Source organism: Aquitalea sp. (assembly GCF_030150775.1).
In the GTDB taxonomy this organism is placed as follows: Bacteria; Pseudomonadota; Gammaproteobacteria; order Burkholderiales; family Chromobacteriaceae; genus Aquitalea; species Aquitalea denitrificans.
This window is the reverse complement of record NZ_JASLFG010000002.1, coordinates 1-56222: the sequence shown is the minus strand read 5'-3', so window position 1 is coordinate 56222 and position 56222 is coordinate 1. Positions and strand designations below refer to the sequence as shown.

Sequence of the window (56222 nt, the reverse complement as noted above, 5' to 3'; positions counted from 1 at the left end):
GCAGGAATTGGCGCGCGAGCAGGAAAATGCGGGCAAGACGCTTGAGTGAGGTGGCCTGGCGGTGCTAAAATCCTGCGTCCTCTGCATTGGGCAGGGGAAACACTACGCACATCCGTGCCAAAGGGTGCCGTCAATACAAAGCGACGGTTGTCTGCGCGGATGGAGGCTTAACCCTTTAAGGAGTTTTTGCATGTCCACCAACGTTACCATGCGTCAAATGCTTGAGGCCGGCGTTCACTTCGGCCACCAAACCCGTTTCTGGAACCCGAAGATGGCTCAGTACATCTTTGGCAGCCGCAACAAGATTCACATCATCAACCTGGAAAAGACTCTGCCGCTGTTTATCGGCGCCCAGGAATATGTGCGTCGTCTGGCTGCCAACAAGGGCACCGTAATGTTTGTTGGTACCAAGCGTCAGGCGCGTGAGATCGTCCGTGAAGAAGCTGCCCGCGCTGGCATGCCGTTTGTTGATCACCGCTGGCTCGGCGGCATGCTGACCAACTACAAGACCGTGAAGCAGTCCATCAAGCGTCTTGAAGAGAAGCGTGCCATCCTGGAAGGCGCTGACATGGGTTACAACAAGAAAGAACTGTTGGACCTGCAACGTGAAGTTGACAAGCTGGAGCGCTCGCTGGGCGGTATCAAGGATATGAAGGGCCTGCCGGATGCCATCTTCGTTATCGACACTGGCTACCAGAAAGGTACCATTGTTGAAGCCAAGAAACTGGGTATTCCGGTAATCGGCGTTGTTGATACCAACAACTCGCCGGATGGCATCGACTACGTGGTTCCGGGTAACGACGACTCCAGCCGTGCCATCCGCCTGTACGCTCGCGGCATCGCCGACGCCGTACTGGAAGGCCGCGCTCAGTCGCTGCAAGAAGTCGTAGCCGCCGCTGAATCGGCCCAGGCTGAGTAAGCAGACTCGAAAGAGGGGCGAAAGCCCCTTTTTTGAGACCTGACTACCCTTACATATCGAATACAGGAGTTACAAGATGGCGGAAATCACCGCAAAAATGGTTTCGGATCTGCGCGCTGCCACCGGTCTGGGCATGATGGAATGCAAGAAGGCTCTGGTTGAAGCTGAAGGCGACGCAGCCAAGGCTGAAGAAATCCTGCGCATCAAGTCCGGCAACAAGGCTTCCAAGATGGCTGGCCGTCTGGCTGCCGAAGGTATCATCGGTTCTTACGTGGCCGGCGGCGTTGGTGCCCTGGTTGAAGTGAATTGCGAAACCGACTTTGTTGCCAAGGACCCGACCTTCCTGGCGCTGGCTGCTGCTGCTGCCCAGGCTGCTGCAACTGCTAACCCGGCTGATGTTGAAGCCCTGTCCGCCGTGGAAGTGGATGGCGTGTCTGTTGAAGAAATCCGCAAGGCTGCCATCGCCAAGCTGGGCGAGAACATGACCATCCGTCGTTTCGTGCGTTACGAAACCGCCGGTAACATCGCTACCTACCTGCATGGTGCCAAGATCGGCGTGATCGTCGACCTGAAGGGCGACGAAGCGCTGGGTCGCGATATCGCCATGCACATCGCTGCTTCCAAGCCGATCTGTGTTTCCAAGGATCAGGTTCCGGCCGAAACCCTGGAACAAGAACGCAAGATCTACACCGCTCAGGCTGCCGAATCCGGCAAGCCGGCCGATATCGTCGCCAAGATGGTAGAAGGCCGCGTCAACAAGTTCCTGGCTGAAGTGACCCTGGTTGGTCAGCCCTTCGTCAAGAATCCGGACGTGACTGTAGAAAAACTGCTGGCTGAAAAATCTGCTTCCGTAAACGCATTCGCCATGTTCGTTGTTGGCGAAGGCATCGAGAAGAAGGTTGTGGACTATGCTGCTGAAGTGGCTGCCGCTGCCAAGCTGTAAGTCTGACAAGACTGTATGATCAAACGGCACCCTGCCTGCAGGGTGCCGTTTTGCAAACTGAATGCCCCAAAACACCCAACTCGAGGTTACCATGAGCCAAGCTCCTTCCTTTAAACGCATTCTGCTCAAGCTGTCCGGTGAGGCCCTGATGGGCGACGATAACTACGGCATCAACCGCTCGACCATCGAGCAGATTGTTGGTCAGATCAAGGAAGTGGTAGAGCTGGGCGTGCAAGTGGGTATCGTGATCGGTGGCGGTAACATCTTCCGTGGCGTTTCCAGTGCTGCCAGTGGTATGGATCGTGCCACTGCCGACTACATGGGCATGATGGCCACCGTGATGAATGCGTTGGCGCTCAAGGATGCCATGGGCAAGGTAGGTGTGGTGGCACGGGTACAGTCCGCCCTCACCATGCAGCAGATTGCCGAGCCCTATGTGCGTGGCAAGGCCATGCAATACCTGGAGGAGGGTAAGGTGGTGATTTTTGGTGCCGGCACCGGTAACCCCTTCTTCACCACCGACACCGCAGCAGCCCTGCGCGGCATGGAAATGAATGTCGACATCATGCTCAAGGCCACCAAGGTGGATGGCGTGTACACTGACGACCCGAAGAAAAATCCTGATGCCGTGCGCTACCAGACCCTGACTTTTGATGAGGCCATTGGTCGCAATCTCAAGGTAATGGATGCCACCGCCTTTGCGCTGTGCCGTGACCAGCACCTGAATATCAAGGTGTTCAGCATCTTCAAGCAGGGCGCGCTCAAGCGCGTAGTGCTTGGCGAAGACGAAGGCACGCTGGTACACTGCTGAGCTTGACGAATACCAAGGGGCGGAAACGGCTGGAAGCCGCTTTCCGCCTTGTTTTTCAAAGTACCGATTTTTGGAGCAAGCATGATTAATGAAGTCAAGAAATCCGCCGAGCAGAAGATGACCAAGTCTCTGGAGGCGTTCAAGACCGACCTGACTAAAGTACGTACGGGTCGCGCCCATACCGGCATTCTTGATCATGTCATGGTCGACTACTACGGTAGCGACGTGCCGGTTAATCAGGTAGCCAATGTCAGCCTGATTGATGCCCGCACCATTGGCGTGCAGCCTTGGGAAAAGAATATGGCCGCCAAGATCGAAAAAGCCATCCGCGATTCTGATCTGGGCCTGAACCCGGCATCCATGGGTGAGATCATCCGCGTACCGATGCCGATGCTGACCGAAGAACGCCGTCGTGACCTGATCAAGGTGGTGAAGGGCGAAGCCGAAGGTGCCCGCGTTGCCGTGCGCAATATCCGCCGTGATGCCAACAACGAATTCAAGAATCTGATCAAGGACAAGGCCATTACCGAGGATGAAGAGCGTCGCGGTCAGGATGACATCCAGAAAATGACCGACAAGTTCATCGCCGAGATCGACAAGGCGCTGGCCGGCAAAGAAGCAGACCTGATGGCGGTATAAAGGAAATAGCCTTGTTTGGAAGCTCCACCAAGGACGTGCCGGAGGTGCGCTGCGTACCCCGGCACATCGCCATCATCATGGATGGCAATGGCCGCTGGGCCAAAAAGCGTTTCCTGCCGCGGGTGGCTGGTCACAAGAAGGGCCTGGATACCGTCCGTGAAATCGTCACCGCCTGCAAGGAAATGGGGGTGGAGCACCTGACGCTGTTTGCCTTCTCCACCGAAAACTGGCGGCGTCCGCCGGATGAGGTGACTTTCCTGATGGATCTGTTTCTCCGTGCGCTGGAAGGCGAAGTCAGCAAGCTGCATGCCAACAACATCCGCCTGCGGGTGTTGGGCACGCGCGAGCGCTTCAGTCCGGCATTGGCCGAGCGCATTCAGGCGGCGGAAGACAAGACGGCAGGCAATGATGGCCTGGTGCTCAGCATCGCGGCAGATTATGGCGGCCGCTGGGACGTGCTCAATGCGGTCAATGGCCTGATTGCCGATGGCGTCAGCGAAATCACCGAAGAAAACCTGGCCGCGCGCTTGTCCACGCACTGGGCGCCGGAGCCGGATCTGTTCATTCGCACCGGTGGTGAGCAGCGCATCAGCAATTTTTTGCTGTGGCAGCTGGCTTACTCCGAACTGTACTTCACTGATCTGTTGTGGCCGGATTTTGACCGCAGTGCGCTAGAAGCGGCCCTGCAGTCTTACCGCGAACGTGAGCGCCGTTTCGGGCGCACCAGCGAACAGCTGCCCGTACAGCAGCGCAGAAACTGACCCCTCATGCTCAAAACCCGCATTCTGACTGCTCTGGTATTGCTGCCGCTGATGCTGGCCGCCTTGTTTCTGTTTCCGGCAACGGCCTGGGCTGGCTTTTCCTGGCTGATCATCCTGCTGGCCCTGTGGGAGTATTCCCGCATGACCGGGCTGCAAGGCGTGGTGCGCTGGGGCTATCTGGCCGCCACAAGCGCCTTCGCCGCCATTTCCTGGCAACAGGGCTGGCAGATGCCGCTGGCGGCGCATGTGCTGTCGCTGCTGTTCTGGCTGCTGGTCATGCCCTTGTGGCTGGCTAAGCGCTGGACGGTGAAGTCGCCCGTGCTAGCCGCACTGTTGGGGTGGGTGTTGATGCTGCCGGCCTGGTACGGTTTTCTGGAATGGCGCTCGCAGGCAGACGTCAGCCACGCGCAGACCCTGCTGGCCGTGATGGGTTTGGTGTGGGTGGCTGATGTGACCGCCTATTTCTCCGGTAAGGCCTTTGGCAAGCATAAGCTGGCTCCTTCCATCAGTCCGGGGAAAAGCTGGGAAGGCGTGTATGGTGCCCTGGTGGGCGTGGCGATCTATGTCGTCATCGTCACCCGGCTGGGCTGGATTTCCGTTGGTCTGCCGGTATGGGCGCTGGTGCTGCTGGCGCTGCCATTGACTGCGGTCAGCGTATGTGGGGATTTGCTGGAATCCTGGTTCAAGCGCGCCTCCGGCATCAAGGACAGCAGCAAGCTGTTGCCGGGCCATGGCGGTGTTTATGATCGAATCGATAGTCTCATTGCCGTTCTGGCAGTCAGCAATGCGCTGCGCGTGCTGGGCGGGCTGTAAGCTCATCTCATGAAACCTCAAGGCATTGCAGTTCTTGGGGCAACCGGCAGCATCGGCGTCAATACGCTGGATGTGGTTGCCCGTCATCCTGACCGTTACCGGGTAGTGGCACTCAGCGGTCATCGTCAGGTGGATCGCCTGTTCGAGCAGGCGTGTCGTTTTCGTCCTCTTTATGTCGTGGTGGCCGATGCCGCTGCCGCCAATACCCTGCAGGGCCGTCTGCGTGAGCAGGGGCTGGCAACCGAGGTGCTGCACGGCGCGGTAGCGCTGGAGCGCGTGGCTGCCTTGCCCGAGGTGGATGTCGTCATGGCAGCAATTGTCGGGGCTGCCGGCTTGCCGTCTGCGATGGCTGCTGCACGCGCTGGCAAGAAAATACTGCTGGCCAACAAGGAATCGCTGGTGGTGGCGGGTCGCCTGTTCATGGAGGCGGTGCGCGAGCATGGTGCCACCCTGTTGCCGGTAGACAGCGAGCACAACGCCATTTTCCAGTCCTTGCCGCATGACTATGCCGGTAATCTCGACGCATCCGGCATCCGCAAGATCATTCTTACCGCTTCCGGCGGCCCCTTCCGTCAGCATAGCGCCGAGGCCTTGCTGCAGGTCACGCCGGATGATGCCTGCCGTCATCCCAACTGGGTGATGGGGCGCAAGATTTCGGTGGACTCGGCCAGCCTGATGAACAAGGGGCTGGAAGTGATCGAGGCGCACTGGCTGTTCTCTGCGCCGCCTGAGCGCATCGACGTGGTGGTGCATCCACAAAGTGTCATCCATTCCATGGTGCAATACCGCGATGGCTCGGTGATGGCGCAGCTGGGTTCTCCCGATATGCGTACGCCGATTGCCTGCGCACTGGCCTGGCCGGAACGTATCGAAGCCGGGGTAAATTCACTGGATTTCTTTAGTATGGGCTCGCTTACGTTCGAGCAGCCCGATCTGGCCCGTTTCCCCTGTCTTGGTCTCGCTTTCTCCTCGCTGCGCAGTGGTGGCGATGCCCCTGCGGTGCTCAATGCGGCCAATGAAGTGGCGGTGGCGGCCTTCCTGGAAGGGCGCTTGCGCTTTGTCGATATTGCCGGGGTGGTTGAAGCCACGCTGGCTGGTGTCAGCCTGTCGGCCAGTGTGTCGCTGGCTGATTTGCTGGACAAGGATGGTGAAGCGCGTCGCTTTGCCATGAACAAGGTGGGTTCATGCTGACATTCCTGGCATTCCTGGTGGCCATTGGTGTGCTGGTCACGTTTCACGAGCTGGGTCATTACTGGGTGGCTCGCCTGTGCGGAGTAAAGGTGCTGCGCTTTTCGGTAGGTTTTGGTGCGCCGCTATATACCTTCCGTCGCGGTGATACCGAGTGGGCCATCAGCCCGATTCCGTTGGGCGGCTATGTGCGCATGCTGGATGAGCGCGAGATGGAAGTGGCACCCGAAGAGCGCCATCTGGCTTTCAATACCCAGTCGGTATACAAGCGCATGGCCATTGTGGCGGCCGGTCCGCTGGCCAATCTGGTACTGGCTGTGCTGTTTTACTGGGTTGTGATTGCTGGTGGTGTCACGCAGTTGCTGCCGCAAATCGGCACGGTGATTACCCCCAGTCTGGCCGCTACTGCCGGCTTCCAGCCGGGCGACCGCGTGCTGTCGGTCAATGGACAGAAAGTGGATGACTGGCAAGGCTTGCGACTGGCGCTGGTGGATGCGGTTGGCAGTGGCGATGTGCCGCTACGGCTGCAAGTCAAAACCGCGCAGTCGGCCACGGTGCTGCGTAGCATCGATCCGGCCCAGGCGGATGAGGACAGTCTCAAGGCGCTGGAACAGGGCAATCCCGGCTTCATGCCCATGCGCTATTTGCCGGCCATTGGCGGTGTCGAGGAGGGCGGCGTAGCAGCCCACGCCGGCCTTAAGGCAGGTGATAAGCTGATTTCTGTCGATGGTAAGCCGTTGGCCAGCTGGGATGCCTGGGTGAGGCTGATTCACGAAAGTCCGGGCAAGGAGTTGCTGATCCGTATCGAGCGTGATGGCAAGGCGCTGGATGTAAAGCTGCGTCCGGCTACGGTGGCGGATGGTGATGTGATGATAGGCCGCATTGGCGCAGCCCCGCTGCCGGATGCCGCCTGGATGAAGCAATTGGCCTTTGTGCACCGGCCTGCCGTGGCCGAGGCGGGTGTCGAAGCCCTGCGCAAGATGAGCGATACCGCCTGGATGAGCTTGAAGTTCCTGGGCCGCATGGTGATTGGTCAGGCGTCGCTGGACAATTTGTCCGGACCGCTGACTATTGCCAGCATCGCCGGTCAGACCGCGCGTGAAGGCTGGAGTCCCTACCTGGAATTCCTGGCGCTGATCAGCGTCAGCATCGGGGTGCTTAATCTGTTGCCAATACCTGTGCTGGATGGTGGGCACTTAATGTATTATGTCGCGGAGCTGGTTAAAGGCCGCCCGCTAAGCGAGCGCGCGCAACTGTTTGGACAGAAGATCGGATTCATCCTGCTGGCGTCACTGATGCTGTTTGCCGTGCTGAACGATATCAGCCGCCTTTTTGGGGGTTAAAACAAACCTATGAAATTGAAATTACTCGCGGCCGCTGTGCTGGGCATGACTACGGCAACAGCTGTTTGGGCTGCGGATCCGTTCGTGATCAAGGATATCCGCGTTGAAGGCCTGCAACGTACCGAAGCCGGTACGGTCTTCAACTACCTGCCGGTCAAGGTGGGTGACACTTTCAGCGATGAAAAGGCACGTGAATCCATCAAAAGCCTGTTCGCAACCGGTTTTTTTGATGATGTGCGCGTAGAGTCGCGTGATGGTGTGGTGATTGTTGCCGTGGCCGAGCGCCCGGTCATTACCCAGCTGAACATCAACGGTGCCAAGGAGTTCAGCAAGGACCAGCTGAAGAAGGCGCTCAAGGACAACGGTTTTGCCGAGTCCCGCATTTTTGATCAGGCCCTGCTGGACGGTGCGGTACAGGAGCTGAAGCGCCAGTACTACAGCCGTGGCAAGTATGCGGTGGAGATCACCCCGCAGGTGACCAAGCTGGAGCGTAACCGTGTTGCGGTGACGCTGGACATCACCGAAGGCATCACTGCCCAGATCAAGGACATTCATATTGTCGGCAACAAGGCATTCAGCCAGGACAAGCTGCTGGATGAAATGTCGCTGACGTCGGGTGACTGGCTGTCCTGGCTGACCAAGGACAATCAGTATTCCAAGCAGAAGCTGACTGGCGATCTGGAAAAGCTGAAGGCTTTCTACCAGAACCAGGGCTATCTGGAATTCAATATCGAATCCACCCAGGTTTCCATCAGCGCCGACAAGGAACACATGTTCCTGACGCTCAACATCAATGAAGGCAGCAAGTTTACTGTTGCCGACATCAAGTTGGCCGGTGACCTGAAGGTGCCGGAGGCGGATCTGCGCAAGCTGATTACCGTGAAGTCCGGTGAGGTGTTCAACAACGAGAAGGTCACTGATAGCGTGAAGGCGCTGAGTGATCGTCTGGGCAATGACGGCTATGCCTTTGCCAACGTCAATGCGCTGCCGGATATCAATCGCGACAAGCAGCAGGTTGGTTTCACCTTCTTCGTTGACCCGGGTCGCAAAACCTATGTGCGCCGTGTCAATATCGCTGGCAATACCAAGACCCGTGACGAAGTGGTGCGCCGCGAGCTGCGCCAGCTGGAAGGCTCGGTTTACAACGCTGCCAATGTGAAGCGCAGCAAGGATCGTGTCGAGTTGCTGGGTTACTTTGAAGATGTCAACGTGGAAACCCCGGCGGTGGCGGATGCGCCAGACCAGGTGGACATGAACATCACCCTTAAAGAGCGTGCTACCGGCAGCATTTCCGCGGGTGTGGGCTTTGTACAGGGCGAGGGCATTCAGCTGTCGGCCAGTATTTCCCAGAGCAATATCTTTGGCTCAGGCAAATACATGTCCTTCGGTATTTCCAATGGCTCGGTCAACAAGTCGGCGACCTTGTCGTTTACCGACCCTTACTTTACCGCCGACGGTGTAAGTCTGGGTTATGACCTGTACCATCGCGTGTACAAGCCGTATAACAGCTCGTCGTCCAGCACCACGCACTACAAGACATCGACAGATGGTGTTGCCATGCGCTTTGGTGTGCCGGTTACCGAAACCGACCGCATCAACTTCAGCCTGGGTCTGGAACAAACCAAGGTGGGCACCTGGAGCGATAGTCCGACCCGCTATCTGGACTTCGTCAACAAGTACGGCAGCAACAACCTGTCGCTGATCGGTACCGCCGGTTGGGGACGCGATACCCGTGACAGCTCGCTGTGGCCGACTCGTGGCGCCAATATCAAGGTACAGGCCGATGCGGCCCTGCCGGGTGGTGATCTCGAATGGTATCGCCTGACCCACTCGCAGCAATGGTTCTTCCCGCTGACCAAAACCTTCACCCTGATGTTGAACGGTGAAGTAGGCTATGCCAACGGTTATGGCAAAACCAATACCTTGCCGTTCTTCCAGAACTTCTATCTGGGTGGTCTGGGCTCGGTGCGTGGCTACGACACCAACAGTCTGGGTCCCAAGGACGCCAGCACGGGTGACTATCTGGGTGGTACCCGCAAGGCAGTCGCCAATGCGGAAGTGCTGTTCCCCTTCCCGGGCATGAAAGACAACAAGTCGGTGCGTGCCAGCGTATTCTTTGATGCCGGTTCGGTATGGGATAGCACCATCAGCGGCAGTACGCCTAGCAGCGAGTTGCGCTATTCCACCGGTGCAGCCGTCACCTGGCTGTCCCCGCTGGGGCCGATGAAGTTCAGTCTGGCCAAGGCACTGCGCAAGAAGGAAGGCGACAAGTATCAGAGCTTCCAGTTCCAGCTGGGTACCGTCTTCTAAACCTAAAGAGGCCTGAACATGAAATCTTCTTTCAAATGGCTGATTGCCGGGCTGGCGCTGGTCAGCCTGCAGGCCTCGGCTGCTGATTTCAAGCTGGGTTTTGTCAATATCGAGCGGGTATATCGTGAAGCGGCACCGGCCATTGCCATCCAGAAAAAACTGGACAAGGAGTTTGCCGACCGCCGCGCCGAGCTGAAAAAGATGGAAAAGCGTGCCAAGGAGCTGGAGGGCCTGATGGCCAAGAGCACGCTGTCCATCGATGACCGCAAGCGCTACGAACGCGAATATGCTGGCTTGGATCGCGACTATCAGGCCAAGGGCCGTGAATTGTCGGAAGACTTCAACCAGCGCCGCAATGAGGAGTTTGCTTCGGTACAGGAGCGGGCCAACCGCGTGCTGCGGCAGATTGCCGATCGCGAACAATATGACCTGATCCTGCAGGATGTGGTTTACGTCAATCCCAAGTACGACCTGACCGGCAAAGTCCTGAAGGAACTTGAGAAGTAATCCTGCGCAACTGTTACGGGAGAAGCCGACCCGTGGTCGGCTTTAATTTTTGATGGCGTATACGCTTTCTCATATCGTGGCCAGCCTGGGCGGCGTGCTCAAGGGCGCAGACCGCACGGTCGAGCGCCTGGCACCGCTGGATGTGGCTGCTGCCAGCGATATTACCTTTCTGTCCAATCCCAAGTACCGCAAGCAGCTGGATGATTGCGCTGCCGGTGCAGTGATTGTTTCACCCAAACTGGAAGCCGAACTCGATACCTCGCGCTCCTGGATTCTGGTGGATGATCCCTATCTGTATTTTGCCAAGGTGGCCACGCTGTTCCACCCGCCGGCTAAGGCGCGGCCCGGCATTCATGCCACGGCCACAGTAGGCCAGGGTGCCGTGATAGCCGCCAGCAGCGAAGTGCGCGAGCACGTCAGCATTGGTGCCGCTGCCGTCATCGGCGAACGCTGCATCCTGCATCCGGGTGTGGTGATTGGTGATGGCACCGTGCTGGGTGACGATGTGGTGCTGTATCCCAATGTTACGGTTTACCACGGCTGCGTGCTGGGTAACCGCGTTGCCGTGCATTCCGGCAGCGTGATTGGTGCCGACGGCTTTGGCCTAGCCTGGGCCAAGGACCAGTGGTTCAAGATTCCGCAAACCGGACGCGCCATCCTGGAGGATGATGTCGAAGTCGGTGCCAACACCACCATTGACCGTGGTGCGCTGGCTGACACCATTATCCGCCGCGGTGCCAAGATCGATAACCTGGTGCAGATTGCCCATAACGTGCAGATTGGCGAACACACCGCCATTGCCGGTTGCGTGGGCATTGCCGGCAGCACCACCATCGGCGCGTATTGCACGGTGGGCGGGGCCGCCATGTTTGTCGGTCATATCGAAGTAGCGGACAAGACGCATATCGGCGGCGGCACCCTGGTGTCCAAATCCATTCGCCAGCCGGATACCTATGCCTCGTCCTACCCGCTGCAAACCATGAAGGAATGGCTGGGTAACGCCGTTCACGTAAGACATCTGGACGATCTCGCCAAGCGGATAAAACAACTGGAGCGCGAGATCGGCACTCTGAAAGAAAACAAGGACAACAGTAATGACTGAGCACGCCGTAAGCATCGATGTACGTGAAATCATGAAGTGCCTGCCGCACCGCTATCCCTTCTTGCTGGTGGATCGCGTAACGGAAATGGTGCCGGATACCCGCATCAAGGCGCTGAAAAACGTCACCATCAACGAGCCTTTTTTCTGCGGCCACTTCGAGCAGTACCCGGTGATGCCGGGTGTGCTGATTATCGAAGCACTGGCGCAGGCAGCCGGTATTCTGGCCATCAAGAGTCAGGGGGAGCGCGGTGAAAACGAGCTGTACTTCTTTGTCGGCATCGACAAGGCCCGCTTCAAGCGCCAGGTGGTGCCGGGCGATCAGCTGATCTTCGAAGTGGAGCAGATTACCGTCAAGCGTGGCATCGGCAAATACAATGCCCGCGCGCTGGTGGATGGTCAGGTGGCTTGCGAAGCCGAAATCATGTGTGCCAAGCGCGAGGTCTGATCATGGCCATTCATCCGACTGCGATTGTCGATCCCAAGGCCAGGATTGCCGATGATGTTGAAATCGGTGCTTACTCCATCATCGGGCCGGATGTCAGCATAGACAGTGGTACCTGGGTGGGTCCGCACGTGGTGATCGAAGGGCATACCAGCATCGGCAAGAACAACCGCATTTTCCAGTTCAGTTCGCTGGGTGCGGTGCCGCAGGACAAGAAATACGCCGGTGAGCCTACCCGGCTGGAAATCGGCGACAACAACACCATCCGCGAGTTCTGCACCTTCAATATCGGTACGGCGCAGGATGTGGGCGTTACCCGGCTGGGCAATAACAACTGGATCATGGCCTATGTGCATCTGGGCCATGACTGCCAGATCGGCAACAACACCATCTTTGCCAACAACGCCACACTGGGCGGCCATGTGCATATCGGTGACTGGGTGATTCTGGGTGGTTTCACCAGCGTGCACCAGTTTGCCATCATCGGCGATCACGCCATGACCGCCTTTGCCAGTGCCGTGGCGCAGGATGTGCCACCGTATGTGATGGCACACGGCAACCGTGCAGTGCCTGCCGGCATCAATGCCGAGGGTCTGAAGCGTCGTGGCTTTACCCCGGAGCAAATCCGCCGCGTGCGTAATGCCTACAAGGCGCTGTACCGCCAGGGCCTGCAGTACGATGCCGCCAAAGAGGCAATTCTGGCCGAGGCGCAGCAAGGCCATGCCGAGCTGGAACCGTTTACCCGCTTCTTTGCCCAGTCCGAGCGAGGCATCATCCGCTGATCATGTCTGAACCCTTGTTCAAGCGCCAAGGCGCGCTCAAGGTGGCCATGGTGGCCGGAGAAGCCTCCGGCGACCTCTTGGCCGCTCACCTGATGGAAGCCCTGCAGGCACGCCATGCCGATATCGAATTTGCCGGTATCGGTGGCCCGCGTATGGAAGCACGTGGTTTTTCTTCCATGGTGCCGCAGGAAAAACTGGCCGTGCGTGGCTATGCCGAGGTGTTGCGCTGTCTGCCAGAGCTGCTGCGCATCCGCCGGACGCTGCGCGAGCGGCTGAAGGCAGAAAAACCCGATGTTTTCATTGGTGTGGATGCACCGGATTTCAATCTGGCGCTGGAAGCTGCGCTGAAAAAAAGCGGCCTGGCTACTATCCACTACGTCAGCCCTTCGGTGTGGGCCTGGCGGCTGGAGCGTATCTACAAGATAGGCAAAGCAGCCAACCGCGTGCTGTGCCTGTTTCCGATGGAGCCGGCCCTGTATCAGCAGGCCAAGGTCAAGGCCGACTTTGTCGGCCATCCTCTGGCCAATGAAATCCCCATGGTGCCTGACCAGTTTGCCATGCGTGAGCAACTGGGCCTGCCGCGCCAGGGACCGGTCTTCACCCTGATGCCGGGCAGTCGCAAGAGCGAGCTGGAGTTCATGGCCCCGCTGTATATCGAGGCCGCCCGCATGCTGTTGCGCGACTATCCGGATGCCACCTTCCTGGTGCCGCTGGCCACGCGCGCCACCATGGATCTGTTCGACCGCATGCTAACCCGGCACAAGGCTTGGGATCTGCCGCTGCGCAAGCTGTTCGGCCATGCGCAGATGGCAATGATTGCCAGCGATGTAGTGCTGGTGACCAGCGGCACCGCCACGCTGGAAGTGGCGTTGACCAAGCGGCCGATGGTGATCAGCTACAAGCTGTCCTGGCTGACTTATCAATTGGTGAAGCGCAAGATCAAGCTGCCTTACGTGGGGCTGCCCAATATCCTGTGTGGTCGCTTTGTGGTGCCGGAGCTGCTGCAAAAGGACGCGACTGCCATCAAGCTGGCCGCCGAGGTCAAGCGCTTGTACGAAGACAAGGACGCTCGTGTTGAAATGATGCAGGCCTTCACTGAGCTGCATCAGTCCTTGCTGGCCGATACGGCAGAGCTGGCCGCCACGGCGGTGTTGCAGGAGGCGGGATGTCAGCTGCAGCCGGCATGAGCGACATCCTGATTGCCGGTGTGGATGAAGCCGGGCGCGGACCGTTGGCGGGGGCGGTGTTTGCCGCCGCAGTCATTCTGGATCCGGCGCAGCCGATTGACGGTCTGGCCGATTCCAAGGTGTTGAGCGAAGCACGTCGTGACGCGCTGGCCGTGCTGATCAAACGTGATGCGCTGGCTTGGTGCATTGCCAGTGCCAGTGTTGAGGAAATCGACAAGCTCAATATTCTGCAGGCCACCATGCTGGCCATGAGCCGGGCAGTGGCCGGCCTGGCCGTGCAGCCGGGCAGGGTGCTGATTGATGGCAATCGTGTGCCCAAGCAGATCAGCCTGCCGTCTGAAGCCATCGTTAAAGGCGATGCCAAGGTGCAGGCCATTTCGGCTGCATCCATCCTGGCCAAGACGGCCAGGGATGCCGAACTGATTGCGCTGGATGCTCTGCATCCGCAGTACGGCTTTGCCCGCCACAAGGGCTATCCCACCGCCGAACACCTGGCCGCGCTGGAGCAGCATGGCGCGCTGGCCGAGCACCGCAAATCCTTCGGACCGGTCAAGGCCTGGATTGCCCGCCAGCAAGGGCAGCTGTTTTAGACGGCCCGGCATGTCTGATACTGCCAAATCCTGCTTTCCCCCGGTTGTAGATGTACACACCCGTCTGCTGATTCTGGGCTCCCTGCCCGGAGATGCTTCCTTGCAGGCGGCGCAGTATTACGCCCATCCGCGCAATCAGTTCTGGCGTTTACTGGGCGCAGTGACCGGGCAGGATCTGGCCACCTTGCCCTATGCTCAGCGTCTTTCTGCCATGCAGTTACATGGTGTGGGTCTGTGGGATGTAGTGGCGGAAGCCCGTCGCAAGGGCAGCCTGGATACCGATATCCGTGCAGCCAGCGCCAATGACCTGACCGCCTTGTGTAGCACCTTGCCCGGCCTGCGTGGAATTGCCTTCAATGGCGCAACGGCAGCTGGTATTGGCCGCCGTCAGTTGGCTGGCCTTGCCGGCCAGCTGCAGTTGATCGATCTGCCATCCTCCAGCCCCGCCCATACCATGGCCTATGCCAGCAAGCTGACGCAGTGGCTGAAACTGGCTGATCTGTTGCGCTGATGGTGTCACTTTGTGGGGTTTTTGCTGTCTTGTTTCGGGTGTTATTCGCTTAAATGCATATACAAATAAGAATGGTTTTGGGTAGGGATTTTTTATTATCCATACTGCTGGTTATTGTTTGCATTGTCCTGGTTTGTAATTTATTTCAATAAATACAGTAAGTTATGTTTGGTGTTTTTTTGGAAGAGCTAACTATTTTTCAGCAACGGTGTAGCCATGTAATCAGTGCGGCGTGCTGCACCTGCACATGAAAACTTATTGTATATACAATAAGGCTTGATTAGCATCGTGACAGATGAGTCACCGGTACAGGTGGCCTTCCTGCTGTCGATATGGTGGGTAGCGGCCAGTCCAGGCCGCCGCCATGTCGGTTTGCTCTGCCAAGGAGAACTGTCATGAAGCTGTATTCCTCCCCCCGGGCGCATCGTCGCCCTTGCTGCTGGCCACCGTCTATCGGTCCGGCGGCTGCCTGCCTGTTCCGCCCCGTTCATCTGCTTAGCAGGGGGTAGCCATGTTCCTATCCGGATTTGGCCCGCTCATTCTGGCGGGCAGCTGGGTGACCTTGAAGCTGTCACTACTTTCCCTGCTGTTGTCCATGCTGATCGGTCTGGCCGGTGCCAGCTCCAGGCTGTCCAAAGCCAGATTGCTGCGCGGCTGGGCCACGGCCTATACCACGCTGATCCGCAGCGTGCCTGATCTGGTGCTGATGCTGCTGCTGTTCTACAGCTTGCAACTGGGCCTGAACCAGTGCACCGAGGCGCTGGGCATGGCGCAGATCGATATCGATCCTTTTCTGGCCGGCGTGGTGACCCTGGCTTTCATTTATGGTGCCTACTTTACCGAAACCTTCCGTGGTGCCTTTCTGTCGGTGCCAGCCGGGCAGATCGAAGCCGCCATCGCCTATGGCATGACGCCGTGGCAGAGCTTTCGCCGCGTGCTGTTTCCGCAAATGATGCGCTTTGCCCTGCCAGGCATCGCCAATAACTGGCAGGTGCTGGTCAAGGCCACCGCGCTGGTATCCATCATCGGGTTGGCTGATATCGTCAAGGCCACCCAGGACGCGGGCAAGGCCACCATGCAGATGTTCCTGTTTGCGGTGGTGGGCGCGCTGATGTATCTGCTGATCACCACGGTGTCCAATCTGGTACTGCTCTGGCTGGAAAATTATTATTCGGCCGGCGTGCGAAAGGCGGTTCTATGATCGATATCATCCAGACTTACTGGCAGGCCTGGCTGTGGAATGACGGCTATCACCTGTCCGGCGTGGCGATGACCTTGTGGCTGCTGATCGCCTCAGTGCTATGTGGTTTTTGCCTGTCGATTCCGCTGGCGGTTGCGCGGGTATCGTCGCGGCGCTGGATTCGCGGGCCGGTCTGGTTCTATACCTATGTATTCCGTGGCACGCCCTTGTATATCCAGTTGCTGATCTTTTATTCCGGCATTTACAGCCTGCACGTGGTGCGTTCGGTGGAATTGCTGGAGCATTTTTTCCGAGAAGGCATCAACTGCACCATCCTGGCTTTTGCGCTGAATACCTGTGCCTACACCACCGAAATCTTTGCCGGTGCCATTCGTGCCATTCCCTATGGCGAGATCGAGGCGGCGAGCGCACTGGGCATGTCGCCCTGGGTCAAATACACCCGCATCATCATCCCCGCCATGTTGCGCCGGGCGCTGCCTTACTACAGCAATGAAGTCATCCTGATGCTGCATGCCACCACCGTGGCCTTTACCGCCACCGTGCCGGACATCCTCAAGGTGGCGCGCGATGTCAATGCGGCTACCTACGCATCGTTCGAAGCCTTTGGCATCGCCGCTGTGCTGTATGCCTGCATTGCTTTTGGACTGGTATGGCTGTTCCGTCAGTGTGAAAACCGCTGGTTAGCCTTTTTGCGCCCGATGGGCCACTGATTTCCGGAGTCTGGAGAGTTGTCATGTACAAACTGACTGTGAATGATCTGCATAAAAAATATGGCCAGCATGAAGTGCTGAAGGGGGTGTCGCTCAAGGCCAAGGCCGGCGATGTGATCAGCATCATCGGCTCGTCCGGTTCGGGCAAGAGCACCTTTCTGCGCTGCATCAATTTTCTGGAACAGCCCTGCGCCGGGGAAATCAGCCTGAACGGCGAAGTGCTGCAGACCGAGCTGGACAAAAAAGGTAGCCAGCGTCCGCGTGATCCGAAACAATTGCAGAAAATGCGCACCGAGCTGTCCATGGTGTTCCAGCATTTCAATCTGTGGTCGCACATGACGGTGCTGGAAAACATTATCGAAGCGCCCATGCATGTGCTGGGGCTGTCCCGCGACGAAGCCTTGCAGCGCGCACGCAAATACCTGACCAAGGTAGGGCTGACTGAACAGCAGGAAAACAAGTACCCATCCCACCTGTCCGGCGGCCAGCAGCAACGGGTAGCCATTGCCCGGGCGCTGGCGATGGAGCCGGAAGTGATGCTGTTTGACGAGCCCACTTCGGCGCTGGACCCGGAACTGGTCGGCGAGGTATTGCGCGTGATGCAGGCACTGGCCGAGGAGGGCCGCACCATGGTGGTGGTGACCCATGAAATGGGCTTTGCCCGCAATGTGTCCAACCATGTCATCTTTCTGCATCAGGGCCGGATCGAGGAAGAAGGGCACCCGGCTACGGTGCTCAGTCAGCCCAAAAGCGAGCGTCTGCAGCAGTTTTTGTCTGGCAGCCTGAAGTAACACTGCCCGTATCCCAATCATCAGGAGTCATTCATGCGTACGGAAATCCACCCGCTACTGTCGCCCAGCCTGGGCACCCAGCGCAGCATTACCAGTTTTCATTTTGGCCCGGCGGCAGGCAGCGGTGGGTGGCCGCGCAAGGTGTATATCCAGGCCAGCCTGCATGCGGGGGAGATTCCCGGCATGCTGGTGGCCCACCTGCTGCGTCAGCAGTTGGCCGATCTGGAAGCGCGCGGCCTGCTGCAGGCGGAAATCGTGCTGGTGCCGGTGGCTAATCCCATTGGTCTTGCCCAGCAGCTGCACTATCAGCCGCAGGGCCGTTTTGATCTGGAAACCGGTGAAAACTTCAACCGGCTCTATAGCGAGCCCTCGGCACAGATCATCCCGCAGCTGGCGCAGCAACTGACGCCGGATATCGATGCCAACCGCAGCATCATCCGGCAGGCCTTGCGCACTGCCATTGCCGGTCAGGCCGTCAGCAGCGAGCTGCAAAGCCTGCGCCAGACCCTGCATCTGCTGGCGCTGGATGCGGACCTGGTGCTGGATCTGCACTGTGATTTTGCCGGGCCGGTCCATATTTACGCGCATAGCGAACACTGGCCGCTGGTGGAGCCGCTGGCGGCACATCTGCAATGTGGCGCCTCGCTGCTGGCAGATGAATATGGGGTCATGCCTTTTGATGAGGCCATCTTCCTGCCCTGGGCCAAAATCCGCGCGGCATTGCCGCAATTCCCGGTGCCATTCGATAGTGTGGCCGTTACCGTGGAGCTGCGTGGCGAGGGGGATGTCAACTACACGTTGGCAGGACAGGATAGCCAGGCCATCCTGCATTATCTGACTGCGTGTGGCGTGATTTGCGCGCCGCCGGTGGCAGTGCCGGCGCTGCCGCACCCGGCCACGCCGCTGCACGGCTCGGAAACGCTGATTGCACCGCATGCCGGCGTTATCGTGATGCTGGCCGAACTGGGCAGCGTGGTTCATGCCGGAGATGCCATTGCCGATGTGATTGATCCGATTGCTGGTACGGCTACCACCTTGCGCGCCGGAACAGATGGCGTGTTCTATGTGTTTGCCCGCCATCCCTATGTTACGCGTGGCAGTACCGTCGCCAAGATTGCCGGTGCGGCACCCTTGGGCAAGAAAAACCTGCTGGGTGCCTGATTAGACTTCCAGCGGGAAGATGGCAAGAGCAGGAGCCTGATCTGTCGCCTTTTCCGTCCCAAGGCATGGCAGAGCCGGGTTGGCATTCCTGAAAACTTGAAGTTTCATGCCGCTTGCACTGATATTGATAGTGTTGAGCATCCCGCAGGAGAGGAGGGAAAGCATGAGTCGGTATTGCATCTGGTTTGTCACGCCTGACGACACTGTCATGCGTCGTGCCGAGGTTGCCATCAATGGCAGTATTCATTGTCATCAGGTGCTGGAGGAAATAGAAGCCCAGCTGGCGATGGATTGCGGCCTGAGTCAGGTGATGATTGTGGACTGGAAACGATTCGAACAGGTTGAAGGTCAGCCCGTGCCATTGGCCCGGGCAGTTGCCTGAGCCGCCAGGCAGAAACGTCAGGCAATACGCTTGGCAGGACTAGTTCGTCAGATGGAAGAACGGGGTTGGCCTGCATGTTATGATGCCGGCCAACCCCTTTTTATTGGATGTTGTCATCATGTATGTCCTGGGCGTTGCTGGCTATTCCGGCAGTGGCAAGACCACCTTACTGGAAAAGGTCATTCCCTTGTTGTGTGCGGCCGGTGTCGATGTTGCCGTGATCAAGCATACCCATCACGATGTCGATTGGGATCAGCCTGGCAAGGACAGCTGGCGACACCGCGAGGCTGGAGCGCGTCAGGTGCTGCTGGCCGGTGCACGCCGCCGCCTGCTGGTGGAAACCATGCCGCAAGGCAACGATGCCCCGCTGGCAACCCATGTGGCGGCCTTGCGGCCTTGTGACCTGGTGCTGGCCGAAGGCTTCAAGCACGAATCCCATCCCCGGCTGGAGGTCTATGATCCGGCACTGGGACATGCGCCGTTGTGCCTGCATGACCCCGCCGTGCTGGCGCTGATCAGTGATGCCGATATCCCTGTCGATTTACCCCGCTTCCGGCGTGATGATGCCGTCGGCGTGGCCCGTTTCATTCTTGCCCTTCTGGAAACCCAACACGATGCTCACCGTTGATCAAGCACGCGACTGGCTATTGCAGCGCGCCCAGGTTGTCCGCACCACTGAAAGCCTTCCCCTGCTGCAAGCGCTGGGCCGTATCCTGGCCGAGCCGGTGCTGGCTACCGTCGATGTGCCGCCGCAGGACAATAGCGCCATGGACGGCTATGCGCTGAGCAGTGCCGATGGCATCGGCCCGCTGCCGGTATCGCAGCGCATTCCGGCGGGCTGCCAGCCGCAGCCTTTGCAAGCTGGCACGGTGGCGCGCATCTTTACCGGTGCGCCCATTCCTGCCGGTGCTGATGCGGTAGTGATGCAGGAGCAGGCCGAGGTACAGGACGATGGCCAGGTGACGTTTACCCAGCCGGTGAAGCCGGGGCAAAACATCCGCCGGGCTGGCGAGGATATCTGCCAGGGTGCTACCGTGCTGGCTGCCGGGAAAATGCTGACTACGGCTGATCTGGGTTTGGCTGCTTCTATCGGCGTGCCGGTGCTGACGGTTTACCGGCCCTTGCGCGTGGCCGTATTCTTTACCGGTGACGAACTGACCGAGCCTGGCCAGCCGCTGGTACCGGGCCATATCTACAATTCCAACCGTTACTGGCTGGTGCCGGAGCTGATGCGTCTGGGGTGTGAAGTGACTGATCTGGGCATCGTGCCGGATTCGCTCAGCCGTACCCGTGAAATCCTGCAGGATGCGGCGGCGCTGGCCGATGTGATCATGACTTGCGGCGGCGTATCGGTGGGCGAGGAAGACCACGTCAAGGCGGCGGTGGAGGCCGAAGGCAGCCTGGATCTGTGGAAAATTGCCATCAAGCCGGGTAAGCCGCTGGCCAGCGGCAAGGTGGGCCAGGCTGGCTTCATCGGTTTGCCGGGCAACCCGGTTTCCGGCTTTGTCACCTATCAGGTATTGGTCAAGCCCTATCTGCAGCGCTGTGCCGGCTTGCTGACCGAGACCGACACCGCTCCGGCACGATACCCGGCGGGCTTTGCTTGGGAGCGTCCGGATGCGCGCCGGGAAGAGTTTCTACGGGTGAAACTGGTGCAGCAGGATGGCCAGTGGCAGTTGCAACGCTATCCCAATCAGGGCTCCGGTGTGCTTACCTCCTGCGCCTGGGCGGATGGTCTGGTGCGCCTGGCTCCGGGGCAGCAGGTGGTGCCGGGTGACATGCTGGCCTTGTTGTCCATCGCGGTGTAAATATGCCGCTACTGCGTTTTGTCGATGGTAATGAGCAACTGCTGGCCGAGGTGGAAGCCAGTGCCGGCGACTTGCTGCTGGATGTGGCCAGACTGGCTGATGTTCCTCTGCATTGGCGTTGTGGGCAGGGGACATGCGGCACCTGCAAGGTGCGCATCCGTCATGCCGGTCCTGAGCAAGTGGTGATGCCAGCTCGCAAAGAGCGCAATGTGCTGTTGCGGGCCGGTCTGATTGACGCAGGCCTGGCGGGAGCAGAACGCTGGCCGGATATTTCCACCGGCTGGCGGCTGGCCTGCCATGTGCCGGTGGGCGAATACGACTGGCTGGTGGTGTGCCCGCAGGACTGAGCGGCCATCGACCAACGGCTGCAATGCAAAAGCCACAACCGAAGTTGTGGCTTTTTGCTTGTGCGCCGGGGCCCCAGCTCAACTGGATGCCGGGCTGACTACATTGCGCCCGGAGCGCTTGGCAATGTATAGCGCGCCGTCGGCTTCTTCATAAATACGCTGGGCGGTATCGTCCGGCTGCGGAATGCGGGCAGCCACGCCTATGCTACAGGTTACCTTGAGCAGGGGGCTGCCATCGTGCGGCAGGTCCAGATCTTCCAGTCGCTGGCGGAATACCTCGGCGGCATCCACGGCATCCTGCATGCTGGTGCCTGGCATCAGTACGCCAAACTCCTCACCCCCCAGTCTGGCCGGTAATACTCCTTTGCGGCTGAAGGACTCGCGCAGCACATGGGCAACCCGCTTGAGAATGACATCGCCGGCATAGTGACCGTACTGGTCGTTGTAAAGCTTGAAGTGATCAATATCCAGCAGCACGAAAGCCAGCGGCTGCCGGGTATTGCGCTGGCGTTCGATGGCCGGAATGAAAACCTCGTCAAAATGCCGGCGATTGGCTAATTGGGTAAGCCCATCCGTGGTGGCCAGCGTTTGCAGACTGGCCTGGCGTGAGATGAAGCGGGCGAAACCGCATAGCAGCACCAGCAGCATGCTACTGATGGGGGCAAACCAGAGATGCCCCAGTTCAAGCAGCAACAGGCTGCCCATCCCGACAAGCAAGGCCGCTGCTGTATAGATCAGCAGTGCATTGCGTTGCTGGCCGCGCGGGGCAAGGCTGTAGTCCAGCAGCACGATCAGCAGCAGGGTGAGCAAGGCCTGGGCTGGCAGGCTGAGCGGATGGATCAGCGTGCCATCTTGCAGGCCGCGCAGCAGGTAGGCATTGATGACAACACCGGGCATGCCTGCTGCATTGTCTGATACCGGCGTGCCGTGCATGTCGCCAAGACCGGCGGCAGTCACGCCAATCAGCACGATGCGGTTGCGGAAGTAATCCTTGCCGACGCCGGATAAGGCGTCGATGTAGGACAGGCGCTCGAAGGGCAGGTTGCCGCCAGCAAATGGCACCATGACTTCGTCGGCGCGAACCCAGGGCTCATCGCGACCATGAAAGGCATGTGCTGCTGGCGCGGCCGGTTTGCCCTGTGCTACATCCAGAACCGCGCGCGCAAAGCCCGGGTGGTCCGGGCTGCCCAGTCCTGCCCGCAGATAGGTGCGGCGGACCACGCCATCGGTATCGCGTTCGAAATCGGTATGGCCCAGCCGGTTGGATGCCGCCTCGAACAGCGGCAGCGGCCGGGTTTCCGTCAGCCCCTTGGCGTTGCTTTCCGGAAACACCGGGCTGACGACTTTGCCGTTGCGCTGCATGGCGGCAGCCAGTGCCTGATCTGGCTTGCTGCTGGCCAGCGTGCTCTCGGCCAGGGCAATATCCAGGCCGACAGCGCGGGCGGATTGCAGCTGATCCAGCAACCGGGCATGTAGTTCACGTGGCCAAGGCCAACTGCCCATTTCCGCCAGGCTGCGATTGTCCACCTCGATGAGGATGGGGTCGTCCGCTGATTTGTCCAGCGTATGCCAGCTCAGTGCTGCATCGTAAAGCCAGTTATCCAGCCGTTGCAGGGGCGCAGCCAGTACCAGCAGTGCGCCGATAAGGCCGGCAAGCAAGGGCAGCAGTTGCCGTAGCCTGGATTTGCCCGATGCGGATCTGGATGTGTCTGCAGGCATGGACTTACCGGAGATGGATTTCTTCGACGGTTTCCACCGCCTGGTAGCCATGGTCACCGCTTACTTCCAGCCGGGCAAAATACTTGCCGTGTGGCAGCTGTGCCAGCGGCCATGCCGGCAGGGATCTGCTGTTGCGGTAACGGACAGTTTTCATGTCGGCCTGATCGGATAAGGTCAGCGTATAACTGGCGGCGTTGACCGGATAGCGTCGTGCCAGCAGCGATGGCACCGAGTGCCTGAGTGTGGCGAACAGTCCGCGCACGTTGACGGCCTGAGTCTCGCTGTAGGGGCCGGCTTGGCCGCTGGCATCCAGGCGTGCCACGCGCCAGTACCACTGGCCCTTGTCCGGTAGCTCGATGGTGCTGTCGGTTTCGGTTAGCGTGCGTTGCTGGATGATGCTGGCAAAGTCGGTGCTGCGCGCCAGCTGCCATTGCACTGGCCGGGCCGGACTGGCATCCAGGATCAGGGAGAAAGTGTTGCCGCGGATTTCTTGCACGCCATCACTGGCCTGCAGCAGCGGCGGCTGCGGGAAGGCTTTCAGCGTGAAGGTGCGGCTGCTGTCATAGCCTTCTAGTCCATGGGCATTGCGGGCGCGTGCTGATAGCTGGTAATTGCCGTTTTCCGGTAGCGCGGCATATAGCTGCGGGCCTGTTACCGTGCGCTCTACGAGCTGTTGTCCTTGCGCGCCCGGGCCGCGCAGCTTTACCCGATAGGCAACGGCCAGCTGGTCGGCCTGCCATTGCAGCAGCGGCGGATTAAAGCTGCTGGTTGAGGGCAGGGTGCTCAGGTCGGGAGCGGCAGGCAATGCCTCTGGCGGGGTGGGTCTGGCACTGGAGGAGGTCAGGCTGCCAAAGCCGGCTGGTACATCAACCTGCCCCTGCTTGTTGCCATTGACCTTGACCTTGCCGCGCAATACCTCGGTGGCGGTGCTGTCCATGGTTTCCGCACTCACGCGGAATTCGGTGCCACGCACGGTGGTGACCGCTGACGGGGTGCGAATCTGGTAACGCCCCGGCATCAGGATGTTGGGAATCACCGAACTGCCGGCGTTGCCCTTGTCCAGCCTGATTTCGGTTCTGGCCGAGCCGGTGCTGGGGTAGTAGATCTCGTTTTGCAGCTGTGCGTTGGTGTTGGCATTCAGTAGCAGGGTGGAGCCGTCGGCGAAGCGCAGCCTGAGCATGGCATCGTTGCCGGTCTGGAATTGCACACCCTTGGGGTAGCACATGTCTTTGCTGATGGGCAGTGATTTGCCACTGGCGTCATGCGCGCTGATTTCACCGGAGAATTCCTCGATCTGGGCCGTGGAAGGTTGCTGCTTGACCCAGAGGTAGGGCACCTTGATGCGGCTGCCGTGGGACAGGCGGTAGGGGTCGGCAATATGGTTTAGCTTTTGCAGGCGCGGCACATAGGCCGGGGACGATAAATGCTGGTCGGCAAAGGTCCACAGCGAATCACCCGGCTTGACCAGATATTCCCAGCTGGCACTGTCGATGCCGGAAGCAGCATGGACATGGCTGCAAAGTAAAATCACACCTGTAATTGGGATAATTCTCATAGACAGTCTTGCAAAAAAATGGGCGCAACTAACGCAGAGTATCTGCATGGTAAGCCCCTTGCATGAGAATGCAACAGTGCGTGGTTAGTCAGCCTGTATTGTTTTGTTCTTGTAATAAAAATCAGGCCAACCTGTAAGGGTTGGCCTGCCAATGTCTGCAAAGGACGGAGCAGATGAAGAAATGCCTGGTTGTCAGCTGGTGCGCATGCGCTCGCTGCGGCCGCGCAGCCATTCCAGCGTCAACAGCAGCAGGATGGAGAAGCCGATCAGCAAGGTGGCCGCCGCCGCAATGGTGGGGCTGAGGTTTTCGCGAATGCCGCTGAACATCTGGCGCGGGAGGGTGGCTTGTTCCGGGCCGGCCAGGAACAGGGTCACCACCACCTCGTCAAACGAGGTGGCAAAAGCAAACAGCGCACCCGAAATCACGCCCGGCGCAATCAGCGGCAGGGTGATGCGGAAGAAGGTGGTGATGGGCGACGCACCCAGATTAGCTGCGGCGCGGGTCAGATTGTGGTTATAGCCCTGCAGGGTGGCGGTCACCGTGATGATGACAAACGGTACACCCAGCGCGGCGTGTTCCAGGATCAGCGTGGTGTAGCTGTTGTCCATGCCCAGCGGGGCAAAGAACAGGTAGCTGGCCACACCGACAATCACCACCGGCACCACCATCGGCGAAATCAGCAGGAACATGATGATGCCCTTGCCGCGGAATTCGCCACGGGTCAGGCCGATGGAGGCCAGGGTGCCCAGCACCATGGCCAGCACGGTGGCGGCCGGGGCCACGATCATGCTGTTTTGCAAGGAGCGGATCCACTCCGGTGCGCTGAACAGGTCCTGATACCAGCGGAAGGAGAAGCCGGTCAGCGGGTACACCAGGAAAGAGCCTTCGTTGAAGGACAGCGGAATGATCACCAGCACCGGCAGGATCAGGAACAGCAGGGTCAGACCGCTGGTAATGCGCAGAACGTAGTGCCACACCTTTTCGATGGGCGACATGGTCGGGTTCAGCATGGTTATGTCTCCGTGAAGGGTGAGGGTTAGCCCAGGCGCAGGCTCTTGGCGCCTACCAGCCAGTTGTAAACGATGTACAGGACCATGGTGGCTGCCAGCAGCAGGCCGCCCAGTGCGGTTGCCATGCCCCAGTTGATCGAGGTGTTGGTGTAGAAGGCGACGAAGTAGCTCACCATCTGGTCGTTCGGGCTACCCAGCAGGGCCGGGGTGATGTAGTAGCCGATGGACAGGATGAACACCAGCAGGGCACCGGCACTGATACCGGCCACGGTCTGCGGGAAGTACACGCGCCAGAAGCTGGCAAACGGGTGGCAGCCCAGCGAGATGGCGGCCTTCATGTAGCTTGGCGAAATGCCTTTCATCACGCTGTAGATGGGCAGGATCATGAAGGGCAGCAGGATGTGCACCATGGAGATGTAGACGCCGGTGCGGTTGAACACCAGTTGCAGCGGGTGATCGATGATGCCCAGCCACTCCATGGTGGAGTTGATCAGGCCGCCCGATTGCAGCAGTACGATCCAGGCGGCAACCCGTACCAGTACGGAGGTCCAGAACGGCAGCAGTACCAGAATCATCAGCAGGTTGCTGCTGCGGGTGGGCAGGTTCACCAGCAGGTAGGCCAGCGGGTAAGCCAGGGCCAGCGCAATGGCGGTCACCACCAGGCTCATCCAGAAGGTGCGGGTGAAAATTTCCAGGTAAATGGCCTGGTCCGGCGAAGAGCGGCTGATTTCGCCCAGGTCATCCACGCGATGGTCCATGGCGGCCAGCAGGTAGAACGGCGTCTGGCTGCTGGTGTTGCGGCGGATGGCCTGCCAGTAGGCCGGGTCACCCCAGCGCTCGTCCAGATTGGTCAGCGCGTCCTTGTAGGACTTGGGGGCCGGGTCCATCGGCAGGGCGCGGGCAGTTTTGTTCAGCAGGCTGCGATAGCCGGCTACTTCCATGTTCAGGCGCTTGCCCAGATCGCCCAGTTTCTGGTCGTCGTGAGCTTGCTGGATGTCTTGTGCCGCGGCGGCATACACCGTTTCGGGCGGCAGGGCACGGCCGCTCCAGCTGGAGATGGCCTTGACCGTGTGCGGCATGGCGTCAACCACTTCCGGGTTGTTGACGCTCTTGAACAGCAGGCTGGTGATGGGCAAGACAAACACCAGCAGGATAAACAGCACCAGCGGCAGAATCAGCAGCTGTGATTTCAGCTTGTTCATGCGCTCGGCGCGGGCCAGTTTCTGCTTCAGAGAACGGCCGGCCTCCGGCTGGGTGGCTGCGACAGCGGTGGTGGGTGCAGAGGAAGCGGTCATTCTTCCGGCTCCGGATCAGGTAAGGGGTGAAAACCCCCTGGGGATGAACCCCCGAGGGGGCGGACCTGCTACCGGCAGATATCACCGGCAGCAGTCATGCGTATTGCAGCTGCTTATTTGGCAGCCCAGGCGTTGAAGCGTTGTTCCAGCGATTCGCCGTAGTCAGCCCAGAAAGCCACATCCACGGCTACACCGTTCTTGATGTTTTGCGGAGCGGTCGGCAGGTCGGCAACCAGTTTCTTGTCCAGCAGCGGTACGGCTTTCTTGTTGGTCGGGCCGTAGGCGATATTCTGCGAGTACACTTTCTGGTTTTCCGGCTTGCTGGCGAAAGCGATGAACTTCAGCGCAGCGTCCTTGTTCGGGGAGCCCTTCGGAATGGCCCAGGAGTCGAAGTCATACATGCCACCGGTCCATACGATCTTCAGGTTCTTGCCTTCCTTCTGGGTGTTGGCGATACGACCGTTGTAGGCCGAGCTCATCACCACGTCGCCGGATACCAGGTATTGCGGCGGTTGTGCGCCGGCTTCCCACCACTGGATGTTCGGCTTCAGCTGGTCCAGCTTCTTGAAGGCGCGGTCAACACCAGCCGGGGTGGCCAGAACCTTGTACACGTCTTTCGGCGCTACGCCGTCAGCCATCAGGGCCACTTCCAGGGTGTACTTGGCACCCTTGCGCATGCCGCGCTTGCCCGGGAACTTCTTCACGTCCCAGAAATCTTTCCAGCCGCTCGGACCAACCTTCAGCTTGTCGGCGTTGTAGGCCAGTACGGTAGACCATACGAAGATGCCCACGCCGCAGGACTGGGCAGCGCCCGGTACGAAGTCAGCCTTGTTGCCGATCTTGCTGTAGTCCAGCTTTTCGAACATGCCTTCGTCACAACCGCGGGCCAGTTCCGGGGATTCCACTTCCAGGACATCCCAGGACACGCTCTTGGTGTCGACCATGGCTTTGACCTTGGCCATTTCGCCGTTGTATTCGCCGCCTACCACCTTGATGCCGGTAGATTTGGTGAACGGTGCGTAGTAGGCCTTTTCCTGGGCGGCCTTGTTGGCGCCACCAAAGGAAATCACGGTCAGGTCAGCTGCTTGGGCAGCCTGAGCGCAACAAGCGGCCACAACCGCCAGCGAAAGAGCTTTCATGCATTTCTTCATTTGATAGTTCTCCATATTGTTTTGGGACTACAACTACACGCACTCACTCGCACGCACTCATTCAGCCAGTTCGACAGGATCGAGCGCTCTTACGTGTTCTACATTCCAGCCCAGGGAAATCACGTCGCCCACGGACAGCTTGGGGTCCAGGGTGGCAATAGGCTGTTTGACGATAAAACTGGAGTTGCCGCAGGCTTCCAGGCGGATACGCACGTGGTCACCCAGGTAGATGAATTCGCGCACGCGGCCAGAGAAGCGGTTCTGCTCCTGCTGCACGTTCAGATTGATGCGCTCCGGGCGGATGGACAGCGATACCGGTGCGCCAGGGGCGGCATCGTGAATGGCCATGGCTTCCACGCGCTCGCCGTTTTCCAGGCCAACGGTACAGCGCTCGCCATCGCGGCTGAGCAGCTTGCCGTGCAGGCGGTTGTTTTCGCCAATGAAGTTGGCCACAAAGGTGTTGCGCGGGTGTTCGTACAGGTTTTGCGGGCTGTCGATCTGCTGGATTTCACCCTGGTGGAACACGGCCACGCGGTCGGACATGGTCAGCGCTTCGCTCTGGTCGTGGGTCACGTACACCACGGTCACGCCCAGACGTTCGTGCAGATGCTTGATTTCCATCTGCATGTGTTCGCGCAGCTGCTTGTCGAGAGCACCCAGCGGTTCGTCCATCAGTACCAGTTGCGGTTCGAACACCAGGGCGCGGGCCAGGGCAACACGCTGTTGCTGACCACCGGACATCTGGCCGGGGTAGCGGTTGGCAAACTTGTCCAGCTGCACCATGGACAGCGCGCGCTTCACCCGTTCGGTGACGTCGGTCTTGTCCATGCCGCGCACCTTCAGCGGGAAGGCCAGGTTTTCGGACACGGTCATGTGCGGGAACAGTGCGTAGTTCTGGAACACCATGCCGATGTCGCGCTTGTGCGGCGGCACACGGTTGAGCGAACGTTCGCCCAGCATGATTTCACCGGCAGTCGGGGTCTCGAAGCCGGCCAGCATCATCAGGCTGGTGGTCTTGCCGGAGCCGGACGGTCCCAGCAGGGTGAGGAACTCACCCTTGCGGATATCCAGATTGAGGTCCTTGACGATCAGGGTCTCGCCGTCGTAGCTCTTTTGTACGTTCTTGAAGCGGACCAGGATGTCGCTTGCACTCGTTTCAGCCATGACCACTCCTGTTGTTTAAATGGTGATGACTGAATTGTAAAAACCCGATGACAGCAGGGATATCGGCCAGCGGCGGATTTTGCTGTCAGGAAATTTGCTGATGCCTTGTAGGGCGATTCCTACACGACGTCAGCATAGGGACTGCTGCATTGCGGTATCAGCCAGCTGCCAGCAAAGCCTGGATGCTGCCGTAGAGTGCGGCAGCATCTACCGGCTTGTGCAGCAATACCGCGCCGCTGGACTGGGCCTCGCGCAGACGGTTGGGGGCAGTGTCGCCGGTCATGATAATGGACGGAATGTTGCGGCCCAGCTGTTGGCAAATCTGCTTGAGCACCTGCTGGCCGGTCTGGTTGCCACGCAGGCGGTAATCGGCAATCACCACCCTGGGCTGGAAGCTGTCCAGACAATCCAGTGCTTCGGCACCGCCTTCTACCGTGAGAATGTGACAGCCCCAGCAGCCCAACAGCGCCTCCATGGCCGAGCGCACCGCGTAATCGTCATCAATCACCAGCACCGGCACGGCCTGCAAGGGCAGCTGGCGCGGCGTGCTGCCGACGGTTTCGGCCAGCTCCGGCTGGCTACTGGCCAGCGGCATGTGCAGGCGGAACACCGAGCCGCGGCCAGGACGGGATTGCAGCTCCACCTTCAGGCCCATGGTCAGGGCCAGGCCACGCACAATGGCCAATCCCAGCCCCAGGCCCTTGCGCCGGTCGCGCTCCGGATTGCCCAGTTGGTGGAATTCGCGGAACACCTCTTGCTGCTGGGCCGGCGGAATGCCGATGCCGCTATCCCATACCTCGATCAGCAAATGCTCGCCTCGCTGCCGACAGCCAATCAGGATGCCGCCGCTCTGGGTATAGTTGATGGCATTGCTGATGAGGTTGCGCAGGATCAGCTCCAGCAGGCTGGGGTCGGTATGCACATGCACCGCGGATTCCCTCACCCGGAATACCAGGTTCTTGCCATTGGCCAGCGGCGCGAATTCACATTCCAGCTTGTACAGAATGCTTTGCAGTGCCACCTGGCGTGGCCTGGCCTCGATCACGCCGGCCTCCAGCTTGGAGAAGTCCAGCAGGGTGTCCAGCATTTCGCAGGCGGCAGAGGCCGATGCCTCGATATGTTCCAGCAGTTCTTGCTGACGCGGATTCAGCGTGGTGGTTTTCAGCGTGGCCAGAAACAGCCCCAGTGCATGCATGGGCTGGCGCAAATCGTGGCTGGCCGAAGCCAGAAACACCAGCTTGGCACGGTTGGCTTCTTCTGCCTCGTGCAAGGCCTCAGCCGCACGGCCGGTCTGCTCGCGCAGCTGGTCTACCAGCTCGGTATTTTCAAAACGCAGTTCGATCGAGCGCCGGGCCACCCGGGCGTAATTCAGGGCAAATATCAGCAGTACCAGCAGAAACAGTGGTACGCCGAGAAACATCGGCAGATAGGCAAGATTGCCGGTGGCCAGGAATACCCCCCATACCGGCAGGATGGACGGGATGAAAAAACCGACCGCCACTGGCAGGCAGGGAGAGAAAATGGCCAGTGCCGCCGCGCTCATGCCGGCAATCATCGACAGCAGGCTGATGGCCGTGGGCGGGAAGTTGAGGTCCATGTACAGGCCGCCGGCTATGCCCCACATGCTGCCCAGAAAGACCAGCAGCAGTGTCATGCAGCGCGCATAGTAAGGTGCCCGGGCTTCAGTCAGCCGGTCGCGGATACGGAAGCGACCGAAATGACCGGCAGCGCAGCCCACACCCATCAGCGCAGACCAGCCCATGGTGTCGACATTACCGGTGCTGACATACACCCCCATCGCCATCAGCAATGACGCTACAAAACAGCCCAGCATGGCAATGCCAAAGCTATGGTCTATCAGCTCCATCTGCGCGGCCAGCAGGCGCGGCGGGTCGAAGCGTGGCCACAGCATCAGCGCATCACCTGTACCAGCCCGCGCCGCTGTGCTTCCAGTACCGCCTCGGTACGGCTGTAAACGCCAAACTGCTCCAGAATGGCGGCCACATGTACGCGCACAGTGTTTTCTGACAGGCCCAGGCTATTGGCAATGGCCTTGTTGGAGCGGCCCAGACACAGCTCGCTCAGTACTTCCAGCTGGCGCGGAGTCAATTGTGAATGGCGATTGCCGCTTGCAGCCGGTGTGGCGGAATCCATTACTTCGCCGCGCAGGCAGCGCTCCAGCGCTTCGTCGATCTGCGCCACGCTGGCCGATTTGGTCAGCACGCCGGCAATGCCAGGCGTGGCGGCGGCCTGCTCCGGGCTGGCCGACAGGATGATAATGCGGGCCGACTGGAAATAGCGTTGCAGCACATTGACGCCATCCAGCCCGTTCAGTCCGGGCAGCTGGATGTCCAGCAAAATGATGTCTACTGGCGTACTGCCGAACTGGTGGATGGCATCCATTACGGTGCCGGCTTCGAGAATGTCGCCAACCTTGTCGTTGTTTTCCAGCACCAGGCGCAAGCCGGTACGGAACAAGGCGTGGTCGTCGATGAGGAGCAGTCTGGCGCTAAGCATGTTTGGGTGTCTGTCGCTGATTGGGATGTAGGGTGCCGGGGGCTGCAGGGCCGTCCGTCCGCCCGTGTTTCCTTGATGGGCGCGTCATGTCAAGAGGATGAAAATTGGCTGAAAGGCAAATATGTCCTGTTTTCAGAGAATAGCAAAGCTTTTCTCTGTTTTTCCGGGAAATGTTCACGCCTGATGGCTGGATTGCCGGTTTAGCATCTGGCCTAGCGTATCGTGCAGCACTGAAGGTGGCACCGGCTTGTGCAGCAGCGGCAGCCCGCTCTCGGTGGCCTCGCGCAGTCGCGCCGGGGCAGTGTCGCCAGTCAGCAGCAGGGCCGGAATATCCTGTCCTAGTGCCGCCCGGATGGCCCGGATGGCATCGGTGCCACTTTTTTGTTCGCGCAGCCGGTAGTCGCTGATCAGCAAGTCCGGCTTGCAGTGGTTTAGCAAGGGCAGGGCAGTTTCCAGTGATTCCGTGGCCAGGCATTGGCAGCCCCAGCTTTGCAGCAGCAGCACCATGCTGCTGCGGACGATTTCATCATCCTCAACCAGCAGAATGGTGGCGCAGGGCAGTAGCCGGGTAATGGCCGCTGGCGCGGCAGCTGGCACGGCGTCGTGCTTGGTGCTGTCGACGCGCGGCAGGCTCAGACGAAACACGCTGCCAAGGCCTGGGCGGGACTGCAGTTGTAAAGGATGCTGCAGCAACTGGGCCAGACCATGCACGATGGCTAGCCCAAGCCCCAGGCCTTTCTTGCGGTCGCGTTCGGGATTGCCAAGCTGGTGGAACTCGACAAAGATTTCCTGCTGGTGGTGCGGGTCGATGCCGATGCCGCTATCCCAGACTTCCAGTTGCAGCTGATTGCCACGGCGGCGACAGCCAATCAGGATGCCGCCTTCCTGGGTGTAGCGGATGGCATTGCTGATGAGATTGCGCAGGATAAGCTCGATCAGTGACGGGTCGGACAGGACCAGCTCTGCCGTGTCGTGCGTGCGGTAAAACAGGCCCTTGCTATTTGCAAGCGGGGCCAGTTCCCTTTCCATCTTGTTGAGCAGTGCTTGCAGGGCAAAGGCCTGTCGTTGTGGCGTAATCACGCCGGCTTCCACGCGAGAATAGTCCAGCAGGCTGTGCAGCATTTCCGCCGAGGCATTGGTGGCGCTCTGGATATTAGCCAGCAAGTCCTGCTGTCTGGGTGTCAGCTCGGTTTTGCCCAGCACCTCCAGAAACAGGCCCTGGGCGTGGATGGGCTGGCGCAGGTCGTGACTGGCTGCAGCCAGAAAACGCGATTTGGCGATATTGGCCTGCTCCGCCTCCTGCTGGGCGTGGCGCGAGTCGGCCGATGCCTGACGCAGTCGGTCGACCAGCTCCAGGTTTTCAAAGCGCAGTTCGATGGCCCCACGGGCGGCCTGTGCGCTGTTGCGGGCCTGCATCAGCAAGGTGGCCAGATACATGATGGCGGCCAACCCCAGCGCATTGAGCGCCACGGCATCCGACTGCATGGCCTTGAGCGCAATCATGCCCAGTTCCAGCGTGATGAAGCCGATAAAGACCGGCAGCACTGGTGACAGGATGGACATGGAGTTACCCGCCACGCCCGAAAGCACGGCAATGGCCAGAATCCAGCTGGGCGGCGATGCCGGGTTCAGACCCACCCACATCAGGCTGCCCCAGGCAGCACCGTCGATGGCGTGCAGCAGCACCAGCCGCCGCCGCAGCGCGGGCAGACGGGCGGGGAGGATTTCGCGGGACAGGATGCGGCGGGCATCGATGATGTCGATCAGCTTGGAGGCGATGACCACCACGCACCACACGGTCAGCCGCAGCGGGTCGGCCTCATGCTGCAAGGCATAGGCCACCAGCAATACCACCAGGATGCCGGGCAGCACGGAGCTGCCCAGATTGTTGAGCAGGAGTCGGATCTGTTCGATCCGTACTTTCTCCTGCGATGAATCTTCCAGATTGTTGATCATGAATGATGTGCTGGCCACAAGGCGGGCTACCCGGGCTTGTCTTGTTTTCTCTTCGATCTTGGCCGGCATGTGCATGCGGCATGGCTTTGTCGCCCATTATAGTCCGCAGCCCTGTCTGTTCTGCCAGTCAATCTGTGCTCGGTCATCGCTTGTGTGACACGGTCAAGACAAATGCTGTCAGCAGTGTGTGGGCAAGGGCAGCTCTTGATGCGGATCAAGTCTTTTTCTGCTGGGCCTGTTGCGACATTAAAATCAATATATAGTGTTTTGAAATTTTAAATCACTACATATTGTTATGAAAAATACTGTACTGGTGAATCCGCTTGCCACGCTGGACGAATACCTCAGCCGCGCCGACTGGCGCGTATCCGCCAATGCCAATCAGGGCTACAGCCTGGGCGGGATGATACTCAACGCCGCCGGCAAGCTGACGGCCAACTACTGGCTGGACGGCATCTACCCGCCGGAAGTGGCTCAGGCCCACCGCGAGGCGGACTTCCATCTGCATGATCTGGACGTGCTGGCCGGTTACTGCGCTGGCTGGTCGCTGCGCCAGTTGCTGCATGAAGGTTTCAATGGTGTGCCTGGGCGAGTGGAGTCCGCGCCGCCGCGCCACCTGGGTTCAGCACTGGGGCAGATGGTGAATTTTCTTGGCACCTTGCAGAACGAATGGGCTGGTGCGCAGGCTTTCTCCAGTGTGGATACCTATCTGGCACCCTTTATCAAACGCGATGGCCTCAGCGATGCCCAGGTAGAGCAGGCGCTGCAGGAGTTTGTCTACAACCTTAATGTCCCTTCGCGCTGGGGCACGCAAACCCCGTTTACCAACCTCACCTTTGACTGGATCTGCCCGACCGACCTGGCCGGACAGATTCCGCTGATTGCCGGCGAGGAAATGCCGTTCTGCTATGGCGACTGTCAACACGAAATGGACCAGATCAACCGCGCCTTCCTGCGCGTGATGAGTGAGGGCGATGCCCATGGTCGGGCGTTTACATTTCCCATTCCCACCTACAACATCACCCCGGATTTCGATTGGGACAGTCCCAATGCCGAATTGCTGTTCGACCTGACTGCACGCTACGGCCTGCCGTATTTCCAGAATTTTCTTAATTCCGATCTGGAGCCGCAGATGGTGCGCTCCATGTGCTGCCGCCTGCAACTGGACCTGCGCGAGCTGCTCAAGCGCGGCAACGGCCTGTTTGGCAGCGCCGAGCAAACCGGCTCGCTGGGCGTGGTCACCCTCAACTGCGCACGGCTGGGCTACCGCTTCAAGGGCAACTGGCCCGGCCTGCTGGCAGAAACCGACCGCTTGCTGGAACTGGCCCGCATCAGCCTGGAAATCAAGCGCGAGCGGGTACAGGGCTGGATGGATGATGGCCTGTATCCCTATACCAAGCGCTATCTGGGCACGCTGCGCAATCATTTTTCCACCGTGGGGGTGAATGGCATCAACGAACTGGTGCGTAACTACACCGCCGATGCCGAGGACATCACCAGCCTGGCAGGTCAGCAACTGGCATTGGAGCTGCTGGATCACATCCGTGCACGCATGGTGCAAATGCAGGAAGACACCGGCCATCTGTACAACCTGGAAGCCACCCCGGCCGAAGGCACCACCTACCGTTTTGCCCGTGAAGACCGCAAGCGCTTTGCCGACATCCTGCAGGCCGGTCCGGCGGACAAACCTTATTACACCAACTCCAGCCAGCTGCCGGCCGGGCATACCGACGACCCCTTCCTGGCCTTGCAGCATCAAGAGCCGCTGCAACGTCGCTATACCGGCGGCACCGTGCTGCATCTGTACATGACCGAGGCTGTCAGCTCCGCCGCAGCCTGCAAGCAGCTGGTGCGCCGCTCGCTGCAGCGCTTCCGCCTGCCCTATATCACGGTGACGCCCACTTTCTCGGTTTGCCCGCAGCATGGCTACCTGAGCGGTCATCACGAATTCTGCCCCAAGTGCGATGCCGAACTGCTGGCCCGCGCGACGGCAGTCACCGCGCCCGGCTGCCTCTGAGTGCCTAATCCCCACCCTTCACAGGAGAACAACATGTCACATCAAACCGAAATCAAACAGGCCGAACAGCTGGACCCGGCACTGCGCACCCGTTGCGAAGTATGGACCCGCGTAATGGGCTATTTCCGCCCGGTATCCGCCTTCAACACAGGCAAGCAGGGTGAATTTGCCGAGCGTCTGCATTTTGATGAACAGCATCTGCATCACTGAGCAGCGGCTACCGGCCAGCCGCAGCGACTTGCCGCTGGCCGGTATCGAGCCGTTTTCCAGTTGCGACTGGCCAGGACAACTGGTAGCCACCGTGTTTGTCGCCGGCTGCCCCTGGCGTTGCGGCTACTGTCACAACCCGGACCTGCAGGCGCGCAGCAAGGGCGTGCTGGACTGGGACACCGCCCGGGCCGTATTGGTACAGCGGGCCGGCTTTCTGGATGGCGTAGTGTTTTCCGGTGGCGAACCCACACTGGCTCCGCAGCTGGGCGAGTGGATGCAGGACGCCCGCCAGCTGGGCATGGCCATTGGCCTGCACACGGCAGGCATCTATCCGCAGCGGCTGGCAGCACTCAAGGGCTTGGTGGACTGGATAGGGCTGGACATCAAGGCCGCGCCCGGCGGCGTGGATGCCGTCACCGGCGTGCCGGGCAGCGAGGCGCGCATGTGGCAGGCGCTGGATATTGCACTGGCCAGCGGAGCCGCGCTGGAATGCCGCACCACGCTGGACCCGCGAGTGATGACAGCAGACAGCCTGTACCGCCTGGCGGCAACGCTACAGGCCAAAGGCGTCACCCATGCCGCCCTGCAACAGGGCAGGGATAGCCAGGGTCAGCCACTGTTCGACGCCGCACAATGGCCGGGCAGGGCGGTGCTGGACGACTGGCAGCGGCGCTTTTGCCAGTTCAACTGGCGTCACGCCTAGTTCTCACGCATTTTGTGTCTGCGCGCCCGCGCAAGACTTCAAGCCGGGCGGGCTTGCGCCTGCCCATCACGCAGCACCTGCCGCGCCAGCGGCTTGCTACTGCGGCGCAAGGCGCGCAGCAGGGCGGGCGCGGGCCAGCATTCCTTGATGTCTTCTGTTTCTGGCGAGTTTTCACGTGTCGGGTCTGCGGCCAGTAAATGCTGGATGCGGCATCCCAGTCGACGGCCAATGACGGCCAGCACATCGCCGCTGTACAGCCACCATTGGCCGTTGTGGAGTAGCACGTGCAGGGGTTTACCGTGGTAGTAGAAACAAAGCGGAGGGGGATGTTGATGGGTGGCTTGATCTGTCATGGTGCGGGGCTCCGTGTGGACAAAGAAAAATGCCACATACTTTCGGGTGCGGTAGCCGCTGTTTGAGGTGTGTTGAGCACCAGCGGCGGATTCTAGGGACGCTATCGCGGGGTGGAAACTGACCGAAGGGGAGGGCGAGCACCCGCGTTACTGGCCGGGAACCTACCACACCGGCGCGACCAGTGGGTTCCGTCAAACATCATCCGCGGGAGGGGTTCCCAGATGCAGTCGCACCGCCCAGGGCGCGGCTGGAACTTGCGTCACGCTAAGGCCGTGCCGCTTTGGGTGGCCGGCCACTTACTTACCCTGTGCGGTAGGTCTGCGTCGGCTTGTGCTGACGGGGTCCGGTTTCGTTGACGCGATGCTTGCGGTGGGGAGCGTGACGAAGCTGGATTTCTGATTCAGGTCAAGAAATTATATGCCAATGAGCTAAAGTGACTGGTATTCTCAGCCAGTACATTCATGTCTTTGAGATGGCTGCGATGGCTGGTGTCGGCTACAGGCGGCCTGTCGTCAATTTGTAAATCCATTTAAAAATCAGCCGGTTACTCAATTAAGACGATGCAATCTTACTAAATAGAGACCAGTGTGCGATGAACATAGCAAACCCACCAAAGGTACTGCCATTAGCTTCAAAGTATTTGCCAATTTACAATTTCTCTGAGCGGCATGACATAGAGCCAATCAAATCAACATCTAGTGCAATACTAAGCGCAGTTAAAAGTTACGATGGGCAACAAGACGCAATTCTAAATGCCTTGCTAAAAATTAGAGAATATCCAGCCAGATTGGCAAATAAGTTGGGGCTAGTAAATGCCCTCCAAAAAAAGCCCCGCTTTGGGCTGCATGAATTTACTTTGCTTGAAGAGACGACATCTGCTCTCGCTTATGGCTTGATTGGCCGATTTTGGAGGCATGATTTTGGTCTTGTTTCTATTGTGGATTCGACTGATTTTCAACACTTTAATAATCAAAATATTCCTAAATTAGTCATGTGGTTTTCTATTGAACCTATTGCTGAGGGTAACTATCGCTTATGTACTGAGACACGCATTTTGTGTGAGAGTAAAAGATCAAGAATTTTGTTCATGCCTTACTGGGTTGCGATTAGAGTGGCAAGTGGGTGGATACGCAAACGCATGCTTGAGCACATTAAAAAGAATGCTGAGCAAGCGGTTAAAGTCTTAAGTGATTGAAAATCCATGGTAGATTATTTTAAGATATTGGCAGTGGGCTGCTATCGGTCAGGAATAAGTGTGCTTCGCGTGGATTGGTCATGGCATCTATTTGATAGCTTATGATTGCAATCGACCCTATTTGTCATTCTGACCTGGGTGGGAGTGTCAATTGTATTGTGGTTTATTTTGATGAAAATTTATTATCAATAAATGCGTCTATTACGTTTTAAAGGTAAGTTACAATGCGATTCAAGCTAATATTTCTGCCTGCACTTTTGCTGAGTGCACAAGCAATTTCTGCCAATATTGAGGAAGTAAAGGCTGACGATATCATCAGTCGAGATGTCGTGGCTGGCGATAGAACATTTTCTTTGCCGCCGGGGCAGTGGCATGTAATAGCTAGAAGTAAAAGCAATGGAACTGATGTGGCAGGTAATCCATTTCCGATTCGCAATGTCCTGTTGGCACAGTACAAAAATAATGAATTATTTGCCATGGTGCGCGTAATATCCCCATTGGGAGATTTGTCTAAATTTGGTCGCAATGGCTGGAAGGATGATCCTTGCAGCAACCTGAAGTCAGTTTACATGCAGGATAAGCTGGAAGGTAATTATCGATTGCCAGAGTGTGTATATGTTCGCCCGGTATTTGGTTTTGGTAGCTCTGCTGATAGTTATTGGCAAGATGCCATGCGCCGTATACAAAGTGCAGGAGTTTCAACTCCACCTTTAATGGTGGTCGTAGATTACAACTATTACCGGGATGGTGGCTTTGTTCACTTCTCCATATGGCTTAATCCGGAGATGGCCGGTGTCGCCAGGGATCCGGCCCTTACTGCCATTGATAGCAAATGGAATTCAGAAAACATTCAAGGCCCCTATAAGAATTTTGCTGATCAAGCAGGAAGTTGGGCGTACCGAATGGCCGCTGCTGTAAAAAGTAGTTATAACGGAAATCCACAGCCAGTCCCGAAGTTGCCATATATCACTGTCAGATAAATTGAAGCTCCAGCTTGCTTTCAGCTTGGGGTCATCTGCAGGGTTATGTACCGATTGCTTTTGGTCAAGAGCAGTCACCCGTCACGACTGACCAAACTCAAACGAAATTGCTCCTTAATTAAATCCAGCGAGGGCAGGTATGTATCGTGGAGGTACTATCTTTGCTTGGTGTGTTTTGATTCTTGGTGTGTTCGGCATTGCGGATGGCAGCGGTATTTTGATCCGTGGTGTAATTCATGCAGAAAGCACCAGTTGCAAAGCGATATGTGGTCTCTCGCTTCTGCTTTCGCAGTTTTTCAGCCCAGCAGTAGGGGCGCTTGCGGCAGGTATTATCTATTTGCTATTGGGTGTGTTTTTGGTTTGTATTGGCTATTTGATGCTGAAGGGTAAGTAAAAGAAGCTGCCAGCCTAGCTGGTCTGAGTGCTGAATATTATTTATTGTTGCTTTTTTTGGGTGCTTGGTTTTGTGAGATTGATGGCGGGCATTTTTATTTTTGGTAATGAAAAATGGTGAAAGAGATTTTTGTTGTTTCGTTGCTAGCCTTTGGCTATGCATTTCTTGTCAGAAAAAGCATTGTGTTTGCGAAAGTTCACTTCGAAAATAAGGTGCTGCAATATGTTGCACTGGCTATTGCGTTGACTGCTGGTCTTATGCTTGTCTATGCATTGTTCTGGGCAAAAACACCACCTGCCAGACCTAAATCGGTACTAATCATGATTGCGGAAAATATGGAAATTCCTGTTTTCTTGTTTCTCCCGAGTTCGCTGGCACTTGTTTGCGCATTCTTGCTCAGGAAACAAGAGAGACGCGTCCGTGAAGATTGGGTGGGGATTGTTACTGTTTTGGCTGCCATTTTCTCGCCCATTGGCCTGGTTATCTCCGGCTGTGCTTTGGCTGGTGCTTGTTTCTGATGGTGTAAATGCCGCGTTGTCGAATGCTGCGTTCTGGTGAATTCCAGTTGGCTTTGTAAAGGAAATTCAATTCATCAGTTAGGAAAATGAATGCTTGTAAGGCTCCATCACTTTGGGTTGGAAGCCGAAATTCTATTTTCAGTAATTTTAATTTGGCATGCTAAGCCACTTATATTACCCATGGCATTGCCCTGCAGCTGGACGGTGAGCAGAGGCTATCTCAGCGCTCATGTCCGCCAGGGCGCAAGGAACTACTTGGCCAGTTACAAATGGTCCTGTCCATTGTCCAAAAACTGGCCAAGCAAGCCGAAAGCCACGAAGCCGAGAGTACGGATACCCAGCCGTCCCGACGATACTTGGGTCAAAACCTTCCGGCGCTTCTGAAGGAAAATCAGGCGCCTGCTTGGAATCGGTAGCAGCACAGCACTGCTGACATTGCAGTTGGCTTGATCAGCAATCCAGCAGTTCGCGCAGCTGGCTCAGGGTGGAGTCGTCCTTGATGACATGTTGCAGCCATTCTTCCAGGCTCATTTCGGCCCAGCGTGCCGCGCGCTCGGCCAGCAGGGAGACCGGGCTGTGCGGCTCGTGGGCACGGAAGTAGCGTGCCACTTCCCCCAGCATCTGCACGGCCTGCTCTCGGTTGCGGATCTGGCCATCGAAGGTGGCGGCTGGGGATGGCTGTTGCTGGATGGTGCTGCTTGTTGCCGCTGCCATGGTACTTGTTCCTTCCGGTAGGATGGCCGGGGTGGTGATGGCGGGGCCGCCATTCTGTTTGCGATAGCGCAGCACCAGATCCTGGCAGGCGTAGATGGCGTTGCGGATTTCCACCAGGCTGGGTGCGTGCTGGCCGAGCAGGCCGTCTACTTGCTGTTCCAGCTTTTCGTATTCGGCCAGGGCCTGTACCAGTTGGTCGTGCAGGCCGGAGAACCAGTTGGCTCCGGACTGGGTGGCGGCTTTTTCGAAGGTTTCACCGGCCAGCTTGCCTTCGGCTACCGCTGTGTCGCGTGCCTCGGGGTTTTTCAGGCCCAGATTGTCCACCTCACGGGATTCCTGCCAGGCCTGCCAGCTATACCCGCCAAATTCCGGCTTGAGCAGCGGGGCGCTGCGGATGGCGGCGGATAGCTGCTGGTTGAGCCATTCCAGCTTGCCGACGCGTTCGTCCGGATCCTGCATGTCCAGCTCCGGGTAGCCGTTCTGCCAGAAGCGGGCGGTCCAGCCGTTGAGCAGGGCCAGTCCATCGCTCAGCCGGCTGATGCCATGCTGGCGCACCCAGGCTTCGGCCAGCCATACCAACAGCTGCAGGTCCTTGCTTTGTTCGGTAAAGGCGGCCTCGCACTGGCGGATGACACGTGGCCATTCTGCGGTCTTGAGGGTTTGTTCCCAATCGCCCTGGGACAGTGCGGGGTCGTCGCTGCGGCGTGCTTCGCGAATCTGGTCGAACAGGGCAGAGTAGCTCAGGTCTTCGCCCGCCGGATTTTCTCCGGCAACAGGGCTGAGCAGGGCTTCGATAATGTCTTGCATGATGGTTCCGAAAATGGGTAATCAGCCCCTGCCGACTTCTGGCAGGGTAGAAATCAGTGCTGCGCCGCAGCTGGTCTTGTGGCCTTCCAGTGCCACTGGCTTGCCACCAACCAGCCAACTACCATCACCTTCGACGATGGTGCAGTTGCTATGGCCCTGTTGCGGGCAACTGACGGCGTCGCCCAGGCAGGCAATCTGTTTGCCGAACAGCGTGGTGCTGGCGGCGGCGCTAACGACATTCCCGCCGTGATCGGTGGGGTCGCCCAGTCGAATGACGCGCTTCACGATGACATTTCCTCCAGGGGTGGCCTGGCTACGCTGAGCGCAGCTTCGTCCGGGCCAAATTGAGCCAACAGCACCGGTGCGGCCAGAGCATGGCTGTGGGTGATGGCGGTGGCGCATAGCAAGGCTGCCGTAGCTGCGCCGTTATCCCCCCATTCCCGTACCGAGTTGCTGGCCTGGCCGATGGGGTGGAGTTCTACCTGATGGCGGCTGAGTGCGCCGGACAGGGCGGACAGGCGCGCCCCGCCCATCTGCACCTCGCCGCTGTTATGCACCAGCCAGCCAAGGCTGGCGGCACGGTTGGCTGTGGGCTGGGCGTCTTCCTCGCTGAACGGATAGTCCAGCAAGGCGGCATTGACCAGGGCATTGTCCAGCATGGGTTGCAGCTGGCGGCTCAGTTGCATGACCCGGCTGGATGCGGCGGCACCCTGGATGGGTTGGGTGAGTTCGGCCAGTACCGGCAAGGCGGCCAGCGAAGGCTGACGGCTGGGCGGCACCATGCCCCAGTCGGTACTGTGCTGTATGGTCTGCGGTTTTTCCCAGTAGGGTTGATATGGATCTTGGCTGTCGCTGACCGGTACCGTGTTGCTGTCTTCCGCGCAGGGCAGGCCATGGCGCAGAAATAACAGGCAGGCCAGGGCCAGGCCGGGCTTGCCGCGCCAGGCCTGCTCGGGGTCTGTGCTGGCGTCAAGCTCATCTTCTTCCCGCAGTGGCAGTATTGGCGCATCAGCCGCCAGCATTACCAGGCCTGGATAGTCGCTGTGTTGCAGCAGCAGTTGGCGGGCGCGCTCGGCCACGTCACCATGACCGGGCAGGAAGCGGCACTCCACGGCGGGAGGCGTGCTGTCCAGCGCCAGGGCGGCGGCTTCGTGCTGCACGGTTTTCAGCATTGCCAGCTGTTCGATGCCGGACTGTGTGGGTATCACCTCGGTGTATACCGGTAGCCAGGCTGCGCCCGGTGCGGCCAGATACAAGGCCTCCAGCGCTTCGCGCTGCGGGGTGGTCAACGCGGCAAGCTGGTCGTCGTCTTCCCCTTCTTCCAGGTCTTCCAGGTCCAGTGGCAGCCACTGGCAGTTGTCATCGACATCGTCCAGCCAGGCGGGCTCTTCACCCACTGGCAAGGCGGTGCAACGCAACCAGCGGCAGGCGATGGTCTGCTGCCGCTCTGCCAACGCAGCATTGTGGCGGCGGCGTGCTTCTTCGCGTGTTGCCACGCGTTCGGCTTCGCCGGCGGCCTCGGCCTGCTGGCGCTCGACCTCGGCTTTCTTTTCCTTGCGGGCCGTCCACCAGCGTAGTCCCAGCGTCAGTGCAACCGGCGGCACGATATGCAGCAACAGCATGGCCGATGGGCTGATACGCTGCCAGCTGAGCGGCAGCACCAGCCACAACAGGCTCCACCAGCCGATGGTGAAGCCGCCAAACAGGGTAAACAATCTCAACATGTGATATCTGCCCTTAGCTCAGCCTGACCTTGATGTCCTCACCCTTGAGCGAGACGGCAATCTTCTTCACCGGCTTGCCGCTGGCCATGCGGCTGAGCAGGTCGCAAGAGATTGGTGCCAGCAGGGTGCGGGTGAGGATGGCATCGGCATTGCGCGCGCCACTGTCCACATCCATGCAGCGGGCGGCCAGCGTGGCGGCCAGCGTGGCCGGAAACTCCACCTTGGCTCCGTGGTTGTCGGCGATGCGGTTGTGGATGCGGTCCAGCTTGAGTGCCACGATGGCGTGCAACACTTCGTCGCTGATGGGGAAGTAAGGCACGATGTCCAGCCGGCCCAGCAGCGCTGGCTTGAAGGCCTGTTGCAGGGTGGGGCGCAGGATTTCCACCAAGTCGGCGGCACTGGGGGCGCGGGTTTCGCCTTCTACCGTTACGCCGTGCTCGCAAGCGCGCATCACCAGGTCGGTGCCGGCATTGGAAGTAAGCAGGATGATGGTGTTCTTGAAGTCCACTTCGCGGCCTTCGCTGTCTTCCAGCACGCCCTTGTCGAATACCTGAAAGAACAGCTCCATCACATCCGGATGGGCTTTTTCCACCTCGTCCAGCAATACCACCGAGTAGGGACGCCGACGTACCGCTTCAGTCAGTACCCCGCCTTCGCCGTAGCCGACATAGCCGGGCGGCGAGCCCTTCAGGCCGGATACGCTGTGGGCTTCCTGGTATTCCGACATATTGATGGTGACCAGATTGCGCTCGCCGCCGTACAGGGCTTCGGCCAGCGCCAGTGCGGTTTCGGTCTTGCCTACGCCGGACGGGCCTACCAGCAGGAACACGCCCTTGGGTTTGCCGGGGTCTTCCAGATTGGCCTTGGCAATTTGTACCCGCTCGGCAATCTGTGCCAGTGCATGGTCCTGGCCGATCACCCGCTCGGCCAGCAGCGCGCCCAGCTTTTGTACTTGTTCCAGCTCGTTGCTGACCATGCGGCCCAGCGGAATGCCGGTCCAACCCGCTATTACATCGGCAATCACACTTTCGTCCACGCATTCAAAGGCTAGTGGCTGGGTTTTCTGCAACTGGCGCAGCGCCAGGCGCTTTTGTTGCAGCGGGCTGGGTTTCTTGCCCGTCGGGCGTGGCGTATCGGCTGGCTGTTTGAGCTGTTCGATTTCGTCCACCAGCTGTTGCTGTTGCTGCCAGGCGGTGTGCAGCGCTGCCAGATCGACGTGCAGGGTGTCACGTCGGGTGCCGATTTCAGCGATGCGTTCGGCGTGGCCTTCCTCGCGTGACAGCGCTTCGATTTCCCGTTCGGCGTTGTCGATCAGCACCTGGATGTCCTGCAGCGGGGCCGGTTTGCCGGCACGCGACAGCGCCACTCTGGCGCAGGCAGTGTCCAGCACGCTGATGGCCTTGTCCGGCAACTGGCGGCCAGTGATGTAGCGGCTGGATAGATGCACGGCAGCGCGGATGGCTTCGTCCAGAATCTCCACCTGATGGTGCTGGCGCATGGCGGCGGTGAGGCCGCGCACCATCTGTACCGCCATGTCCGGTGCCGGTTCTTCCACTTTGACTACCTGGAAGCGGCGGGCCAGCGCGGCATCTTTTTCGAAGTATTTCTTGTATTCGGCCCAGGTGGTGGCGGCAATGGTGCGCAGCTCGCCGCGTGCCAATGCCGGTTTCAGCAAATTGGCGGCATCGTTCTGACCGGCGGCACCGCCCGCGCCGATCAGGGTGTGTGCCTCGTCGATAAACAGGATGATGGGCACCGGGCTGGCCTTGACCTCGTCGATCACCTGGCGCAAGCGGTTTTCAAACTCGCCCTTGACGCTGGCACCGGCCTGCAACAGGCCCAGATCCAGGGTGCGCAGGGTAACGCCCAGCAGGGTGTCCGGTACTTCGCCCAGCACAATCTGCCGGGCCAGTCCTTCCACCACCGCTGTTTTGCCTACACCAGGCTCGCCGGTCAGGATGGGGTTGTTCTGGCGGCGGCGCATCAGGATGTCGATCATCTGGCGGATTTCACTGTCACGGCCAAGGATGGGGTCGATCTTGCCGGCGCGGGCCTGGGCGGTGAGGTCCACCGTGTATTTGTCCAGTGCCGGATTGCCGCGTGTCCGTTGCGGTTTTTCCTGGCTGGCGCTGGTGTCGTCGGCCTGTTCGGCGGCTTCTGCTTGTTGGCTGGCCGGGGTGGCGCTGCCTTCGCCGCCATGGCGGCGCAATTCGCGATAGGCACCGTTCAGCAGGCTGCTGTCCTGTACGGCCAGGGTGCGCGAGCTGTCTTGTACTGCATTGCGCAGCGTATCGTCACGCCACAGCGTCAGCAGCATGTCCAGTGTGGAGATATCGCTTTCGCCATGCTCCATGCTGGCCAGCAGCCAGGCTTTTTCCAGCCAGCGTGGCAGCCAGGCCGATAGCACCGGGTTGCGGGTATTGCCGCTGCGGAAGCTGTCCTGGGCGGCATCCAGCTCGCAGCCCAGCTGGTCGATGGGCAGGCCTAGCGCCAGCAGCGCGGCCAAGGCGGCGTTGTCTTGCTGGTCTAGCAGGGCCAGCAGTACATGCTCAATTTCCACTTCGAAGTGGGTGCGCCCCAGTGCGCGGCTGGCTGCTTGTTCCAGGGCCTGGCGTGCGGCGGGGGTAAGACGTTCGATCAGCGATTTGAGTGATACCGACATGTGGTTTTCCAGTAATTTGAATCAAGATTCGGGTCGGGTAATTCAGTGCAGCAAGACATAGCGCATATCGTCTGGGTCCTGCGGCTGCGGCCCCAGCCAGCAGTTGCCCCCCAGCAGCAAGGGGGAGGCGGCAGACATGCAGGCAGGCGGCACGGCCTCTTTCTCCAGTACCAGGCATACCTCCACTGCCAGGCTATGGCCCAGGGCAAACTGCAACACGGCGCGCAGGGCGGCGGCGGCATCCGTACCCGGCTGCAGCGCGGCGTAACGCTCGGCATTCATGCTGCCCAGGCGTAGCCGCAGCTTGGTCTGGCGGTCCCATACCCGGTTGCCTGCCAGCATGGATACACCCAGCTCGCAAGCCTGGTCGCCCAACCGGCTTTGCTCGGATTCCGGCAGAACCATCCATTGCCCGACAAATTGCTCTACCTGGGCGCTTACCCCGAAGAAGCTTTCAATCAGCGTGGCCAGCGACTGAGCCGACATCGGTTTCTGGCTGAGCAAACCGGCAAAATAGACAAACAGGTTTTCGTCCAGCTCCATGCTGGTGCCGATTTGCTGGCGCAAGCTGGAGAGGCCGGTGCCGCCCAGGTCCAGCAGGTGGCGGGTGAAGCCATCACGCTCGCCAGCCTCCATGTCCAGCCAGAAGCGGTACTTGTGCCAGGCTTGGTAAAACAGCGCCGTTGCCCGGTGGCTGAAAATGTCGAAAAACGCATGCATGGCGTGGTCGCGATGGCGCAGCTTGCGCTCCAGCAGCAACTCGGTATACGCGGTGGGCAGAGCGCCGGACGGGCCGGTAAGTCCCATGAAACTGACCACCATTTCCGCGGTGGCGGGGGCGTCGTCTGGTGCCTGCTCCGGTTCCGGTGCCGGTTGGTAGCCCGCCAGTTCACTGGGCGGAAACGACAGGGTGGCCAGGGTGCGAAATCGCAGCTCGGCAGGCAAGCGTCGCTTGTTGCCCGCGCGCTTGCGGCCCGACAGGGCCAACAGGCGCACCGCCTGGAAGAAACCGAACTGGCTGGCATCGGCCGCCAGTTCCTGCCTCAAATCACGAGGGCTTCGCCGGCTCGGGCTGGCCATGTCAGCACCTCCTCCTGGTCCTGCACGTTTTCCACATGCAGGCGGGTGAAACTATTGGGCGCGCAATAGAGCGCAAAAAAGCGCTCCAGTACCGAGGCAAACAGATACACACTGCCCCCCACGTAGTAATCGGCATCCAGTGTCAGCCGGATATCGCTGCCACGGACAAAACCGGTGAAGTCGCGCCCGGCCACACGGGTGACGGCCGGGCCGCTGCTGACTGCGGCAATGCCCTGAATCTGCCGGGTATTGGCGGCGGAATCGGTCAGGTTGTACAAGGTCAGCATTTCCTGCAGCGCTTCCACGCCGGAATCGACAATGGACAGGTAGTTGAGCGACAGATGCGAAATCAGCCGCCACTGCACGGCGCGGCCCAGCGGGCTGCGCTGGGTGGCACCGGGCTTGCGCAACAGTCGCACCCGCTTCACTACCGCGTGGCCGGGAATGGTGAAGTCCGAGCGTGCCGTCGCCTGGCTGCCGCCAAAGGGAATCTGCTCGGGCAGGTCGCGGTTGCTGCACAGCAGCTCCAGGCTCAGCACTTCGGTAGCCGGGCGTACCGGCTGGAAGGCCAGATCTACCAGGTGGATTTCCAGGTCGCTGCCCTTGTCGCCCTGATGCGGCGAATCCTGCCGGCTGGCATGCCAGTAAAAGCGTGGTGCCTTGTCTTGCACCGCATGGCGGATAGCGTAGAAGGGCGGTACTTCCTCGCTGCGCTCGCCTTCGGTCGATTTTTCCACTCTTTGCACGCGTCGCACCTGCACCACTTCAAAGGCATGCGGCTTGCGACCATCCGGCGTCACCGCATAGGACGCTTTCTGATGGGTAACGCGAACGGGTTCTGCCGCATGGCGGAACAGGTTTACCACCGGCGTGCAGCCCAGCTTCAGATGCTGTGCGCCCAACTGGGTGAGCAGACGGTTATAGCGCTCGCTGTCGGCAAACTTGTCCAGCATCACCCGCAGTACCAGCCGCTCGCCATCCAGCCGCACCACGGCCTTGTCCAGCTGACCAAAGTCAACAAACAGGAATTTGTCCGGATAACAGAAGTACTCGGTCAACAGCCGGTAGCCGACAAAGGAGCGTTCGTCATACTCCAGCATGCCCTCGTCACGGCCAAAACCCACCGGGGTGATGCAAGACGCTGGCAACTGCCGGGTACGGGCCGGGTCTTCACTGCCATCGCCCACCAGTACCCGCCGCACATTGGCCAGCAGCAGCTCATATAACAGGTGCATCTGTGCCGGTTCGCCATCCAGGAAAAAGCGTAGCGACTCCAGCCCAATGGCATTCACCGGCAAACCGCCGTGGGTTTGCAACTCCAGCGTCAGCACCGCTGCTGCGTCTGGTGCCAGCTGGCGCAAATAGGCCGAACCGCTGGTCAGCTCCAGCCGCGCCTCGCTGAGCGACAGCGGGTACAAATCCACCGGATAAGCGCTGCGGAACTTGCACACCACACCGTTGATGGCCGGAGCCTGCACCATCTGGCCACGCTCCACCCGGTAGCGGCGGGCAATCTCCGGCCGCGCCGGGTCGCACTCCAGCTGCACGATGGTGGCAGCGGGAATGGGCTGCAGATAGTGCGGATACAGCACATTCAGAAAGCTTTCCGCCACTTCCGGATAATCGTCATCCAGCTTTTTGTGGATGCGCGCCGCCAGCAGCGCAAACGACTCGATCAGCCGCTCGGTATGCGGATCGGCGCACTGGTCGCCTTCCATCTGCAGCCGGCCGGCTATCTTCGGGTAGCGGCGGGCAAACTCGCCGGACAATTCCCGTAAATGGCCAAGCTCGCGCTCGTAATAGGGGAGTAGGGATTCAAGCATTCAAACTCACATCATAAAGGGGCGGGTAATCACACCCATGCATCGTTGCCCATCGCCAAGGTGGCAGGCATGTCAAAAGGCCGTAGCGGGTAAGTCCTTGCTTGGCGTTGCTGTGCCTTGGTCTGGCTGCTCGGCTGTGGCAGCGGAATCATCATCATCTTTCTCGCTATCCGGGGCCTTGCAGATGAGTTTCTTGTTGTTGTCGTCATCCGTGAAAAAGATGGTGCGATAGCGCCAATAAGAGCCATGGGGTTCTAGCTTGCCCAGTGTGGATTGCATGAACCAGGCGCGGGAGTCGTGGACATGTTCGTCGTATAGCAGCATGAGATCCGCGTTTTGAATCAGCTTCTGGTATTTGGCCTCGCTGTGTTTGATCAGCATTTCACGCTCGGTGCCGGTACAGTCGGCACTGAAGGGGCGGGAGATGGCAGTAAACAAGGATGCCAGCCAACCTAGCGGATTCGGGTCTACGCTGATAATGCCCAGATAGTCATCGCGGAAGTCTTTGGCACCCATACGCAGCTGGGTTCCGTCCAGGGTAGGCTCATAGCCCTTGGATAAATTGGGTTGATAGTCCCGGCCTACATAAGCCTTGTCATTGGCCGACATGCTGTCCTCGGGCACGGGCTCGTAATGGCTACCGCGGCCACTGATATTGGTAACGCGGTGCTCCGGCCATTTCATCTTGGCGGCACTGGCTTTGCCCTTTTTACTTTGGGTTTCCCAGGCGTCCTTCTCTTGCTTGATTGCCCAGTCCGGCGTTTCGCGTTCAGTCGCCGCATATTGGTAGGAGTCGGTAGTTTCCTGGCTTTGCCCGCCACTGCCATGCAAGCCGCCTGCATAGCGCTCGATACGCCAGGCATTGATTTGCGCAGTCTGGTTCTTGATCAGGTCAATCAGCGAGCCGCCTGATCTTGACGCATGCCGCCATGCGTTGAAGCGTTTGATCAATTGCTCATTTACGTCAAATAAAAGTCGAGTACTAGGGTCAAAGAAGCGCCACGGCTCAGCGGCTTGTAACTTATTAAGCTTGGCTTTCTCAATGTCGGTGCCTGTGATTTTGTTATCGAAATTTATTTTCAGAGGAGCCCCGGCATCAAAAGCCAGGCGATACAGATGGTTCAGCGGAATCTGTGACAGCAGCATTCCTTGTTCATCGCGCGCCTTGCCTTGATCGTTTGGCGGGTAGCCGCCGCCTACATCACTGTGCATACCCGGATAAACCCATTCGCCTACCACGCAGGAAGGGTAGGCCCCCTGGGTGGTGGTGGCCACCGAGTCCAGTGGGAAACACAGGCGCTGTTCGTGTGCGCTCACCAGGTGCGCACAGCGCTTGAGCCACTCGCGCTGCGGCAGTTGCATGGTGCCGTCAGCCCAATCCATATGGCCTTGCGCACCGGGGGCCAGCTCGGTCAGGCCAACCGAGGCCACCGTATCCAGTACCCCGAGAAACTCCACTGTCAGCGGGATGCCAAAGAAGGCGCTGTCTTGCATCTGCTCATCCAGCCGCCACAAAAAAGCACGGGCCTCGGCAGCACCACGGGAAAAGCCATAAATGTACAGCTTGATTTTCAGGATGGTTGGCTTGCTATCCAGTTTGGCCAGAACATCGCTCATGCCAGCCTTCATCGCTGCGCGGCGATCTTCCTTGCTGGTGCCGGTTTTTACCATCACGCCATGATTACCTTCCTTGTAGGTAAATTCCATTTGCTGGATTATTTTCATGGCTTGGCTGTCAACAAGCGTGCCAATTTCTAAGCTCAGTTGGAGCGAGTCAATAATCCGCGTTAGCCCCCATAAAATTCTGCGCTCACCACCACTGGCAAAGCTAAGTCCGCTGGATGAAGGACCATCTTCTCCAATTTTTTTAAATTCTGTACCTACGCCTTGAATATAGTGTGCATAGTAACCGCTTTCTTGCGCCTTTTTGGCACTGATAGTTGCCTGGTAAAGGCGGCGTACATTACTGCTGCACACGGGGTTTGCTGCGTCATCCGAATCACCGTGATTATTGGTGCCATCAAAGAACAGACTGATATTGAGCACGATATCGCAGGGGGCTGGCTTGCCGGCCGCCCGTTCATCCATGCAGCTTTCGGCAATATCCTTTTGCTGTTCGCGGCGCTGTCGCAATATGTCCGCAATCCTAGTTGGAAAGAAGCCAGATTCCGGATAGTGTGGGGCAAGGCTTACCGGCATGTCTTCTTTCCTCCAAGACGGCGAATTAGTTCTGAATCAAAATTATTACCGCCAGGTAGCTTCGAAAACAACCGATGTTCTTCTTCGCAATCAATCACTACACGCGCATCGTCGCATGGCAAAAATATAAATGTCACACCGCATGTCTCACCATATTTAGGTAAGGGGATGAGCTTTTCCATTTTTTTATAATTGGCTTCATGAGTTTTCATCCACTTTCTCCACTCGGGAGTGCTTCTTCCATTTGTCCAACTTGGTTCTTTAGTTCCATCAGGGTTGGCTTTCGGGTTGGGGTCTTTAGTCCAACTAATCGTTGCCGTCATGCCCGGCTTCCATTTGGCCGGGATGCTCATGCAGCATTCATCACCACCAGCCCCACTCACTCCGCTACCATTCAGGCTTGCACGAAGTATTATGATATTACTGTCGGTGTTAACTACCCTGCCTGGAATGCCAATGGTGGCTTCATCGGCCATGCTTTGGCAGCCGCTAAGCAGGGCAAGGGCGCTGATAATGAAGGCCAATAATTTATTTCTTGACATTGTGCTGTTCCTTGATTGAATTGTTTTGCATGGTCATTTTAAGTAGTGCTTGCCAATATTTTTGCTGGTTATTTTATTTACTGCATCGTCGAGTCATCATGCTGTTGGTTACAGTTAAAGGGCGGACTATTTAACAACTCACTCATTCTTGCAGCTTTCGGCAATATCCTTTTGCTGTTCGCGGCGTTGTCGCAAGATATCCGCAATCCTGCTTGGAAAAAGCCGGATTCCGGATAGTGAGGTGCAAGACTTACTGGCATACCGCACGTCCTCCCATACGACGAATCAATTCAGGATAGTGGTCCTTTCCACCTGGCAATGTTCTGAATAATCTGTATCTCTCATCACAATCTAGAATTACCCGCGCATCGTCGCAGGGTAAAAATACAAATGTCACTCCACACGTCTCTCCGTATTTAGGGAGTGGTATGGTTTTTTCTATAGTTCTGTAATTTTTCCTGTGGTTTGCCATCCAGGCTTTCCATTCTGGGGTGCTTATACCATTCTTTATTACCGGGGCACTTTTTCCATCAGGGTTAATGTCAGGACTGGGGTCCTTGGTCCAGCTAAGCGTTGCAGTCATGCCCGGCTTCCATTTGGCCGGGATGCTCATGCAGCATTCATCACCGCCCGACCCGCTGACGCCGCTACCATTCAGGCTTGCATTAAGAATAATGATACTGCGGTCAGCATTTACTACTCTGCCAGCAATGCCAATGGTGGCTTCATCGGCCATGCTTTGGCAGCCGCTAAGCAGGGCAAGGGTGCTGATGATGATGGCTAATAATTTATTTCTTGACATTGTGCTGTTGCTTGGTTGAATTGTTTTGCATGGTCATTTTAAGTAGTGCTTGCCAATATTTTTGCTGGTTATTTTATTTGCTGCATCGTCGAATCGTCATGCTGTTGGCTACTGTTAAAGGGTGGGCTATCAAATGACCCATTCATCCATGCAGCTTTCAGCAATATCTTTTTGCTGTTCGCGGCGTTGTTGCAATATATGGGCTATGTTGGTTGGAAAGTAACCAGCCTCAGGGTAGTGTGGTGCAAGACTTACCGGCATGTTTTTGCTCCCCCCGCACGACGGGCTAGTTCAGGATAAAATTCCTTTCCACCAGGAAGATCCTTGAAGAGACTGTATTTTTCGTCACAATCTATAACAATTCTGATGCCATCACACGGAAGAAAAATAAAAGTTACCCCACATGTTTCTCCATATTTAGGTAGGGGGATGGTTTTTTCTATAGTTCTATAATTCTTCCTGTGGTTTGCCATCCAGGCTTTCCATTCTGGGGTGCTTATACCATTCTTTATTACCGGGGCACTTTTGCCATCAGGGTTAATGTCAGGACTGGGGTCCTTGGTCCAGCTAAGCGTTGCTGTCATGCCCGGCTTCCATTTGGCCGGAATGCTCATGCAGCACTCTTGACCACCTGTTCCACTCACACCGCTGCCATTCAGGCTTGCATTAAGAATAATGATACTACGGTCTGTATTGACTACCCTGCCAGGAACGCCAATAGTGGCTTCGTCGGCCATGCTTTGGCAGCCGCTAAGCAGGGCAAGAGTGCTGATGATGATGGCCAATAGTTTATTTCTTGACATTGTGTTGTTGCTTGGTTGAATTGTTTTGCATGGTCATTTTAAGTAGTGCTTGCCAATATTTTGCTGGTTATTTTATTTACTGCATCGTCGAGTCATCATGCTATTGGTTACAGTTAAAGGGCGGACTATTTAACAACTCACTCATTCTTGCAGCTTTCGGCAATATCCTTTTGCTGTTCGCAGCATTGTCGCAAGATGTCCGCAATTCGGGTTGGAAAGAAGCCGGATTCCGGATAGTGAGGGTGCAAGACTTACTGGCATATCGCACGTCCTCCCATACGACGAATCAATTCAGGATAGCGGTCCTTTCCGCCAGGCAATGTTCTGAATAATTTGTATCTTTCATCACAATCTAGAATTACCCGAGCATCGTCACATGGTAAAAATACAAATGTTACTCCACACGTCTCACCATACTTTGGTAAGGGGATGATCTTTTCCATTTTTTTATAATTGGCTTCATGAGAATTCATCCACCTTTTCCATTCCGGGGTTGTTATTCCATTCGGCAGAGCTGGTCGTCTTTTTCCATCAGGATTGACTCCCGGACTGGGGTCTTTGGTCCAGCTAAGCATTGCGGTCATGCCCGGTTTCCATTTGGCTGGAATGCTCATGCAGCATTCATCACCGCCCGAACCACTAACGCCACTACCATTCAGACTTGCACGTAGTATTGTCACACTATTGTCAGCATTCACTACTCTGCCAGCAATACCAATGCTGGCTTCGTCAGCCATGCTTTGGCAGCCGCTCAGTAACGCCGTGGTGCTGATTACTAATGTCAAAAAATAATGATTATTCATTTGGATACTCCACCGCATTTGCGAAATATTTATTCTTTTTAATGGCACTAAATGATGCTGTAGATTGAAAGGTAATATGCTGTGTTTCTGATTTTTTGCTGGTGATGCCTGTGCCGCGTAATGACCAGCCCACTCTCATTTGCGGTGTAGTCCAATATGTTTTATACGCTTGCACTGTGCAGCATGTTTTCCACGAAGGGCAGGCGTGCATCTTCCGACCACAATTTTGCTTTGTCCGCAGCCTGGTGCGCGTGTGCCAGCCGCGTCATCAGCTCTTCTTCGGACTGCAGTTGGAATTCCTCCGGACTGAGCAGATGGTTTTGCCGCCATTGCTCGGCAACATGCCAATTGGCCAGGGCATCCACCTGGCTGTCTTGTAATGGCAGGGTTTCGTCCAGCCAGATGGCGGGCGGCGGACTTTGCCATTTTCCGGTGTCCTGCATGCGGGCGTTGCCATCACGGTCCAGCCAGTGCCATTCACGGGCAGGGCGTAATAGCAGGCTGCGATTGTCGTCATCCAGCGTATCCACCACAGCGGCAAACAGCCGGGGGTCGTGATAGCGCAATACGCCTTTTTTCAATCCCCGTTCCCAGGATGCCTGCAGGCACAGACGGCAGTTATTGACCAGGTCGGCAAAGTCCCAGCTGCTTAGCAGGGCCATTACCCTGGGCTGACCGTGCCATCGCTGCAGTAATTTCAGCAGTTGCGGGTCGGCAACATGGAGCGGAACGCGTACCAGTACCGGGCCGGCTTCTGCCGCTTCTTCGTGCGGGGTGTCCTGTAGCAGTGCTACCGGCTTGTTGAGTGTGCTAATCCGGCTCTGCCATGCAGGACTCAATTCCGCCTGATCCACAATCAGGTCCAGCCATTCCAGTGCCAATGCGGCTGCATGGTTCTGTAGCAGCGTGAGCCAGGCTTGTGGCGTGGCTTGGTTTAACAGGATGCGATGACTCATTTGGCGGCCACCAGTGGATTGGCCTGATTGAATGCTTTGGCCATACAGGGTTTGCATACGGTATTAGGGAAGCTTGGCAGTGGTGGATTCATCTGGTCTGGCCCGCTCAGCGCATGGTTGGCCCCCTTCACACTTACCGTGCCCGGGCAGTGGATTTCGATATTGCCGCCTTTTAACCGGATATAAGCACCGCCACTGGTCAGCAGGATTTCCTGCTTGGCGTTGACCACAATCCTTTCTTTGCAGGAGGTGATGGTCACATCCTTATCCGCCGTCAGTTCCATCGCATCGCTCTGCGCCTGTAGCTGCACCTTGCCCTTCGCCGCAATCAGCTTCAGCGCGATCTGGTCTTTCACCCCGACGACAAACAGGCTGATGTGCTGGCCGACGTTGTGCAGCCAGCGGCGTCCGGTGGTGTGGTTGGCGTCGCGCTGGGCGATGAGGTTGAGGTTGGTGCCGGCGCTGAGGGTCTGGCTTTGTTCGGTGAGGCTGGCGATGCCGGCCGGGGCGGACAGGATGAGCAGCGGCTGTTGGCCAGCCTGGCTGCTGTTGCCGCTGCTGGCGGTTTTGCCTTCCTTGTCGGTATTGCTGCCGGCTTCCCAGGCTTTGAGCGCGGCGGCGTGGTGTTGCAGGTGGCCGCTATCCTTGTTGCCGTCTTTGCCGTTGTCGGGGTTGATGGCGTCCGGCCCGGTTTCCATGCTGTCGGCCAGTTGTGCTGCGGCGGTGTCGCCCAGGCTTTGGCTGAGGCTGAGCGCGGCGTCGAGCTGGCTTTGTGCATGCTCGCGCGCCAGTTGTTTGCCGGATGCGCCGTTTTGCGCTTCGGTGCTGAGCAGCAGGCCGTGGCCGGCGCGGATGGCACCGTGCTGGTCGGTGCGTAGTTCGAAGCCTTCGCCGCGTGGCTGGGCTTTGCCATTGCTGCGCGGGTGGGTGAGGTAGCCCTGGTTGAGCTGGGTTTTGCCGGGTTCACTGGACAGTTTGGCGCGCACTTCGCCGGGGGTGTCGTCGAATAGCAGCTCGTTGTACTGGCCACCCTGGTGCTCTTTGGACTTGATGCCGGACAGGGTCTTGTTGGCGGGCAGCGCACCCGCGCCGCTAAAGGCCGGGGTGGCGTGGCTGCCGTTGTACAGCACGCCGACAATCACCGGGCGGTCGATATCGCCTTCGATAAAGTCGACCAGCACTTCCTGGCCGATGCGCGGGATGAACTGGTGGCCCCAGCCGGCACCGGCGCTGGGCATGGCCACGCGCAGCCAGCAGGAGGATTTGTCGTCCAGATTGGCCCCGCTGCCGGGGTGTTCGTCTGCGCGCTGCCAGTGGAAC

General features: G+C 58.4%; 54 protein-coding genes and 1 pseudogene (1 of these 55 running past the window's edge). 31 read left to right on the top strand and 24 right to left on the bottom strand.

Going from position 1 to position 56222, the window contains the following annotated elements:
* The 21 genes from QVF59_RS00380 to QVF59_RS00280 form a co-directional block, all read left to right on the top strand.
* Positions 1–49, top strand: partial view of a hypothetical protein gene (locus QVF59_RS00380; RefSeq protein WP_287876682.1) — the 3' end only. 203 nt of this gene lie to the left of the window's left edge; 49 of the gene's 252 nt are visible here — the last part of the coding sequence; the start codon falls outside the window, past its left edge; its stop codon occupies positions 47–49.
* Between the two features lie 141 nt (positions 50–190).
* On the top strand, positions 191–919 hold the full coding sequence (gene rpsB / locus QVF59_RS00375; protein WP_159877154.1) for a 30S ribosomal protein S2: 729 nt from the start codon (positions 191–193) through the stop codon (positions 917–919).
* A 76-nt stretch (positions 920–995) separates the two neighbouring features.
* Entirely contained in the window at positions 996–1862 is an 867-nt protein-coding gene (gene tsf, locus QVF59_RS00370; RefSeq protein WP_159877152.1) for a translation elongation factor Ts, read from the top strand.
* 91 nt (positions 1863–1953) lie between these two features.
* The gene (pyrH, locus tag QVF59_RS00365) at positions 1954–2673 is read left to right on the top strand and encodes a UMP kinase (protein WP_159877151.1); all 720 of its coding nucleotides are present in this window, start codon (positions 1954–1956) and stop codon (positions 2671–2673) included.
* Positions 2674–2754: 81 nt separating this feature from the next.
* On the top strand, positions 2755–3312 hold the full coding sequence (gene frr / locus QVF59_RS00360) for a ribosome recycling factor (protein ID WP_159877149.1): 558 nt from the start codon (positions 2755–2757) through the stop codon (positions 3310–3312).
* An 11-nt stretch (positions 3313–3323) separates the two neighbouring features.
* The gene (gene uppS / locus QVF59_RS00355; RefSeq protein ID WP_205677406.1) at positions 3324–4073 is read left to right on the top strand and encodes an undecaprenyl pyrophosphate synthase; all 750 of its coding nucleotides are present in this window, start codon (positions 3324–3326) and stop codon (positions 4071–4073) included.
* A 6-nt stretch (positions 4074–4079) separates the two neighbouring features.
* Positions 4080–4886 (top strand): phosphatidate cytidylyltransferase, encoded by an 807-nt coding sequence (locus QVF59_RS00350; RefSeq protein ID WP_159877147.1) that lies wholly within the window; start codon positions 4080–4082, stop codon positions 4884–4886.
* A gap of 9 nt (positions 4887–4895) precedes the next feature.
* Positions 4896–6077, top strand: coding sequence for a 1-deoxy-D-xylulose-5-phosphate reductoisomerase (gene ispC / locus QVF59_RS00345; protein ID WP_287876679.1), 1182 nt, complete (start codon positions 4896–4898; stop codon positions 6075–6077).
* Positions 6071–7417 (top strand): RIP metalloprotease RseP, encoded by a 1347-nt coding sequence (gene rseP, locus QVF59_RS00340; protein WP_287876677.1) that lies wholly within the window; start codon positions 6071–6073, stop codon positions 7415–7417. Before ispC ends, rseP begins: the two co-directional genes overlap by 7 nt.
* A gap of 9 nt (positions 7418–7426) precedes the next feature.
* Positions 7427–9727, top strand: a complete 2301-nt coding sequence (gene bamA / locus QVF59_RS00335; protein WP_287876675.1) for an outer membrane protein assembly factor BamA — start codon at positions 7427–7429, stop codon at positions 9725–9727.
* A gap of 18 nt (positions 9728–9745) precedes the next feature.
* Positions 9746–10234 (top strand): OmpH/Skp family outer membrane protein, encoded by a 489-nt coding sequence (locus QVF59_RS00330; RefSeq protein WP_159877139.1) that lies wholly within the window; start codon positions 9746–9748, stop codon positions 10232–10234.
* A gap of 52 nt (positions 10235–10286) precedes the next feature.
* Positions 10287–11336: a UDP-3-O-(3-hydroxymyristoyl)glucosamine N-acyltransferase gene (gene lpxD, locus QVF59_RS00325; protein WP_287876674.1), complete on the top strand. Its 1050-nt coding sequence runs from the start codon at positions 10287–10289 to the stop codon at positions 11334–11336.
* Positions 11329–11781: a 3-hydroxyacyl-ACP dehydratase FabZ gene (fabZ, locus tag QVF59_RS00320; protein ID WP_287876672.1), complete on the top strand. Its 453-nt coding sequence runs from the start codon at positions 11329–11331 to the stop codon at positions 11779–11781. Before lpxD ends, fabZ begins: the two co-directional genes overlap by 8 nt.
* Positions 11782–11783: 2 nt before the next feature.
* On the top strand, positions 11784–12560 hold the full coding sequence (lpxA, locus tag QVF59_RS00315; RefSeq protein ID WP_159877133.1) for an acyl-ACP--UDP-N-acetylglucosamine O-acyltransferase: 777 nt from the start codon (positions 11784–11786) through the stop codon (positions 12558–12560).
* Between the two features lie 2 nt (positions 12561–12562).
* Positions 12563–13747, top strand: a complete 1185-nt coding sequence (gene lpxB, locus QVF59_RS00310; protein WP_287876670.1) for a lipid-A-disaccharide synthase — start codon at positions 12563–12565, stop codon at positions 13745–13747.
* Positions 13744–14337: a ribonuclease HII gene (rnhB, locus tag QVF59_RS00305; protein WP_287876763.1), complete on the top strand. Its 594-nt coding sequence runs from the start codon at positions 13744–13746 to the stop codon at positions 14335–14337. Before lpxB ends, rnhB begins: the two co-directional genes overlap by 4 nt.
* Positions 14338–14347: 10 nt before the next feature.
* Positions 14348–14848: a DNA-deoxyinosine glycosylase gene (locus QVF59_RS00300; protein WP_159877129.1), complete on the top strand. Its 501-nt coding sequence runs from the start codon at positions 14348–14350 to the stop codon at positions 14846–14848.
* 511 nt (positions 14849–15359) lie between these two features.
* Positions 15360–16049 (top strand): ABC transporter permease, encoded by a 690-nt coding sequence (locus tag QVF59_RS00295; protein ID WP_287876668.1) that lies wholly within the window; start codon positions 15360–15362, stop codon positions 16047–16049.
* Positions 16046–16759 carry an ABC transporter permease gene (locus tag QVF59_RS00290; RefSeq protein WP_287876666.1) on the top strand — a complete coding sequence of 238 codons (714 nt, stop codon included), beginning with the start codon at positions 16046–16048 and terminating at the stop codon, positions 16757–16759. The genes QVF59_RS00295 and QVF59_RS00290 overlap by 4 nt, the downstream gene beginning before the upstream one ends.
* Positions 16760–16782: 23 nt before the next feature.
* Positions 16783–17550 carry an ABC transporter ATP-binding protein gene (locus tag QVF59_RS00285; RefSeq protein ID WP_159877123.1) on the top strand — a complete coding sequence of 256 codons (768 nt, stop codon included), beginning with the start codon at positions 16783–16785 and terminating at the stop codon, positions 17548–17550.
* A gap of 33 nt (positions 17551–17583) precedes the next feature.
* A complete protein-coding gene (locus QVF59_RS00280; RefSeq protein ID WP_287876664.1) occupies positions 17584–18711 on the top strand; it encodes a succinylglutamate desuccinylase/aspartoacylase family protein in 1128 nt (375 codons plus the stop codon).
* Here the strand turns inward: QVF59_RS00280 and QVF59_RS00275 are convergent, their stop codons facing one another.
* The gene (locus tag QVF59_RS00275; RefSeq protein WP_159877119.1) at positions 18712–18876 is read right to left on the bottom strand and encodes a hypothetical protein; all 165 of its coding nucleotides are present in this window, start codon (positions 18874–18876) and stop codon (positions 18712–18714) included.
* Here QVF59_RS00275 and QVF59_RS00270 point away from each other — a divergent pair.
* The 4 genes from QVF59_RS00270 (at position 18875) to QVF59_RS00255 (ending at position 21248) form a co-directional block, all read left to right on the top strand.
* Positions 18875–19093 carry a hypothetical protein gene (locus tag QVF59_RS00270; protein ID WP_159877117.1) on the top strand — a complete coding sequence of 73 codons (219 nt, stop codon included), beginning with the start codon at positions 18875–18877 and terminating at the stop codon, positions 19091–19093. The two genes, QVF59_RS00275 and QVF59_RS00270, sit on opposite strands and share 2 nt — an antisense overlap.
* Positions 19094–19211: 118 nt before the next feature.
* Positions 19212–19721 carry a molybdopterin-guanine dinucleotide biosynthesis protein B gene (gene mobB, locus QVF59_RS00265; RefSeq protein ID WP_287876661.1) on the top strand — a complete coding sequence of 170 codons (510 nt, stop codon included), beginning with the start codon at positions 19212–19214 and terminating at the stop codon, positions 19719–19721.
* Positions 19708–20901, top strand: a complete 1194-nt coding sequence (locus tag QVF59_RS00260; protein WP_287876660.1) for a molybdopterin molybdotransferase MoeA — start codon at positions 19708–19710, stop codon at positions 20899–20901. Before mobB ends, QVF59_RS00260 begins: the two co-directional genes overlap by 14 nt.
* A gap of 2 nt (positions 20902–20903) precedes the next feature.
* Complete coding sequence (locus QVF59_RS00255; protein ID WP_159877111.1) at positions 20904–21248, top strand: 2Fe-2S iron-sulfur cluster-binding protein; 345 nt, start codon at positions 20904–20906, stop codon at positions 21246–21248.
* Between the two features lie 78 nt (positions 21249–21326).
* Here the strand turns inward: QVF59_RS00255 and QVF59_RS00250 are convergent, their stop codons facing one another.
* From QVF59_RS00250 to QVF59_RS00210, 9 genes are all read right to left on the bottom strand, one after another.
* The gene (locus QVF59_RS00250; RefSeq protein WP_287876658.1) at positions 21327–22967 is read right to left on the bottom strand and encodes a CHASE2 domain-containing protein; all 1641 of its coding nucleotides are present in this window, start codon (positions 22965–22967) and stop codon (positions 21327–21329) included.
* Positions 22968–22971: 4 nt separating this feature from the next.
* Positions 22972–24522 (bottom strand): FecR family protein, encoded by a 1551-nt coding sequence (locus tag QVF59_RS00245; RefSeq protein WP_287876656.1) that lies wholly within the window; start codon positions 24520–24522, stop codon positions 22972–22974.
* A 192-nt stretch (positions 24523–24714) separates the two neighbouring features.
* Complete coding sequence (locus tag QVF59_RS00240; protein ID WP_159877105.1) at positions 24715–25533, bottom strand: ABC transporter permease; 819 nt, start codon at positions 25531–25533, stop codon at positions 24715–24717.
* Between the two features lie 26 nt (positions 25534–25559).
* Positions 25560–26828, bottom strand: a complete 1269-nt coding sequence (locus QVF59_RS00235; protein ID WP_287876653.1) for an ABC transporter permease — start codon at positions 26826–26828, stop codon at positions 25560–25562.
* A gap of 113 nt (positions 26829–26941) precedes the next feature.
* Positions 26942–27967 carry an ABC transporter substrate-binding protein gene (locus QVF59_RS00230; protein ID WP_240902457.1) on the bottom strand — a complete coding sequence of 342 codons (1026 nt, stop codon included), beginning with the start codon at positions 27965–27967 and terminating at the stop codon, positions 26942–26944.
* 69 nt (positions 27968–28036) lie between these two features.
* Entirely contained in the window at positions 28037–29143 is a 1107-nt protein-coding gene (locus QVF59_RS00225; RefSeq protein WP_159877099.1) for an ABC transporter ATP-binding protein, read from the bottom strand.
* A gap of 157 nt (positions 29144–29300) precedes the next feature.
* Positions 29301–31055, bottom strand: coding sequence for an ATP-binding response regulator (locus tag QVF59_RS00220; RefSeq protein WP_287876652.1), 1755 nt, complete (start codon positions 31053–31055; stop codon positions 29301–29303).
* Positions 31055–31660, bottom strand: a complete 606-nt coding sequence (locus QVF59_RS00215; protein ID WP_159877095.1) for a response regulator transcription factor — start codon at positions 31658–31660, stop codon at positions 31055–31057. Before QVF59_RS00215 ends, QVF59_RS00220 begins: the two co-directional genes overlap by 1 nt.
* Before the next feature lie 174 nt (positions 31661–31834).
* Positions 31835–33616: an ATP-binding response regulator gene (locus tag QVF59_RS00210; protein ID WP_159877093.1), complete on the bottom strand. Its 1782-nt coding sequence runs from the start codon at positions 33614–33616 to the stop codon at positions 31835–31837.
* A gap of 295 nt (positions 33617–33911) precedes the next feature.
* Here QVF59_RS00210 and QVF59_RS00205 point away from each other — a divergent pair.
* Positions 33912–35843 (top strand): annotated as a pseudogene (locus tag QVF59_RS00205) (ribonucleoside triphosphate reductase).
* Positions 35821–36546: an anaerobic ribonucleoside-triphosphate reductase activating protein gene (locus tag QVF59_RS00200; protein WP_287876651.1), complete on the top strand. Its 726-nt coding sequence runs from the start codon at positions 35821–35823 to the stop codon at positions 36544–36546. The pseudogene QVF59_RS00205 and the gene QVF59_RS00200 overlap by 23 nt, the downstream one beginning before the upstream one ends.
* Positions 36547–36584: 38 nt before the next feature.
* On the opposite strand, the gene QVF59_RS00195 is transcribed toward QVF59_RS00200, so the two are convergent.
* Positions 36585–36899, bottom strand: coding sequence for a hypothetical protein (locus tag QVF59_RS00195; protein WP_287876650.1), 315 nt, complete (start codon positions 36897–36899; stop codon positions 36585–36587).
* Positions 36900–37492: 593 nt separating this feature from the next.
* Between QVF59_RS00195 and QVF59_RS00190 the strand changes: the two genes are divergently transcribed.
* The 4 genes from QVF59_RS00190 (at position 37493) to QVF59_RS00175 (ending at position 39987) form a co-directional block, all read left to right on the top strand.
* Complete coding sequence (locus QVF59_RS00190) at positions 37493–38095, top strand: hypothetical protein (protein ID WP_287876649.1); 603 nt, start codon at positions 37493–37495, stop codon at positions 38093–38095.
* 224 nt (positions 38096–38319) lie between these two features.
* Entirely contained in the window at positions 38320–39075 is a 756-nt protein-coding gene (locus QVF59_RS00185; RefSeq protein ID WP_287876648.1) for a hypothetical protein, read from the top strand.
* Positions 39076–39214: 139 nt separating this feature from the next.
* Positions 39215–39469, top strand: a complete 255-nt coding sequence (locus QVF59_RS00180) for a hypothetical protein (RefSeq protein ID WP_287876647.1) — start codon at positions 39215–39217, stop codon at positions 39467–39469.
* Between the two features lie 113 nt (positions 39470–39582).
* A complete protein-coding gene (locus QVF59_RS00175; RefSeq protein ID WP_287876645.1) occupies positions 39583–39987 on the top strand; it encodes a hypothetical protein in 405 nt (134 codons plus the stop codon).
* Between the two features lie 450 nt (positions 39988–40437).
* Here QVF59_RS00175 and tssA read toward each other — a convergent pair whose 3' ends face one another.
* The 13 genes from tssA to QVF59_RS00110 all read right to left on the bottom strand — a co-directional run.
* Positions 40438–41508, bottom strand: a complete 1071-nt coding sequence (tssA, locus tag QVF59_RS00170) for a type VI secretion system protein TssA (protein ID WP_287876643.1) — start codon at positions 41506–41508, stop codon at positions 40438–40440.
* A 21-nt stretch (positions 41509–41529) separates the two neighbouring features.
* Positions 41530–41793 carry a PAAR domain-containing protein gene (locus QVF59_RS00165; RefSeq protein ID WP_159877071.1) on the bottom strand — a complete coding sequence of 88 codons (264 nt, stop codon included), beginning with the start codon at positions 41791–41793 and terminating at the stop codon, positions 41530–41532.
* Positions 41790–43232 carry a hypothetical protein gene (locus QVF59_RS00160; protein ID WP_287876640.1) on the bottom strand — a complete coding sequence of 481 codons (1443 nt, stop codon included), beginning with the start codon at positions 43230–43232 and terminating at the stop codon, positions 41790–41792. The genes QVF59_RS00165 and QVF59_RS00160 overlap by 4 nt, the downstream gene beginning before the upstream one ends.
* Before the next feature lie 13 nt (positions 43233–43245).
* Complete coding sequence (gene tssH, locus QVF59_RS00155; protein WP_287876638.1) at positions 43246–45894, bottom strand: type VI secretion system ATPase TssH; 2649 nt, start codon at positions 45892–45894, stop codon at positions 43246–43248.
* Between the two features lie 42 nt (positions 45895–45936).
* A complete protein-coding gene (tssG, locus tag QVF59_RS00150) occupies positions 45937–46974 on the bottom strand; it encodes a type VI secretion system baseplate subunit TssG (RefSeq protein WP_287876636.1) in 1038 nt (345 codons plus the stop codon).
* Positions 46938–48797: a type VI secretion system baseplate subunit TssF gene (tssF, locus tag QVF59_RS00145; RefSeq protein WP_287876634.1), complete on the bottom strand. Its 1860-nt coding sequence runs from the start codon at positions 48795–48797 to the stop codon at positions 46938–46940. The genes tssG and tssF overlap by 37 nt, the downstream gene beginning before the upstream one ends.
* 72 nt (positions 48798–48869) lie before the next feature.
* A complete protein-coding gene (locus QVF59_RS00140) occupies positions 48870–50996 on the bottom strand; it encodes a T6SS phospholipase effector Tle1-like catalytic domain-containing protein (RefSeq protein WP_287876632.1) in 2127 nt (708 codons plus the stop codon).
* On the bottom strand, positions 50987–51538 hold the full coding sequence (locus QVF59_RS00135) for a DUF3304 domain-containing protein (protein ID WP_287876630.1): 552 nt from the start codon (positions 51536–51538) through the stop codon (positions 50987–50989). The genes QVF59_RS00140 and QVF59_RS00135 overlap by 10 nt, the downstream gene beginning before the upstream one ends.
* A gap of 250 nt (positions 51539–51788) precedes the next feature.
* The gene (locus tag QVF59_RS00130; RefSeq protein WP_287876628.1) at positions 51789–52340 is read right to left on the bottom strand and encodes a DUF3304 domain-containing protein; all 552 of its coding nucleotides are present in this window, start codon (positions 52338–52340) and stop codon (positions 51789–51791) included.
* A 251-nt stretch (positions 52341–52591) separates the two neighbouring features.
* Complete coding sequence (locus QVF59_RS00125) at positions 52592–53125, bottom strand: DUF3304 domain-containing protein (RefSeq protein ID WP_287876626.1); 534 nt, start codon at positions 53123–53125, stop codon at positions 52592–52594.
* A gap of 269 nt (positions 53126–53394) precedes the next feature.
* Positions 53395–53946, bottom strand: a complete 552-nt coding sequence (locus QVF59_RS00120) for a DUF3304 domain-containing protein (protein ID WP_287876624.1) — start codon at positions 53944–53946, stop codon at positions 53395–53397.
* A 161-nt stretch (positions 53947–54107) separates the two neighbouring features.
* Positions 54108–54902: a toxin Tle1 chaperone Tla1 gene (tla1, locus tag QVF59_RS00115; RefSeq protein ID WP_287876622.1), complete on the bottom strand. Its 795-nt coding sequence runs from the start codon at positions 54900–54902 to the stop codon at positions 54108–54110.
* Positions 54899–56222, bottom strand: a 1324-nt coding sequence (locus tag QVF59_RS00110; RefSeq protein WP_287876620.1) for a DUF2345 domain-containing protein, incomplete at its 5' end; no start/stop codon positions are given. The genes tla1 and QVF59_RS00110, both read right to left, overlap by 4 nt.

What these genes read in the sequence shown, in the direction of transcription:
- lpxA (WP_159877133.1), top strand. Translation starts at nt 11,784, where the DNA reads ATGGCCATTCATCCGACTGCGATTGTCGATCCCAAGGCCAGGATTGCC.
- QVF59_RS00120 (WP_287876624.1), bottom strand. Translation starts at nt 53,946, where the DNA reads ATGAATAATCATTATTTTTTGACATTAGTAATCAGCACCACGGCGTTA.
- rnhB (WP_287876763.1), top strand. Translation starts at nt 13,744, where the DNA reads ATGAGCGACATCCTGATTGCCGGTGTGGATGAAGCCGGGCGCGGACCG.
- QVF59_RS00250 (WP_287876658.1), bottom strand. Translation starts at nt 22,967, where the DNA reads ATGCCTGCAGACACATCCAGATCCGCATCGGGCAAATCCAGGCTACGG.
- QVF59_RS00235 (WP_287876653.1), bottom strand. Translation starts at nt 26,828, where the DNA reads ATGACCGCTTCCTCTGCACCCACCACCGCTGTCGCAGCCACCCAGCCG.
- QVF59_RS00300 (WP_159877129.1), top strand. Translation starts at nt 14,348, where the DNA reads ATGTCTGATACTGCCAAATCCTGCTTTCCCCCGGTTGTAGATGTACAC.
- pyrH (WP_159877151.1), top strand. Translation starts at nt 1,954, where the DNA reads ATGAGCCAAGCTCCTTCCTTTAAACGCATTCTGCTCAAGCTGTCCGGT.
- QVF59_RS00230 (WP_240902457.1), bottom strand. Translation starts at nt 27,967, where the DNA reads ATGAAAGCTCTTTCGCTGGCGGTTGTGGCCGCTTGTTGCGCTCAGGCT.
- QVF59_RS00185 (WP_287876648.1), top strand. Translation starts at nt 38,320, where the DNA reads ATGCGATTCAAGCTAATATTTCTGCCTGCACTTTTGCTGAGTGCACAA.
- QVF59_RS00140 (WP_287876632.1), bottom strand. Translation starts at nt 50,996, where the DNA reads ATGCCGGTAAGCCTTGCCCCACACTATCCGGAATCTGGCTTCTTTCCA.
- QVF59_RS00225 (WP_159877099.1), bottom strand. Translation starts at nt 29,143, where the DNA reads ATGGCTGAAACGAGTGCAAGCGACATCCTGGTCCGCTTCAAGAACGTA.
- QVF59_RS00255 (WP_159877111.1), top strand. Translation starts at nt 20,904, where the DNA reads ATGCCGCTACTGCGTTTTGTCGATGGTAATGAGCAACTGCTGGCCGAG.
- QVF59_RS00220 (WP_287876652.1), bottom strand. Translation starts at nt 31,055, where the DNA reads ATGCTGTGGCCACGCTTCGACCCGCCGCGCCTGCTGGCCGCGCAGATG.
- QVF59_RS00275 (WP_159877119.1), bottom strand. Translation starts at nt 18,876, where the DNA reads ATGCTTTCCCTCCTCTCCTGCGGGATGCTCAACACTATCAATATCAGT.
- QVF59_RS00180 (WP_287876647.1), top strand. Translation starts at nt 39,215, where the DNA reads ATGTATCGTGGAGGTACTATCTTTGCTTGGTGTGTTTTGATTCTTGGT.
- fabZ (WP_287876672.1), top strand. Translation starts at nt 11,329, where the DNA reads ATGACTGAGCACGCCGTAAGCATCGATGTACGTGAAATCATGAAGTGC.
- QVF59_RS00130 (WP_287876628.1), bottom strand. Translation starts at nt 52,340, where the DNA reads ATGTCAAGAAATAAATTATTAGCCATCATCATCAGCACCCTTGCCCTG.
- QVF59_RS00210 (WP_159877093.1), bottom strand. Translation starts at nt 33,616, where the DNA reads ATGATCAACAATCTGGAAGATTCATCGCAGGAGAAAGTACGGATCGAA.
- QVF59_RS00190 (WP_287876649.1), top strand. Translation starts at nt 37,493, where the DNA reads ATGAACATAGCAAACCCACCAAAGGTACTGCCATTAGCTTCAAAGTAT.
- rseP (WP_287876677.1), top strand. Translation starts at nt 6,071, where the DNA reads ATGCTGACATTCCTGGCATTCCTGGTGGCCATTGGTGTGCTGGTCACG.
- ispC (WP_287876679.1), top strand. Translation starts at nt 4,896, where the DNA reads ATGAAACCTCAAGGCATTGCAGTTCTTGGGGCAACCGGCAGCATCGGC.
- QVF59_RS00260 (WP_287876660.1), top strand. Translation starts at nt 19,708, where the DNA reads ATGCTCACCGTTGATCAAGCACGCGACTGGCTATTGCAGCGCGCCCAG.
- tssF (WP_287876634.1), bottom strand. Translation starts at nt 48,797, where the DNA reads ATGCTTGAATCCCTACTCCCCTATTACGAGCGCGAGCTTGGCCATTTA.
- frr (WP_159877149.1), top strand. Translation starts at nt 2,755, where the DNA reads ATGATTAATGAAGTCAAGAAATCCGCCGAGCAGAAGATGACCAAGTCT.
- QVF59_RS00350 (WP_159877147.1), top strand. Translation starts at nt 4,080, where the DNA reads ATGCTCAAAACCCGCATTCTGACTGCTCTGGTATTGCTGCCGCTGATG.
- tla1 (WP_287876622.1), bottom strand. Translation starts at nt 54,902, where the DNA reads ATGAGTCATCGCATCCTGTTAAACCAAGCCACGCCACAAGCCTGGCTC.
- QVF59_RS00240 (WP_159877105.1), bottom strand. Translation starts at nt 25,533, where the DNA reads ATGCTGAACCCGACCATGTCGCCCATCGAAAAGGTGTGGCACTACGTT.
- QVF59_RS00280 (WP_287876664.1), top strand. Translation starts at nt 17,584, where the DNA reads ATGCGTACGGAAATCCACCCGCTACTGTCGCCCAGCCTGGGCACCCAG.
- lpxB (WP_287876670.1), top strand. Translation starts at nt 12,563, where the DNA reads ATGTCTGAACCCTTGTTCAAGCGCCAAGGCGCGCTCAAGGTGGCCATG.
- QVF59_RS00290 (WP_287876666.1), top strand. Translation starts at nt 16,046, where the DNA reads ATGATCGATATCATCCAGACTTACTGGCAGGCCTGGCTGTGGAATGAC.
- lpxD (WP_287876674.1), top strand. Translation starts at nt 10,287, where the DNA reads ATGGCGTATACGCTTTCTCATATCGTGGCCAGCCTGGGCGGCGTGCTC.
- QVF59_RS00330 (WP_159877139.1), top strand. Translation starts at nt 9,746, where the DNA reads ATGAAATCTTCTTTCAAATGGCTGATTGCCGGGCTGGCGCTGGTCAGC.
- QVF59_RS00200 (WP_287876651.1), top strand. Translation starts at nt 35,821, where the DNA reads ATGAACAGCATCTGCATCACTGAGCAGCGGCTACCGGCCAGCCGCAGC.
- QVF59_RS00195 (WP_287876650.1), bottom strand. Translation starts at nt 36,899, where the DNA reads ATGACAGATCAAGCCACCCATCAACATCCCCCTCCGCTTTGTTTCTAC.
- QVF59_RS00295 (WP_287876668.1), top strand. Translation starts at nt 15,360, where the DNA reads ATGTTCCTATCCGGATTTGGCCCGCTCATTCTGGCGGGCAGCTGGGTG.
- QVF59_RS00175 (WP_287876645.1), top strand. Translation starts at nt 39,583, where the DNA reads ATGGTGAAAGAGATTTTTGTTGTTTCGTTGCTAGCCTTTGGCTATGCA.
- QVF59_RS00160 (WP_287876640.1), bottom strand. Translation starts at nt 43,232, where the DNA reads ATGTTGAGATTGTTTACCCTGTTTGGCGGCTTCACCATCGGCTGGTGG.
- bamA (WP_287876675.1), top strand. Translation starts at nt 7,427, where the DNA reads ATGAAATTGAAATTACTCGCGGCCGCTGTGCTGGGCATGACTACGGCA.
- tssG (WP_287876636.1), bottom strand. Translation starts at nt 46,974, where the DNA reads ATGGCCAGCCCGAGCCGGCGAAGCCCTCGTGATTTGAGGCAGGAACTG.
- mobB (WP_287876661.1), top strand. Translation starts at nt 19,212, where the DNA reads ATGTATGTCCTGGGCGTTGCTGGCTATTCCGGCAGTGGCAAGACCACC.
- QVF59_RS00270 (WP_159877117.1), top strand. Translation starts at nt 18,875, where the DNA reads ATGAGTCGGTATTGCATCTGGTTTGTCACGCCTGACGACACTGTCATG.
- tssA (WP_287876643.1), bottom strand. Translation starts at nt 41,508, where the DNA reads ATGCAAGACATTATCGAAGCCCTGCTCAGCCCTGTTGCCGGAGAAAAT.
- QVF59_RS00215 (WP_159877095.1), bottom strand. Translation starts at nt 31,660, where the DNA reads ATGCTTAGCGCCAGACTGCTCCTCATCGACGACCACGCCTTGTTCCGT.
- QVF59_RS00285 (WP_159877123.1), top strand. Translation starts at nt 16,783, where the DNA reads ATGTACAAACTGACTGTGAATGATCTGCATAAAAAATATGGCCAGCAT.
- QVF59_RS00135 (WP_287876630.1), bottom strand. Translation starts at nt 51,538, where the DNA reads ATGTCAAGAAATAAATTATTGGCCTTCATTATCAGCGCCCTTGCCCTG.
- QVF59_RS00245 (WP_287876656.1), bottom strand. Translation starts at nt 24,522, where the DNA reads ATGAGAATTATCCCAATTACAGGTGTGATTTTACTTTGCAGCCATGTC.
- tssH (WP_287876638.1), bottom strand. Translation starts at nt 45,894, where the DNA reads ATGTCGGTATCACTCAAATCGCTGATCGAACGTCTTACCCCCGCCGCA.
- rpsB (WP_159877154.1), top strand. Translation starts at nt 191, where the DNA reads ATGTCCACCAACGTTACCATGCGTCAAATGCTTGAGGCCGGCGTTCAC.
- tsf (WP_159877152.1), top strand. Translation starts at nt 996, where the DNA reads ATGGCGGAAATCACCGCAAAAATGGTTTCGGATCTGCGCGCTGCCACC.